Below are 56,804 nucleotides of genomic sequence, written 5' to 3' on the forward strand. Positions count from 1 at the left end.
TCATCGGTGAACTTCTGCACCGCTTCGAGGCCCTCGCCGCATTCGGTGCACTGGTACTGATAGGTCGGCACTTGCTCCTCCTGGCACTCTCACTCAATGAGTGCTAACGACGCTCCATAGTGACCTATTCCGAGCGATCAGTCCACCGTGACCGGCTCGCGGTGACCGATCCCACGTGCGACCGTCCGTCCGGCGGCCCTCGGCGTCAGCCGGGAACGCAGGGTCAGCAGGGTCGCCAGCGCCAGTGCCGTACCGGCCAGTGGGACCAGGAAACCGGTGCTCGCGCCATGGGCGTCCGCGAGCTGTCCGGCCACCGTCACGGCAGCCGCCTGGCCGAGCGCCACGGCACCCGTCAGCCAGGTGAAGGCCTCGGTCCTGGCGGACGCGGGCACCAGCGCCTCGACCAGGGTGTAGCCGCTGATCAGGGCGGGAGCGATGCACAGCCCCACCAGCAGGCCGAGCCCCGCCAGCAGCGGTGCGGAGTGCACGGCCCAGAGCCCGGACGCCGTGAGCGTCAGGGCCACGTAGCCGACGATCAGCCGGCGGCGCGGGCTGCTCTTCCAGGCGATGGCCCCGCAGGCGATCCCGGCCAGCATGTTGCCGGCCGCGAACGTCCCGTACAGCAGTCCGTTCAGGCCGGGCCGGCCGATCTCCTCGGAGAACGCCGTCAGCGAGACCTGCATGCCGCCGAAGACGGCGCCGATGCCCAGGAAGGTGATCGCGAGGACCCGCACCCCCGGTACCGAGAGCGCCGAGCGGTGCGGCTCCGCCTCCGTGGCGGCGCCCCGGGGTGCGGGCTGGGTGGCGCGCTGTGCGGCGAACAGGACGCCGCCCAGCAGCGTCAGCGCCCCCTCGGCGATCAGCCCGGCCGCCGGGTGCACGCCGGTGCACAGCGCCGTCGTGAGCACGGGGCCGACGACGAAGGTGAACTCGTCCGTCACCGACTCGAAGGCGGCGGCCGTGCTCATCAGCGGGGAGGCCGGGCGCCCCGGGGCCGCCCCGAGCCGGGCCGCCCAGCGGGCCCGCACCATCGGCCCGACCTGCGGGATGGAGGCACCGGTGGGAACCGCCGCCAGGAACAGCGCCCACAGGGGCGCGTCCGCCAGGGCGAGTGCCGTGAGGGAGCCGACGGAGGCGGCGTGGACCAGGACGCCGGGCAGCAGCACGGCACGCTGGCCGAACCGGTCGGCGAGCCGGCCGCTCTGCGGCGCGAACAGGGCCATGGAGACGCCGGACACGGCGGCCACCGCGCCCGCGCTGCCGTACGAGCCGGTGGTGTGCTGCACCAGGAGCACGATGCCGATGGTCAGCATCGCGAAGGGCTGCCGGGCTGCGAAGCCCGGGAGAAGGAAGGTCCACGCACCCGGGGTGCGCAGCAACTGCCCGTAACCGGGGCGGTCGGAGACCGTGGACGCCACGGTCCTTGCCTTTCTGCCGCCTGGTGGCCGTGCTCCCCGGGGCCGTTCCGCACCGGGGTGCGGGAAACGTGCGGGAGCTGCCGAGAGCTGTCCTCTTCGCGCGGGACTGCGGTAGATGCCGGGCGCTCGCTCCAGAGGCGAGGGACGCCACGACCGCCATACGGTCGCGCCAGCTCTGCATCAGACAGAGTTGGTCGATCAGGTTGGGTCGATCACGTTCACATCGTGTGGATCCGAAGATCCGGTCCTTCATCTTACAGGTCCTTGCCCCGGCACACCTGCGAATGTGTGCGGAGCGCTCCTCGTCGCCCCGGTCCGGTGAGAGGGCCGTCCCCGCTCAGTGCGGGGTCCGGCTCCCGTCCTTGTCGCGCGTACGGCTCTCGGGGCCCTTGCCCAGCTTCCTGGCCAGCTTCACGAGGTGCGGCATGTCCACCGTGCCGGCGTCCGGCTCGCTCTGTCCGCCGGTCCCCAGCCAGCCGGCCAGCTTGCCGCCCTGGCCGACCGCCCGCAGCCGGGCCTCCGCCGCGTCACGCACGGGATCGGTCGCGACGACCAGCAGTTCGTCCCCCCGGCGCAGCACGGTCGAGGGCGCCGGGACGAAGCTCGTGCCGTCCCGTACGACGAGGGTGACCGCGGCGCCGGCCGGCAGCCGGAGCTCCGCGACCTCGACGCCGTGCATCTTGGACTTGCCGGGGACCGCGACGGACAGCAGATGGCCGCGCAGCCGCTCCAGGGGTGCCGATTCGATGCCGAGGTCGGCGGTCTCCGAGGGGTCGTCGGAGATCTTCAGGGTCTTCGCCAGCCAGGGCAGCGTCGGTCCCTGGATCAGGGTGTAGACGATGACCAGCACGAAGACGATGTTGAAGACCCGGGTGCTGCCCTCGATCCCGGACACCATCGGGATGGTCGCCAGGATGATGGGTACGGCGCCGCGCAGCCCCGCCCAGGACATCAGGGCCTTCTCGCGCCGTGGCAGCCGGAAGGGCGCCAGGCTGATGAAGACCGACAACGGCCGGGCGACGGCGGTCAGGACGAGCCCCACGACCACGGCGGGCCAGAAGTCCACGATCAGGTCGTGCGGGGTGACCAGCAGGCCGAGCAGGACGAACATGCCGATCTGGGCGAGCCAGCCGAGTCCGTCGGCGAAGCCCCGGGTGGCGGGCCAGTGCGGCAGCTTGGAGTTGCCGAGGACCATCGCGGCCAGGTAGACGGCCAGGAACCCGCTTCCGTGCGCCATGGCGCCGGCGGCGTACGCGGACACCGCGATGGCCATCACGGCGATCGGGTAGAGCCCGGAGGCGGGCAGTGCCACATGGCGGATCCCGAAGGCGCCGAGCCAGCCCACCGCGAGGCCGATCGCCGCGCCGATGGCCAGCTCCAGGGCTATCTCGCCGACCAGGACGTACCAGTGCTCCACGGGCCCCACGGCGGAGAACGCCACCACGAGGATGACCACGGGGGCGTCGTTGAAGCCGGACTCGGCCTCCAGGACACCGGTGATCCGGGACGGGAGGGGGACCTTGCGCAGCACGGAGAAGACCGCTGCCGCGTCGGTCGAGGAGACGACGGCGCCGATGATCAGGGCCTGCCGCCAGTCGAGGCCGACGAGGAAGTGCGCCGCGCTCGCGGTGACGCCCACACTGATGCCCACGCCGACCGTCGAGAGCACGGCGGCCGCCGGCAGCGCGGGTTTCACTTCTTTCCACTTCGTGCCCAGACCGCCCTCGGCCAGGATGACGACCAGGGCGGCGTAGCCGATCACCTGGGTCAGCTCGGCGTTGTCGAACTTGACGTCGAAGATGCCGTCCTGCCCCATGGCGATGCCGATGCCGAGGTACAGGAGCAGGCTGGGGAGCCCGCTGCGGGACGAGATGCGTACGGCCGCGACGGCGACCAGCAGGACGAGTGAGCAGACGAGCAGAAGTTCGTTGAGCGCGTGGACAGTCAGGGTCCGTTCCTTCCCTGCGTAGGAGCATCCGGAACGTCCTCCGGCAGCCAGTACTTCGTTACCTTACCTAATCTTTAACGCTTTCTTGACGGCTTCGCGTGTTCGTGCGAACCGGTGCGCAAATGGATGCATCGCCATACCGCGTCCGAGTGGCTTCTGCGGGGCGCCTATGGTTGCTCCTGCACTCCCAGGACCACCCTGCCCCTCGAAGGACAGCGATGCCCGCCAACACAACCGCCCCTTCCGGGTCTTCCGATGCGAAGAAGACCGGCAGGAAGAAGGGGCGACGCGCCCGCCTGTTCGTGATCGTCCTGGTGCTGGCGCTTGTCGCGGGTGTCGGATACGGCGCGTACTGGTCCGTTTCCACGGTCCGGGCCTCGTACCCGCAGACCACCGGTTCGATAGAGCTCAAGGGTCTTTCCGGCGACGTCGACGTCAAACGTGACGACTACGGGATCCCGCAGATCTACGCCGACACCGACAGCGACCTCTTCCGCGCCCAGGGCTTCGTCCAGGCCCAGGACCGCTTCTGGGAGATGGACGTACGCCGTCACATGACGTCGGGCCGGCTCTCCGAGATGTTCGGCTCGGGCCAGGTCGAGACCGACTCCTTCCTGCGCACGCTGGGCTGGCGCCAGGTCGCGCAGAAGGAGTACGACACGGTCCTGGACGAGGACACCAAGAAGAACCTCCGGGCCTACACGGAGGGGGTGAACGCGTATCTGGACGGCAAGGACGGCAAGGACATCTCCGTCGAGTACGCGGCGCTCGGGCTGACCAACGACTACAAGCCCACCGAGTGGGACCCGGTCGACTCGGTGGCCTGGCTGAAGGCGATGGCCTGGGACCTGCGCGGGAACATGCAGGACGAGATCGACCGCTCGCTGATGACGAGCAGGCTCGACGAGAAGCAGATCAAGGATCTCTACCCGGACTACCCGTACGAGAAGAACAAGCCGATCGTCGACCAGGGGGCGGTCTCCCCGGCCACCGGCAAGTTCGACCCGGAGGCCGAGCCGTCGGAGAACACCGGGTCGGGGACCGTCGAGGGCGCGACCGAGGGCCTGAACACCCAGCTCGCCGCGCTCTCCGACACCCTGGACGAGATCCCGGCGCTGCTCGGCCCGAACGGCACCGGCATCGGATCGAACTCCTGGGTCGTCTCCGGGAAGTACACGACGACCGGCAATCCGCTGCTGGCCAACGACCCGCACCTGGCGCCGCAGCTGCCCTCGCTCTGGTACCAGATGGGGCTGCACTGCCGTCAGGTCTCGGAGTCCTGCCAGTACGACGTGGCGGGCTACACGTTCTCGGGGATGCCCGGGGTGATCATCGGCCACAACCAGGACATCGCCTGGGGCTTCACGAACCTCGGCGCCGACGTCACCGACCTCTTCCTGGAGAAGGTCTCGGCCGACGGCTACCAGTACGACGGCAGGACCGAGCCCTTCACCACCCGCAAGGAGACCATCAAGGTCGCGGGCGGCAGGAGCAGGACGATCACCGTCCGCGAGACCAACAACGGCCCGCTGGTCTCCGACCGCAGCGCCGAGCTGGAGAAGGTCGGCAAGAAGGCGCCCGTCACCACCTCCGCGCCCGACCGCGGCGACGGGTACGGGGTCGCCCTGAAGTGGACGGCGCTGAGCCCCGGGAAGTCCATGGACGCGGTCTTCGAGCTCAACCGGGCCAAGGGCTTCACGGCCTTCCGCAAGGCGGCCGCCAACTTCGAGGTGCCGTCGCAGAACATGATCTACGCGGACACCGAGGGCCACATCGGCTACCAGGCGCCCGGCAAGATCCCGGTCCGCAAGCAGGGCGACGGCACGACGCCGAGCCCCGGCTGGAGCGCGAAGTACGGCTGGGAGGACGAGTACGTCCCGTTCGACGAGCTGCCGTACGAGTACGACCCGGACCGCGGCTACATCGTCACCGCCAACCAGGCCGTCATCGACGACAGTTACGAGCACCTGCTCACCAAGGACTGGGGTTACGGCGCCCGCAGCCAGCGGATCAACGACCTGATCCAGGGCAAGATCGACCGGGGCGAGAAGATCTCGACCGACGACATGCAGACGATGCAGATGGACAACCAGAGCCGCATCGCCGTGAAGCTGCTGTCGGAACTGAAGAAGATCAACATCTCCGACAAGGACGTCCGCGAGGCGCAGAAGCTGCTGGAGGGCTGGGACGGCAGCCAGGAGTCCGACTCGGCCGCCGCCGCGTACTTCAACGGGGTCTGGCGCAACATCCTGAAGCTGGCCTTCGGCAACAAGCTGCCCAAGGAGATGCGGGCCGAGGGCGACTGCATCTACGTGAAGCCGGTCGCCGGCAGCGGACCGGTGGACGAGCAGGACAAGTCCGTACGCGAATGCGGTCAGCGCGACCCGGACGCGGCGCAGCCCGACGGCGGCGACCGCTGGTACGAGGTCGTCGAGAACATCCTGGACGACCAGGACAACGAGTGGTGGAAGGCCCCGGCCCAGGGGCGCGAAGAGGCCATCGACAGCCGTGACGAGCTCTTCGCCCGTGCCATGGAGGACGCGCGCTGGGAGCTGACGGCCAAGCTCGGCAAGGACATGTCCACCTGGAGCTGGGGCCGGCTGCACCGGCTGACCCTGCGCAACCAGACGCTCGGCACCGAGGGCCCCGACCTCCTCCAGCGGGCCCTGAACCGGGGTCCCTGGGACCTCGGCGGCGGCGAGGCGGCGGTCAACGCGACCGGCTGGAACGCGGCGGGCGGCTACGAGGTCATCTGGGTCCCGTCGATGCGGATGGTCGTCAACGTGGGCGAGTGGGACAAGTCCCGCTGGATCAACCTCACCGGCGCCTCGGGGCACGCGTTCAGCGCGCACTACACCGACCAGACCGACAAGTGGGCCGAGGGCGAGCTGCTCGACTGGTCCTTCGGTGAGGCCGCCGTGAAGCAGTCCACCGTGGACTCCCTGACGCTCAAGAAGCCCTAGGCAGGCGCCGGACTCCGGCGGGCGTGACCACGGCATCCACGGGGTGGTCGTGCGGTTCCTCAGGGACCAGCGCGACCACCTCGTCGTCGTACAGCAGGACGATCAGAGCGGGGTCCGCCCCGGCCGCCGCGAGCCGGGCCAGCACCCGGTCGTAGCTGCCTCCGCCGCGCCCCAGCCGCGTCCCGCGCCGGTCCACGGCCAGTCCGGGCAGCAGGACCGCGTCCGCCTCCAGGACCGCCTGCGGTCCCAGGGGGGCGCCGTCCGGCTCCAGGAGGCCCCGGCCGGCGGGCACGAGGTGCTCGGCGCCCTCGAACGCCGCCCAGTCCAGGTCGTTGTCCGCCATGAGCACCGGCAGCAGCACGCGTACGCCCCGGGCCCGCAGCGCGTCCAGGAGGACATGGGTCCCCGGTTCGCGCCCCACGGACACATAGGCGGCCACCGTCCCGGCTTCGGCCAGCTCGGGAAGATCCTGGGCGGCCTCGGCGAGAACCGCGGCGGCGTTTCTTACGTCTTCCGAGGTGAGAAGCGCTCGTGCGGCGAGAAGTTCGCGCCGCAGGGTGGCCTTTCGGGACATGTCATGGTTCAACGGGTGCTCGCATGGTTCGCTTATGTGGATGTATGAGGACGAAGTTAACCGGACGCTCATCTTCCGCCCATACGTACCGGTTACAGTTCTGGGCATGACTCAGTCGCACCCCAGGATCAGCAAAGCTGTCATCCCAGCTGCAGGTCTCGGCACCCGGTTCCTGCCGGCCACCAAGGCCACTCCCAAAGAGATGCTGCCTGTCGTCGACAAGCCCGCCATCCAGTATGTGGTCGAGGAAGCGGTCGCCGCCGGCCTCGCCGACGTACTGATGATCACCGGTCGCAACAAGCGTCCCCTGGAGGACCACTTCGACCGGAACTACGAGCTGGAGTCCGCGCTGACCCGCAAGGGGGACGCCGAACGGCTCTCCAAGGTCCAGGAGTCCAGCGATCTGGCCACCATGCACTACGTGCGCCAGGGCGACCCGCGCGGCCTCGGCCACGCCGTCCTGTGCGCCGCGCCGCACGTCGGCGACCAGCCGTTCGCCGTGCTCCTCGGCGACGACCTCATCGACCCGCGCGACCCGCTGCTCGCCAGGATGGTCGAGATCCAGGAGCGCGAGGGCGGCAGCGTCGTGGCGCTGATGGAGGTCGACCCCGCCCAGATCCACATGTACGGCTGCGCGGCCACCGAGGCCACCACCGACGGCGACGTCGTCCGGGTCACCGGGCTCGTGGAGAAGCCCGACCCGGCCGAGGCGCCCAGCAATCTCGCCGTCATCGGCCGTTACGTCCTGGACCCCGCCGTCTTCGGCATACTGCGCCGGACCGAGCCCGGCCGCGGCGGCGAGATCCAGCTCACCGACGCCCTCCAGCTGCTCGCCGAGGACGAGAAGATCGGCGGCCCGGTGCACGGCGTCGTCTTCAAGGGCCGCCGCTACGACACCGGTGACCGGGGTGACTATCTGCGTGCCATTGTCAGACTCGCGTGCGAACGTGAGGACCTGGGCCCGGACTTCCGGACCTGGCTGCGCAGTTACGTCGACGAGGAGTTGTAGCAGCTTGAGCACGATCTGGTCGGTGGACGAGCACCTGGACGACATCCTCGCCGCGGTGAAGCCGCTCGAACCCATCGAGCTGCAACTGCCCGACGCCCAGGGCTGTGTCCTGGTCGAGGACGTCGTCGTGGAGGTGTCCCTGCCGCCCTTCGACAACAGCTCGATGGACGGGTACGCCGTCCGGATCTCCGATGTCGAGGGCGCCAGCGAGGAGTTCCCCGCCGTCCTCACCGTCATCGGCGACGTCGCGGCGGGTGACGGGGGCCTGGCCGACGGCCGCTCCGTCGGCCCCGGCGAGGCCGCCCGCATCATGACGGGCGCCCCGCTGCCCGCCGGCGCCGAGGCGGTCGTGCCCGTCGAGTGGACCGACGGCGGCACCGGCGGCGGTCCTGCGGCGGCCATGCGGGCCCACAGCCACGCCCCGGAGGGCGCGAGCGGCGAGGTCCGGATCCACCGCCCGGTCAAGCCGCGCGCCCATGTCCGGGCCAAGGGCAGCGACGTACAACCCGGTGACCTGGCGCTGCGCGCGGGTTCGGTCGTCGGGCCGCCGCAGATCGGGCTGCTCGCGGCGATCGGCCGCTCGACGGTGCGGGTGCGGCCCCGTCCGCGCGTCGTCGTGCTGTCCACGGGCAGCGAGCTGGCGCAGCCGGGCGAGGAGCTCACCGGCGGCCGGATCTACGACTCCAACAGCTTCGCGCTGACCGCGGCGGCCAGGGACGCGGGCGCCATCGCCTACCGTGTGCCGGCGGTCGCCGACGACGCCGAGACGCTGCGGGCCACGATCGAGGACCAGTTGATCCGCGCCGACATCGTCGTCACCACGGGCGGGGTGAGCGTCGGCGCGTACGACGTCGTCAAGGAGGCCCTGTCCTCCGTGGCCGACGAGGACGAGCCGGGCGGCGGGGTGGACTTCCGCAAGCTCGCCATGCAGCCGGGCAAGCCGCAGGGCTTCGGCTCGATCGGCCCCGACCACACCCCGCTGCTGGCGCTCCCCGGCAACCCGGTCTCCTCGTACGTCTCCTTCGAGCTGTTCGTCCGGCCGGCGATCCTGACGCTGATGGGGCTGCGGGACGTGCACCGCCCGACGGTGCGGGCCACGCTGAGCACCGGTGAGGCGCTCGTCTCGCCGTCCGGCAGGCGCCAGTTCCTGCGCGGGACCTACGACCCCGAGGCGGGCACCGTGACGCCCGTCGGCGGGGCCGGTTCGCATCTGATCGCCGCCCTCGCGCAGGCCGACGCGCTGATCGTGCTGCCCGAGGACGTCACCTCCGCCGAGCCCGGCACGGAGACCGACGTGATCCTCCTCCGCTGACCCGGGCGCGGTGGCGGTACGGTATCTGGCGCTGTGCCTTACCGGGGGAAGCCCCCCCGGACCCCCCGCCCGCGCCCCGGCGCGGGCCGGGCGGGCAACCGGCGCCCTACCGCTAGGCGGAGTGAGTTGAGTACGCAGAACAGGCTGACGCACATCGACGAGGCGGGCGCCGCCCGCATGGTCGACGTGTCGGAGAAGGACGTCACGGCACGTGTCGCCCGCGCGAGCGGCCGGGTCCTCGTATCACCACGGGTCGTCGAACTCCTCAGGGGCGGGGGCGTCCCCAAGGGTGACGCGCTCGCCACCGCGCGCATCGCCGGGATCATGGGGGCCAAGCGCACCCCGGACCTGATCCCGCTCTGCCATCCGCTCGCCGTCTCCGGGGTGAAGGTCGACCTGAGCGTCGCCGACGACGCGGTGGAGATCCTGGCCACCGTGAAGACCACGGACCGCACGGGTGTCGAGATGGAGGCGCTGACCGCCGTGTCGGTGGCCGCGCTCACGGTGATCGACATGGTCAAGGCGGTCGACAAGAGCGCGGTGATCACGGACGTACGGGTCGAGGCGAAGTCGGGCGGCAAGTCCGGCGACTACCGGCGAGCCGTGGCCGAGGGGGCGGACGCGTGACAGCCCCCGGCAGCGCCCCCGCCACCGGCGGATACCGCGCCCTCGTCGTGACCGCCTCCAACCGGGCCTCCGCCGGTGTGTACGCCGACAAGGGCGGGCCCCTCATCTCCGAGGCCCTCGCCGGTCTCGGGTTCGCCGTCGACGGCCCCCAGGTCGTGCCCGACGGAGACCCGGTGGAAGCCGCCCTGCGGGCCGGGACGGCCGCGGGCTACGACGTGATCGTCACGACCGGTGGTACGGGCATCTCGCCCACCGACCTCACCCCCGAGGCCACCCGGCGGGTCCTGGACCGCGAGATCCCGGGCATCGCCGAGTCGATCCGCGCCGAGGGCCGGGACAAGGTCCCCACCGCCGCGCTCTCCCGCGGCCTCGCGGGCATCGCGGACCGCACCCTCATCGTGAACCTGCCCGGCTCGACCGGCGGCGTACGCGACGGGCTCGCGGTCCTCGGCAGGCTTCTGGTGCACGCCGTCGACCAGCTGCGCGGCGGCGATCACCCCCGACCGGGGAGCCCGAGCTGAACGTCCGGACCTGGCCGGTGGTTCTGACCGACGGCGCCGTCACCCTCCGCCCGATAAAGCTGCGCGACCAGAGCATGTGGCGCGAGGTCAACCGGCGTAACCGCGACTGGCTGCGCCCCTGGGAGGCGACCGTCCCGCCGCCCGCCCCCGGCGGCCCGGTGGCCCAGCGCCCCACCTACCGCCAGATGATCCGTCATCTGCGCGCCGAGGCGAACGCGGGCCGGATGCTGCCCTTCGCCATCGAGTACGAGGGCCGTCTCGTCGGGCAGCTGACGGTGGCGGGCATCACCTGGGGCTCGATGTGCTCGGGCCATGTCGGCTACTGGGTCGACCAGGAGGTGGCGGGCCGCGGTGTCATGCCGACCGCGGTGGCGCTCGCCGTCGACCACTGTTTCCGCACGGTCGGACTGCACAGGATCGAGGTGTGCATTCGGCCGGAGAACGCGCCCAGTCGCAGGGTCGTGGAGAAACTCGGATTCCGTGCGGAAGGACTGCGTCCACGCTATCTCCACATCGACGGCGCGTGGCGGGACCACCTGATCTTCGCGCTCACGGCGGAAGAAGTCCCCGACGGGCTGCTGCGGCGTTGGCGCAGGATGCGGCCGGGTGCGTCCGGAACACCGCGCACTCCCGGGGAAATGAAATAAGTGTTCGAATTTGATCGCTCTCTGACGGTAATGAAGCTCACTTTCGGCGACTGTTGACCCGAACAATCGCAAAAAAAGTCCGTCATATCAGCCGGATCGTGCGACACACCGGGCCAATTGGCGGATGCCGCCGTGCAAACCCCTCTACGGTGTGAGCGTGAGCAGCAGCGGCCTCATCTACGCAGTCATCGTCGGTGCATGGGCCGCCTACTTGGTGCCGATGTGGCTCCGCAGGCAGGACGAGCTCAATGAAGCCCGTCCGACGGAACGCTTCAGCACCGCCATCCGGCTGCTGTCCGGACGGGCGGCCATGGAGCGCCGTTACGCCAAGGAGCTGCGGGAGCGGGATGCCGAGGAGGCGCCTGGCGACGTGGACCCGGATGCCGTCACGGACCGAATGGAGTCCGTCGACGTCCGGGCCTTTTCCGCGCCCCCGGACCGGACGGAAGCGCGGTTGCGCGTGCCCGCGCCCGGCCGGCCGGAGCAGGAGCGCCCGCAGGAGCGGGCACCCCGCCCGGCCGCGCGGCGCTCGCGTCCGTCGGGTGCGGAGACCGAGCGTGAGCGCCGTCGGCGCTCGCAGGTCCTGGCGCGCCGCCGGCGTACCACCACGGTCCTCTTCATGGCGTTCACGCTGGGCGCGGTCGTCGCGGCGGTGGGTGGACTCCGCTTCCTCTGGGCGCCGGCCGTTCCGGCCGTGCTGCTGAGCACGTACATCGTGCATCTGCGCGCCCAGGAGCGCCGCCGGTTCGTCTTCACCATGGACCGGCGCCGGGCCGAGGTGGCCGCGCAGCGGCTGCGCGAGAACCGGCCCCGCAGGCACCAGCCCGCGTCCTCGGCTCCCGCCGAGCCCGACGAGGAGCCCGAAGCGGCGGCTCCCGTGCCCACGGTCTCGCCCCAGGAGGCGGGCCGCCGCGCCCTCGTCGAGCAGACGGACCACGCGGAGTGGGTCGACCAGCAGCGCGAGCGCGGGCCGGCCCAGGGCGACAGCTGGGAGCCGGTCCCGGTTCCGCTGCCGACCTACGTCACCGCGCCGGTCGCCCCGCGCGCCACGGGCGGGGTGGAGGTCGGCGACCCGGAGACCTGGAGCGCGGCCCGCTCCAGCCCGGCGGAGCCCACCCGGACGGGCAGCCGCGACGTCCAGGACGCGGCCGAACCCGACGCCGAACCGGCCCCGCGCCGCCGTGGCAACGCACCCAAGCGCACCCGCGACCGCGGCCGGACCCCCCTCTTCGACCAGTACGACGACGAGGACAGGCCGCGCGCGGCCAACGAGTGAGACCGAAGGGGAACCCGACTCGGTGACCTGCCGGGATACGGATTTCCGAGCACCCCGCTGAGGGTGCTAGAGTTTCACTCGTTGCAAGGGCCTGTGGCGCAGTCTGGTAGCGCACCTCGTTCGCATCGAGGGGGTCTGGGGTTCAAATCCCCACAGGTCCACCGCACACACGAAGGTCCCGTCCGATCGGAAGATCGGGCGGGACCTTCGTCGTTGTCACGCCTGACGTCCACCGGCCGACCACCCGGTAACCTGGGCCTTCCTCGCTCACCCGCCCTGTCGGTGACCGCTGTTGAGGGTTGCGCAGGTCAGGTGCGGGAGTGCCTGTTCGTGGTTCCGTGTGGAGGGCGTCCTGTGACAGCCGGAATACCCAGCTCCCGTATCGACACCAGCAAGCCGCACCCTGCACGGGTCTACGACTGGCTGCTCGGCGGGAAGGACAACTACCCGGTCGACCAGGAGGTCGCGGAGAAGCTGCCCGCCGAGGCGCGGGCGAACGCGGCGCGGAACCGGGCGTTCATGCACCGGGCGTCCGCGTGGCTGGCCGGGCAGGGTGTCGATCAGTTCCTGGACATCGGGACCGGCATTCCCACCGCGCCGAACCTCCACCAGATCGTCCAGGCCGTGACCCCGGGTGCCAGGATCGTCTACGCGGACAACGACCCCATCGTGCTGCGTCACGCGGAAGCCCTGCTGGTGAGCCACCCCGACGGGGCGACGGACTACCTCCACGCGGATGTGCGGGAGCCGGAGGCGATTCTCGAACAGGCGGCGGAGCTGCTGGACTTCACGAGGCCCGTCGCGCTGTCCCTCATCGCGCTGATGCACTTCCTGCCCGACGAGCAGGATCCGTACGGCATCACCCGCAGGCTGGTCGGGGCGCTGCCCTCGGGGAGCTACCTGGTGCTGTCGCACGGGACCGCCGACCAGCACCCGGAGCTCAGGCGGGAGACCGAGACGGCGTACAGGAAGGGCGCGATCTCGCTGCGGATGCGTACGCGCGCGGAGGTCGAGCCGTTCTTCGAGGGGCTGGACCTCGTCGGGCCGGGGCTGGTCACCGCGCCCGAGTGGTACCAGGAGGAGCCCGCGCCGGTGTACGAGCGGAGCGGGTTCTACGTCGGTGTGGCCCGGGTGCCCTAGGAGGGCAGGTCCAGCGGCTTGGCCATGCAGATGCTGCTGTCGTACGCGCGGTAGTGGCCGAACTTCTCGCAGACCGTGTAGCCGCTCGACGTGTACAGCGCGATCGCCTCGGGCTGCTGGTCGCCGGTCTCCAGGACCATGCGGGTGCGGCCCGCCGCGCGGGCGTCGGCCTCCAGGGCGGCGAGGAGGCGGCGTGCGAGGCCCCGGCCCCGGCCCTCGGGGACGACGTACATCCGCTTGATCTCGGCGTCGCCGTCGGAGTAGCCCTCGGCGTTCCGCTCCTGGCTCCGCCAGCCGCCGGTGGCCAGCGGGCGGTGCTGCTCGTCGTAGGCGAGCAGATACAGCCCGCGAGGCGGATCGAACATCGTGGCGTCGAGCGGTGTGATGTCGCCCTCGTCGCCGTAGCGCTCGGCGTATTCGAGCTGCACCTGGTCGTTGAGTTTCACGGCGTCGGGGTGGTCGAAGGGCCGAGGCTGGATAAGCATGCAAATGATGGTACAGGTATGCGCAGGGAGTCTGTAGGTACTGTACCTGGATGCTGACTGTTACCACCGTGAACGTGAACGGGCTCCGTGCCGCCGCGAAGAAGGGCTTCGTCGAGTGGCTGGGGCAGACCGAGGCCGATGTGATCTGCCTCCAGGAAGTCCGCGCCGAGGCGCAGCAGCTCCCCGAAGAGGTGCGTGAGCCCGAGGGCTGGCACGTCGTGTACGCCCCGGCCGCCGCCAAGGGGCGCGCGGGCGTCGCCCTGTACACGCGGCACGCGCCGGAGCGCGTCCAGATCGGGTTCGGCGGGTTCGAGGTCCCGGGGAGTGGCGAATTCGACACCTCGGGCCGGTACGTCGAGGTGGACCTCCCGGGTGTGACGGTCGCCAGCCTCTACCTGCCGTCCGGCGAGGTCGGCACGGAGCGGCAGGAGGAGAAGGAGCGCTTCATGGCCGCCTTCCTCCCCTACCTCCAGGGGCTGAAGGTCCGGGCCGCCGCCGAGGGGCGGGAGGTCGTCGTGTGCGGTGACTGGAACATCGCCCACCGGGAGGCCGACCTCAAGAACTGGAAGGCCAACCGGAAGAGCTCCGGCTTCCTCCCCGAGGAGCGGGAGTGGCTGACCCGGGTGTTCGACGAGGCGGCGTACGTCGATGTGGTCCGTGCGCTGCACCCGGACGAGGAGGGCCCGTACTCCTGGTGGTCCTACCGGGGCCGGGCCTTCGACAACGACACGGGCTGGCGCATCGACTACCAGGTGGCGACCCCCGGGCTCGCCGGCCGCGCGGTCAAGGCCTGGGTGGAGCGCGCCGCCACGCACGGTGAGCGGTGGAGCGACCACGCGCCGGTGACGGTCACCTACGAGCGCTGATCGTCCTTGCGCAGCCGGCGGTCCAGGGCCATCGACAGCTCGGCGTCCACCACCGCCTGGGCCAGCGTGCGTAGTTGGTCCGGTTCGGTGTCCTCGCTGTGGGTGCGCAGGACGCGTACGAAGAGGTCGGCCAGGGCGTCGGCGTGCTCACGGACCTGGCGGCCGGCGCCGAGCACGGCGTCGAGCGGCACCCCGGCGCGCACCAGCTCGGACGAGGCGTCCAGCAGGCGGCGGCTGATGTGGACGATCTCGTCGCCGTCGATGCCGAGGTAGCCCAGCTCCATCGCGGCGGCGAGGTTCTCCGCCGTCGCCTGGTCCTGGAAGTAGTCGGCGAGTTGCTCGGGTGAGAGCCGGACCGGGGTCTCCTCGGTCGGTTCGCCCAGGCCCAGCACCTCGGCGACGTCCCGGCCGCTGTCGAAGGTGGTGGCGAGGTCGGCGATGCCGTTGAGGGTGTGGCCCCGCTCCAGCAGGCCCGTGATGGTGCGCAGCCGGGCCAGGTGGTGGTCGTCGTACCAGGCGATGCGGCCCTCGCGGCGGGGTGGCTGGATCAGGCCGCGCTCCCGGTAGAAGCGCAGGGTGCGCACGGTGATGCCGGCCTCCTCGGCCAGCTCCTCCATGCGGTACTCGCGGTGCTCGCGTCCTTCAGCCACACCCGCACCCTATGTTGTACCGCCGGTAACTTTCCTCGGTCCGCCCCCTACCCATCAGTACGGAGCTGCTCTACCCTCCCAACAATGCCAGTGATTGCTGGCAGAGTCGTGTGACGTACCGCGGGGAGGCGGCAGGATGGCCCAGCACGAGCACGTACGAGTGGCGGTGATCGGATCCGGATTCGGGGGCCTCGGAGCCGCGGTCCGGCTCCGCCGCGAAGGCATCACCGACTTCCTGGTCCTCGAACGCGCCGCCGCCGTCGGCGGCACCTGGCGGGACAACAGCTACCCGGGCTGCGCCTGCGACGTCCCGTCCCACCTGTACTCGTTCTCGTTCGCGCCCAACCCCGACTGGCCGCGCACCTTCTCGGGGCAGCAGCACATCCGGGCCTACCTGGAGCACGTCGCCGACACCTTCGGACTGCGCCCGCACATCAGGCTGAACCACGAAGTCACGGTCATGCGCTGGGACAACGCCGAACTCCACTGGGTGATCGAGTCGGCGAACGGCTCCACGGTCACCGCCGACGCCGTCGTCTCCGCCACCGGCCCGCTCTCCGACCCGAAGCTGCCCGACATCCCGGGGCTCGCCGAATTCCCCGGCAAGGTCTTCCACTCCGCGCAGTGGGACCACGACTACGACCTGAGCGGCAAGCGCGTCGCCGTCGTCGGGACCGGGGCCTCCGCGATCCAGATCGTCCCGGAGATCCAGCCGAAGGCCGGCCGGCTGACGCTCTTCCAGCGGACCCCGCCGTGGGTGATGCCGCGCATGGACCGGGCGATCAGCGGCGCCGAGAAGTGGCTGCACCGCACGCTCCCCTTCACGGCCACCGCGCGCCGTGGACTGCTCTGGGGCATCCGGGAGTTGCAGGTGGGCGCCTTCACCAAGCACCCCGACCAGCTCGGCCTCGTCGAGTCCATAGCCAAGCGGAACATGGCGCGGGCGATCAAGGACCCCGCGCTGCGGGCCAAGCTGACCCCCTCGTACCGCATCGGCTGCAAGCGGATCCTGCTCTCCAACGCCTACTACCCGGCGCTCGCGCAGCCGAATGTGGACGTGATCGACTCCGGTCTCTCCGAGGTGCGGGGCTCCACCCTCGTCGGGTCGGACGGTACGGAGACCGAGGCCGACGTGATCATCCTCGGCACCGGCTTCCATGTGACGGACATGCCGATCGCGAGCCGGGTCGTCGGAGCCGACGGCATCACCCTCGCCGAGTCCTGGAAGGGCGGGATGCAGGCGCTGCGCGGCGCGACCGCGGCCGGCTTCCCCAACTGGATGACGATCATCGGCCCCAACACGGGGCTGGGGAACTCCTCCATGATCCTCATGATCGAGTCCCAGCTGAACTACATGGCCGACTACATGCGCCAGCTGGACGTCCTGGGCGGACGCGTCGCGCTCGACGCGCGGCCCTCCGCCGTCGGCGCCTGGAACCGGCGGGTCCAGGAGCGGATGAAGCGGACCGTCTGGAACACCGGCGGCTGCACCAGCTGGTACCTCGACGCCGACGGGCGCAACACCACGGTCTGGCCGGGCACGACCGCCGAGTTCCGGCGGGCCACGCGCTCGGTCGACCTCGGGGACTACGAGGTCGTCCGCCCACCCGTCACCCGTCCCACGGCGCAGGCCGTTCCCGAGGAGGCCGCACGATGAGCAGGCTGACACAGCGGGCGGCCACTCCGCCCCCGCCCGTACCCGTACGTGAACTGGGCGTCGTCTCCGCCGACGGCTCACGCGTCCACGTCGAGCTGCACGGACCCGAGGACGCCCCCGCGGTCGTCCTGTCCCACGGCTGGACCTGCAACACCCGCTTCTGGGACGCGCAGATACGTGACCTGGCGGTCGACCACCGGGTCGTCGTCTACGACCAGCGCGGCCACGGGCGTTCGCCCGCGGCCGGCCCCGGCGGATACAGCACGCGGGCGCTGGCCGACGACCTCGAAGCCGTCCTGAAGGCCACCCTGGAGCCGGGCCGGAAGGCGGTGCTCGCCGGCCACTCCATGGGCGGGATGACGATCATGGCGGCGGGCGGCCGCTCCGCCGTACGGGAGCACGGGGCGGCCGCGCTGCTGTGCAGCACCGGCAGTTCGCGCCTGACGGCCGAGTCGCTGGTGCTCCCGCTGCGGGCCGGCGCGCTGCGCACCCGGATGACCACGGCGGTGCTCGGAGCGCGGGCGCCGCTCGGACCGGTCAACGCGGTGTCCAGGGCGATACTCAAGTACGCCACGATGGGGCGCGGTTCTGCCCCGGAACGGGTGGATACGTGTGCCAGGATCGTCCACGCGTGTCCTCGCGGGGCACGCGTCGCCTGGGGGCACGTGCTCGCCGAGCTCGACCTCGAGGCGCGCATACGGGAGCTGCGGCTGCCGACGGCGGTGATCGCGGGCACGGACGACCGGCTGACGCCGCCCGTGCACGCGAGGGCCATCGAAGCGGCGCTGCCGCAGAGCCTCGGGCTCACCGAACTGGCGGGCATGGGCCACATGACGCCGGTCGAGGCACCCGAGACGGTCACGGCGAAGCTGCGCGAGCTGGTGGCCCTGTACGTCACTGTGGACAGCGCGGGCGGTACGGCGGAAGCCGTGAGCGAGGAGGAGGTCGCATGAGCGGCAGGCGGAGTCTCGAAGGTCAGGTCGTCGTCGTCACCGGTGCGGCGCGGGGTGTGGGGGAGCTGCTGGCCCGCAAGCTGTCGGCGCGGGGCGCCACGCTGGCGCTGGTCGGCCTGGAGCCGGACGAGCTGAAGAAGGTCTCGGAACGGCTGCACTCCCCGAGCGACCACTGGCACGCGGATGTCACCGACCACGAGGCGATGGGCCGGGTCGCGCAGGAGGTCAAGGCGCGCTTCGGGAAGATCGACATCGTCGTGGCCAACGCGGGTGTGGCCACCGGGGGTCCGCTCGTGGACTCCGACCCCGAGGCGTGGCGGCGGGTCATCGAGGTGAACCTGATAGGCGGCGCGGTGACGGCGCGGGCGTTCCTGCCGGTGCTCATGGAGAGCCGCGGCTACTTCCTCCAGATAGCGTCGCTGGCCGCGATCACCCCGGCGCCGATGATGAGCGCGTACTGCGCGTCCAAGTCGGGCGTGGAGGCGTTCGCGCACTGTCTGCGCGGCGAGGTCGGCCATCGGGGCGTGAAGGTCGGGGTCGGCTATCTGTCCTGGACCGACACGGACATGGTGCGCGGCGCCGACGAGGACGACGTCATGCGGGAGTTGAGGCAGCGGTTGCCGTGGCCGACGAACCGCACGTACCCGCTCGGCCCGGCGGTCGACCGGATCGTCGCCGGGATCGAGCGGCGCTCCGCGCATGTGTACGCCCAGTGGTGGCTGCGCGGGATGCAGTCGGTCCGGGGGTACCTGCCGATGGTCATAGGGACCGTCGGGCAGCGCGAGATGAAGCGGTTCGGGTCCCGGCTGGACGGTGTCAGCAAGGGGCTCGTGGGGGCCGGCGGGGAGGCCGACCAGAAGGCGCGAGTCTCCCGCGGATGATCGAAATGCGGTGAATGTCCGGGTGTGTAACTCTGATCGAGGCCCCACCGGGGCCGACCCCACGCACCCACATAGGAGTGAACAGCATGGGCATCGCAGACCAGTTCAAGGACAAGGCGCAGGAGCTCGCCGACCAGGCCAAGCAGCAGAAGGCCGGCGGCAAGCGTGACGAGGCGCGCGAGCGTACCTCCGACCGCTCGGACCGTGCCCAGGACCAGGCGCAGGGCCGTCGCCCCGGCGCCCGTGACCGGGCGCAGGACACCGCGGACCAGGCGCGTGAGCGTTCCGGTCGCTGACGCACTGCGCGTCTGAGGTCTGTTGGGGCGTACCCGGGTTCCGGGTACGCCCCTTCCGCGTCGCTACCTCGGGGGCAGCGGCGGCCGGCGCAGGTTTGGGGCCGTGTCGTAGCTGGGGGGTGTGGCGGCCGGGTGGGCGGCCAGGAGGTCCAGGGCGACCCTGACGGCGTCGTCCAGCACCGCGTGGCGGCCCTCGGCCCAGTCCAGGGGGGTGCGCAGGGCCTCCAGGTCGGGCTCGACGCCGTAGTTCTCGACGGACCAGCCGTACGTGTCGAACCAGGCCGCGTTCATCGGCACCGTGATCACCGTGCCGTCGCCGAGCTTGTGCCGGCCGGTCATCCCGACCACGCCTCCCCAGGTGCGCTGGCCCACCACCGGTCCCAGCTTCAGCAGCCGGAACGCGGCCGTGATCATGTCGCCGTCGGAGGAGGTGGCCTCGTCGGCGAGGGCGACGACCGGGCCCCGGGGGGCGTTGGACGCGTAACTGACCGCCTGGGCGTTGCGGGTGAGGTCCCAGCCGAGGATGGTGCGGGTGAGCTTCTCGACGACCAGCTCGCTGATGTGGCCGCCCGCGTTGCCCCGTACGTCCACGATCAGCGCCGGACGCGAGACCTCCAGCCGCAGATCCCGGTTGAACTGGGCCCAGCCGGAGCCGCCCATGTCGGGGATGTGCAGATATCCGCACTTGCCGTGGCTCAACTCCCGTACGACCTCACGGCGTTTGGCCACCCAGTCCTGGTAGCGCAGCGGGCGTTCGTCGACCAGGGGGACGATCGCGATGCGCCGGGAGCGGCCGCCGCACTCGCCTCCCGCCGGGCGGAACGTCAGCTCCACCGTCGTGCCGCCGGCCGCCGTCAGCAGGGGATAGGGGCCCGCCACCGGGTCGACCGGGCGGCCGTCCACATGGGTGAGGACCGCGCCCTCCCTGATGCCCGTACCGGCCAGCGGTGAACGGGCCTTGGAGTCGGAGGAGTCGCCGGGCAGCACGCGCTGCACCGTCCAGTCGCCGTCCCGGCACACGAGGTTGGCGCCCAGCAGGCCGATCGCCCGCTGGTAGTGCGGGGGCCCCTCGTTGCGGCGGGCCGGCGAGACGTAGGCGTGGGAGGTGCCGAGCTCGCCCAGGACCTCGCGCAGCAGATCGGCGAACTCGTCCGGGGTGGCGACCCGTTCGACCAGCGGCCGGTACTGCTCCAGGACGCCGTCCCAGTCGATGCCGCACATGTCCGGTTCCCAGAAGTAGGCCCGGGTGATGCGCCCCGCCTCCCCGTAGGCCTGGCGCCACTCCGCCGCGGGGTCGACGTCGTGCAGGATGCGGCGCAGGTCGAGGAAGACCGTCGAGTCGTTGTCGCCTGGCTCGTTGGACGGGACGGCGCGCAGCTCGCCGTCGTCCATGACGACCAGCCGGGTCGCGTCCCCGCTGACCGCGAACCAGTCGAGGTGGCCGACCAGTTCGGTCCTGCGGGCCTTGGCGATGTTGAAGTGCTCCAGGGTGGGCCGGCCCGACATGTCCGCCGGGTTCGCGAAGGTCTCGCCCAGGGCCCCGGAGATCGGCCAGCGCAGCCAGACGAGGCCGCCGCCGCTGACCGGCTGGAGGCCCGAGTACTTCGACGCGGAGACGGGGAACGGGGTGACCCTGTTCTCCAGACCCTCGAACTCCACCATGACCGTCGGCCCCTCCACCGGGCCCTCGGGGATGTCCACCGGGTCCAGGCCGCCCGCCGCCGGCCTGCCGTCCGGGAGCAGGGCGAAGGGGGAGGGGGTGGCGGAGGAGAGGGGGACCAGGTACGGGCGGCAGCCCAGCGGGAAGGAGAGGTCGCCGGTGTGGACGTCGTACACCGGGTCGAAGCCGCGCCAGGACAGGAAGGCGAGGTAGCGGCCGTCGCCGGTGAAGACGGGGTTCTCGTCCTCGAAGCGGCCGTTGGTGACATCGACTATCACCGGGGCGTCGGGGCCGGTGATCCGGGCCAGTTTGATCTGCCGCAGGGACCGGCCCACACCGGGGTGCGACCAGGTCAGCCAGTGGCCGTCCGGGGAGAACGCCAGATCGCGGACCGGGCCGTTCACGGAGCGGATGAGCTCGGTGACCTCGGCGGTGTCCGCCGCCTCCGCCCCGGCCTGCACGAGGCTGCCCTCGACGCGCCCGCTGTCCAGGTCCTCGATGACCTCGACGACGTCGACGAGACCCTCCGTCTCCGTGGTGTCCAGCAGGAGGAGCCGGCCGTCGTTCGACGCGATGGCCAGCCGCTCGCCCTCCGGGTCGGAGATCAGCTCGTGGACCCGGCCCAGCTGACCGGCCGCCAGCCGGCGCGGCGGGCGGTCGCCGCTGGCCCGGGGGAGATGGGCGATCTCGATCGCGTCGTCGCCCTCCGCGTCCGTGACGTACGCGACCTGGCCGCTGCTGCCGAGCATCTCCGGCAGCCGGACCCGCACCCCGGGGGTGTCGGCGATCGTACGGGCGGGGCCGTCGCGGTGGGTGAGCCAGTACAGGCTGCCGCGCACGGAGACGGCGCTCGCCCGGCCCGTCTCGTCGACGGCCAGCGAGTCGACGTTGCTGGACGCCGGCACCTGGTACGTGCGCCGGCCGGTCCGGGGCCCTCCGAGCCGTACGTCCAGCTTCCGGGGCTTCGCGTCCGGGGACTCCAGGTCCTCGACCAGCCACAGATCGCCGCCGCACTGGTAGACGACCCGGCTGCCGTCGCTGGAGGCGTGCCGGGCGTAGAACGCGTCGTGGTCCGTGTGCCGGCGCAGATCGCTGCCGTCCATCAGACAGGAGTACAGATTGCCGACCCCCTGGTGGTCGGAGAGGAACGCGATGCGGCGCCCGACGAACATCGGGGCGTCCAGATGCCCGCCGATGTCCGGCAGCAGCCGCTCGCCGTGCAGCCAGAGCCGGCCCATCGCGCCGCCCCGGTACCGCTTCCAGGCGGCCGGCTCGTGCGGCGGCTTACCGGTGAGCAGCAGGGTGCGCCGCTCGCCGTCGATGTCGGCGACCGCGATGTCGGAGACCGGCCCCCAGGGGAGCTTGCCGCCGGGGCTCCCGTCGGTGGGGACGCTGTACGCCCAGGAGAAGTAGGAGAACGGCTGGTTGTGCGAGGACACGGCGAGGATCTGGGACGAGTCCCCCGGGTCGGGGCTCCAGCCGCAGACCCGGGCGTCGGTCGAGCCCCAGTAGGTGAGTCTGCGGGCGGGCCCTCCCTCGACGGGGGCGAGGTGGATCTCCGGATCGAGCGTGCGCCAGGTCGTGTAGGCGATGCGGCTGCCGTCGGGCGAGAAGCGGGGATGACTGACCCTGGTCCGGTCGATGGTCAGCCGCCACGCCCGGCCGGGCCGCTGTCCTTCCGGGGCCAGAGGGGCGACCCAGAGGTCGTCCTCCGCCGCGAAGCAGAGCAAGTCCTCGTGGAGGTGCGGGAAACGGAGATACGCGACGTCGTCACTCACCCTCCAATGCTTTCCGCGTGAGGGGCCCGCGGCAACTTGTGGTGCAGGACACAAGCGAAACTGTTTCGTTTCGCTGAGGGCGGGGAGTATCTTCGAAGTGTACGAAACAGTTTCGTTCCGTTAGTTGATCTTCGACTGGCGTACGATCCAGCAGGCGCGAGGAAGAGGAGGTCGACCCATGGCGCGCAGCCGGCTCACGCCCGAACGTGAGAACGAGCTGTACGCGGCCGTGCTCGACCTGCTCGGCGAGGTCGGCTACGAAGCCCTGACCATGGACGCCGTCGCCGCCCGCACCCGTTCCAGCAAGGCCACCCTCTACCGCCAGTGGGGGAGCAAGGCCGAGCTGGTCGTCAAGGCGCTCCGGAACGACAAGCCGGTGCACCTCGGCGATGTCGACACCGGTTCGCTCCGCGGTGACTTCCTTGCCGTGCTGCAGCGCACCGACGACTGCCAGATGGAGCGGAACTCCGCGCTGATGCGGGGTCTCACCCATGCCGTCCACGACAACCCCGACCTCCTCCAGGCCCTGCGGGAGCTGATGATCGAGCCGGAGATGACCGGCCTCGGCGCTCTGCTCCAGCGAGCCGTGGACAGGGGGGAAGTGCGTGCGGACAATCCTGCGCTCCCCTTTGTGCCGCACATGATGATCGGCGCCTTCGCCGCTCGTGAGCTGGTCGAGGAGAAGCCTGTCGACCAGGCGTTCCTCTCCGACTACGCGGAAGCCGTGGTGTTCCCCGCCCTCGGCGTCTGACGTCCCCTTTTTTCCTTCCCGTACGACCTGTCTCCCCGACGCTCCACCTGACACGCCGCTCTCGTCGTCGGGCTGGTTCCTCACGCCCTCTTCCACTCAACGACCTGACCGGGAGTACCCCCTCCGTGGCTACATTCCTGTACAAACTGGGACGGCTCGCCTTCCGGCGACGCCGTTACGTCGCCCTGATCTGGGTGGCCCTGCTGGCGCTGGCCGGCTTCGGGGCCTCCTCGGCCGCGACCGCCACCTCCAGCTCCTTCTCGATCCCCGGCACGGAGGCCCAGAAGGCCTTCGACCTGCTGGAGGAACGATTCCCCGGTGGCAGCGCCGACGGCGCCACCGCCCGGGTCGTCTTCAAGGCCCCCGAGGGCGAGAAGGTGTCCCAGGCGGCGAACAAGGCCGAGATCCAGGGGATCGTCGGCGAGCTGAAGTCCGGTTCGGACCAGATCGCCTCCGTCGCCGACCCGTACACGGCGAACGCCGTCAGCAAGGACGGCTCGACCGCGTACATCTCCGTGTCCTACAAGGTCAGCTCGATGGAGCTGACCGACGCGACGCGGGAGGCCCTGGAGGATGTGGGCCACGACGCGCAGGACAGCGGCATGAAGGTGGAGATCGGCGGTGACGCGCTCCAGGTGATGCCGGAGACGGGGGCCACCGAGGTCATCGGTGTCGCCATTGCCGCCGTCGTCCTGGTGATCACCTTCGGCTCGCTGATCGCCGCGGGGCTGCCGCTGCTGACCGCCCTCATCGGGGTCGGCATCGGGGTCTCCACGATCACCGCGCTGGCCAACGTGCTGGACCTGGGCTCCACCACCTCGACCCTCGCGATGATGATCGGCCTCGCGGTCGGCATCGACTACGCGCTGTTCATCGTCTCCCGCTACCGCGCCGAACTGGCCGAGGGCCGGGAGCGCGAGGAAGCCGCCGGGCGGGCCGTCGGAACGGCCGGGTCCGCCGTGGTCTTCGCGGGACTCACCGTGGTCATCGCCCTGGTCGGCCTGGCCGTCGTCAACATCCCGATGCTGTCGAAGATGGGCTTCGCCGCCGCCGGTACGGTCGCGATCGCCGTCCTCATCGCCCTCACCCTCGTCCCGGCGCTGCTGGGCTTCGCGGGCAAGCGGGTCATGGGGCGCAAGGCGCGCAGGGCCGCCGAGGCGGAGAACAAGCCCGAGGCGAAGCCGAACATGGGCACCCGCTGGGCCCGGTTCGTGCTGCGTCGCCCGCTGTGGGTGCTGCTGGTGGGCGTCCTCGGGCTCGGCGCCATCGCCGTACCGGCCGCGTCGCTGGAGATGGGGCTGCCGGACGACGGCGCCCAGCCGAAGTCGACCACGCAGCGCCAGGCCTACGACATGCTCTCGGACGGCTTCGGCCCCGGCTTCAACGGCCCGCTGATGGTCGTCGTCGACACGAGGAACAGCTCCGACGGCAAGGCCGCGGTGAACAGGGTCTCCGACGAGATCGAGGGCTCCGGCGGCGTCGCCGCCGTCACCCCGGCCGCCTTCAACAAGGCCGGCGACACCGCGACCATCACGGTCATCCCCAAGGACCGGCCGAGCTCCGTCGAGACGGAGAACGTGGTCCACGCCATCCGTGACGCGGGTGACGGCATCAAGAGCGAGACCGGCGCGGAGGTGCTGGTCACCGGCGCCACGGCGATGAACATCGACTTCTCGGAGAAGATGAACGACGCGCTGCTGCCCTATCTGGCGCTCGTCGTCGGCCTGGCGTTCCTGCTGCTGATGGTGGTCTTCCGCTCGGTCCTCGTCCCGCTGAAGGCGGCCCTCGGCTTCCTGCTCTCGGTGGTCGCGGCCCTGGGCGCGGTCGTCGCGGTCTTCCAGTGGGGCTGGCTCGGATCGCTCTTCGGGGTCGAGCAGACCGGCCCGATCATGAGCATGATGCCGATCTTCATGGTCGGCGTGGTCTTCGGCCTCGCGATGGACTACGAGGTCTTCCTGGTCACGCGGATGCGCGAGGCGTACGTCCATGGGGAGAGCCCCGGCCAGGCGATCGTCACCGGCTTCAAGCACGGTGCCCGGGTGGTCACGGCGGCTGCGGTGATCATGATGGCCGTCTTCGCCGGCTTCATCGGCTCCTCGGAGCAGATGATCAAGATGATCGGGTTCTCGCTCGCCATCGCCGTCTTCTTCGACGCCTTCGTCGTACGGATGGCGATCGTGCCGGCGGTGCTCGCCCTGCTCGGCAGGCGTGCCTGGTGGCTGCCGCGCTGGCTGGACCGGGTGCTGCCCAATGTGGACGTCGAGGGCGAGGGCCTGCGCAAGGACCTCGCCGAGGACGGGCCGTCCGAGGGTGGCGGCGAACGGGAACTGGTCCGCGCCTGACGCGACGAGACCCCGGGGCGCGCGTCTGAGCGGAACGCGCCCCCGGAGCGCCGGTTACCTGTGGGGACGGGGGACCGGGGCGACAGAGAGCCCCCGTGCACGCGGCACGGGGGCTCTCGTCCTGCTCAGGCGCGGGTGACGGTGGCGGAGGTGGGGGCGGTGGTGGTGGCCGCCGGGCGCTTCGCCGTCCTCGTGTGGATCCGCGCCAGGAAGCGGATGAGGGGCGCGATGTCGAACTGGAAGACGGCGACGCCGTCCGGTGAGTGCAGTTCCAGGACCAGCTGGGCCCGGCCGCACGGCCATATGCGGATGTCGCCGCGGGTGGCGGGGGAGCGCAGTCCGCGTTCCAGGAGGTCGAGGCCGAAGGGCTGGTCGACGCCGCCGGGGAGCCGGACGTGGACCGTCTGCGGCTCGTCCGGGTCGTAGCGCAGCTCGACGGGGACCAGCCGGGGGTCGGGGCCGTCCGTGATGAGCCGGGCTCGGGCGTGTTCTTGGATCACGAGGGACATGGCCGGCTCCTCCTGTGTGAAAATCTCTCCCCCTAATGTCCCATATATTCCCATTTGGGCATGTTGAGGGTTCGTGTAGTTGTCACATGTGCGCTCTTGCGAACTGTTCGCAACAGGGCCCTATCATGGAGCGTTTTCCGACCCCGCCAGCAGCAACGCCCGAAAGCGGAGCCACTCCATGCATGTACCCGACGGTTTCATCAACGCACCCGTCTCCGCTGTCGCAGGTGTCGTCGCCGCGGGAGCGGTCGCCGTCGGACTCCGCGGCGCCCGGCGGGAACTGGACGAACGCACGGCGCCGCTGGCCGGGCTCGTCGCCGCGTTCATCTTCGCCGTGCAGATGCTGAACTTCCCCGTCGCGGCCGGCACCAGCGGCCACCTCCTGGGCGGGGCGCTGGCGGCTATCCTCGTCGGGCCGTACACAGGACTCCTCTGCATAGCGGTCGTCCTGCTGATGCAGGGCATCCTCTTCGCGGACGGCGGACTCACCGCGCTCGGCGTGAACATCACGGTGATGGGGGTCGTCACCACCGTCGTCGCCTACGCCCTCTTCCGGGGGCTCATCCGGGTGCTGCCCCGCACCCGCCGCTCGACGACCGCCGCCGCCTTCGTGGCCGCGCTGGTCTCCGTACCGGCCGCAGCGGTCGCGTTCACCCTGATCTACGCGATCGGCGGGACCACCGACGTACCCGTCGGCAAGGTGCTCACCGCGATGGTCGGCGTCCACGTCCTCATCGGCATCGGGGAGGCGGTGATCACCGCGCTGACCGTCGGCGCCGTGATCGCGGTGCGCCCCGACCTGGTGCACGGGGCCCGTGGGCTCACGGCCCCGCTCAAGCTCCGGGTCGACGGTGAGCTCGTCGACGCCCCGGCCGCCACCACCGCCCTCGCCCCGGCCGCCACCACCGCCCCCGCCCCGGCCGCCCCCCGCTCCACCCGCAAGGTCTGGGGTACCGGACTGGCCGCCGCGCTCGTCCTCGCCGGCTTCGTCTCCTTCTACGCCTCCGCCAGCCCCGACGGCCTGGAGAAGGTCGCCGCCGACAAGGGCATCGACGAGAAGGTCCAGGAACACGGCGCCGCCGACTCCCCGCTCGCCGACTACGGCGTCAAGGACATCAGCGACGCCCGCGTCTCCGGGGGCCTCGCCGGAGTGATCGGCGTCGGCGTCACCGTCGCCGTCGGCAGCGGCGTCTTCTGGGCGGTGCGCCGCCGTCGTACGCCCGAAACCCCCGAGGCCCGCACCCCCGAGTCCGTCTGATGGGCGCCGGCCACGCGCACAAGCTCTACCGGCACGGGCACTCACCGGTCCACGCCCTGCCGCCGCACTGCAAGCTCGCCGCCGTCCTCTGCTTCGTCGTGGTCGTCGTCTCCACCCCCCGCGAGGCCGTCTGGGCCTTCGCGCTGTACGCCGTGCTGCTCGCCGGCGTCGCAGCGGTCGCCCGGATCCGCCCCGGGTTCCTGCTGAAGCGGCTGGTCATCGAGGTGCCGTTCGTGGCCTTCGCCCTGCTCATGCCGTTCGTCGTACCCGGCGAGCAGACCGAGCTGTTCGGCGTCTCCCTCAGCGTCCCCGGCCTCTGGGGCGCCTGGAACGTCCTGGCCAAGGGGACCCTCGGAGTGGCCGCCTCGGTGATCCTGGCCTCCACCACCGAGCTGCGCTCCCTGCTCCTCGGCCTCCAGCGGCTGCGCCTGCCACCGCTGCTCGTCCAGATCGCGTCCTTCATGATCCGGTACGGCGACGTCATCACCGACGAGCTGCGCCGGATGTCGATCGCCCGCCGCTCCCGCGGCTTCGAGGCGCGCGGGGTGCGCCACTGGGGCGTCCTCGCCAAGACGGCGGGCGCCCTCTTCATCCGCTCCTACGAGCGCGGCGAGCGCGTCCACCTCGCGATGGTCAGCCGCGGCTACACCGGCACCATGCCGGTGATCGACGAGGTGACCGCCTCCCGCACCCAGTGGGCGCACGCCGCGGCACTCCCCGTGCTCGCCCTCGTCGTCCGTCTGCTGGGATGGACCGTATGAGCCTGCCCACCGCCCCCGCGCCGTCCCTCGAGGTCAGCGGCCTCGCCTACGCCTACCCCGACGGCCACCAGGCCCTCTTCGGCGTCGATCTGACCGTGGACCGCGGTGAACGCGTGGCGCTCCTCGGCCCCAACGGCGCGGGCAAGACCACACTCGTCCTCCACCTCAACGGCATCCTCGACGCGGGCGCCGGCACCGTCCGGGTCGCCGGGCTGCCCGTGGAGAAGCGGCACCTCGCCGAGATCCGCCGCCGCGTCGGCATCGTCTTCCAGGACCCCGACGACCAGCTCTTCATGCCCACCGTCCGCGAGGACGTCGCCTTCGGGCCCGCCGCCGCCGGACTGCGCGGCCCCGAGCTGGAGGACCGCGTCATGACGGCGCTCGAGCGGGTCGGCATGGAGGAGTACGCGGCACGGCCCCCGCACCACCTCTCCTTCGGCCAGCGCCGCCGCGTCGCCGTCGCCACCGTCCTCGCCATGGAGCCGGAGATCCTCGTCCTCGACGAGCCCTCCTCGAACCTGGACCCGGCCTCCCGCCGTGAACTCGCCGACATCCTGCGCTCCTTGGACGTCACCGTCCTGATGGTCACCCACGACCTGCCGTACGCCCTCGAACTCTGCCCGCGCGCCGTCATCCTCAGCGACGGGGTGATCACCGCCGACGACCGCACCCAGGACCTGCTCTGCGACGACGACCTGATGCGCGGGCACCGGCTGGAGCTGCCCTTCGGCTTCGACCCGCGTTCCGTGTCCGTTCCGCGTCCGTGAACAGTCGGTGACCCGGCCCCCGCCCCGCCCGCCGGGCAATGCACCATGGGGGGATGAGCGGGAGCGCGGGAGCAGGCGTGGACGTACGGGGCACGGTGGCGCCGGGATTCGAGGCGGTACGGGACGCTTTCGTCCGTAACTTCGAACAGCGCGGGGAGCGGGGAGCGGCCGTCGCCCTCTACCGCCACGGACGCAAGGTCGTGGACCTGTGGGCCGGGACGAGGGATGTCGACGGCACCGAACCCTGGGCCGTGGACACCGTCCAGATCGTCCGCTCCGCCGGGAAGGGCGTCGCCGCCGCCGTGCCGCTGCTGCTGCACCAGCGCGGGCAGGTGGACCTGGACGCGCCGGTCGGCACGTACTGGCCGGAGTTCAAGGCCAACGGCAAGGAACGCGTGCTCGTACGCCACCTCCTCGCCCACCGGGCCGGGCTGGCCGCCCTGGACACGGCGCTGACGCCCGAGGAGGCGGCCGACGGGGTCAGCGGGCCCGAGGCCGTCGCCGCGCAGCAGCCCCAGTGGGAGCCCGGCACCGACCACGGCTACCACGCCCAGACCTACAGCTGGCTCGTCGGCGAACTGGTGCGCAGGGTCACCGGCCGGACCATCGGCCGCTGGATCGCCGAGGAGATCGCCCGTCCGCTCGGGCTGGACTTCTGGTTCGGGCTCCCCGCCGACGAGGCGCACCGCATCGGGCGGATCGGCCCCGTCGAGCCCCCGCCGGCCGAGGGCAGCGGCGCCCTCCGGGTGCGGCCCAAGCGCTCCGTCGTCGAGGCGTACGGCGACCCGGAGTCGCTGACCCGCCGCGCCTTCGGGGCCATCGACCCGTTCCCCGACGAGAACGCCCCGGCCTACCGCGCGGCCGAACTCCCCGCGTCCAACGGCGCCGCCACCGCGCGCGGCCTCGCCCGCTGCTACGCCGCGATGATCGGTGAGGTCGACGGGCAGCGGCTGTTCGCCCCCGCCACCCTCACCCTGGCCCGCACCGAGGAGTCGGCGGGCCCGGACCGCGTCCTGGTCGTGAACACCCGTTTCGGCCTGGGCTACATGCTGCACGGCCCGTCCGCGCCGCTGCTCGGCCCCGGGTCGTTCGGGCACCCCGGCCGCGGCGGCTCGCTGGGCTTCGCCGACCCCGAATCGGGCATCGCGCTCGGCTATGTGACGAACGGTCTGCAGAAGGGAGTCACCGCCGACCCCCGTGCCCAGGCCCTGGTCCGGGCAGTACGGTCGGCGCTATGACTCCTCGCCTCGCACGTCTCGACGGATACGCCGCCCTGCTCACCGGTGCTGGACAGGGCATCGGGGCGGCCGCCGCCCGCCGGCTCGCCTCCGAGGGCGCGGCCGTCCTCGTCACCGACCTGGACGCCGGCCGCGCCGAGCGCACGGCGGCCGGGATACGCGAGACGGGCGGCACCGCCGAGGCCCTGGCCTGCGACGTCGGCGACCGGGCGGCGGTCGAGGCGGCGGTGGCCCACGCGGTCGCCGCGTTCGGACGCCTCGACGTCCTCGTGAACAACGCCTACGCCGACCACGAGGACGCCCCGCTCTTCGAGGACGAGACCGACGAGATGTGGACCCGCAGCCTCGACATCACCCTGACCGGCGCCCACCGTTGCTCCCGCGCCGCACTCCCGCACCTGGTGGCCTCCGGCCGGGGCGCCATCGTCAACATCGGCTCGGTCAACGGCGAGCAGGACTTCGGCGGCCACGCCTACAGCGCCGCCAAGGCGGGCCTGGCCAGCCTGACCCGGACCCTCGCCGGCCACGCGGGCCCCCGTGGCGTCCGGGTCAACCTCATCGCGCCCGGCACGGTCCGCACGGACGCCTGGGCGGGCCGCGAGGAGTCGCTGGCGCGGGCCGCGACCCTCTATCCGCTCGGCAGGGTCGGCGAGCCGGACGACATCGCGGCCGCCGTCGCCTTCCTGGCCTCCCCGGACGCGGCCTGGATCACCGGCACGACCCTGCGGGTCGACGGCGGGCTGCTCGGCGTCAACACGGGCTTCCGCGCGGTGATGACGGCGGACCCCGAGACCCGGTAGCCGGGCCGGCGGCCCGCCGCCCCCCGGGTCAGCTCGTGTGCAGCATCAGGCCGATGCCGACCACCATCAGCCCGGCCGCCGCGATCCGGGGAGCCCCGAACCGCTCCTTGAAGAACAGCGTCCCTATCGCGGCACCCACGATGATCGAGGACTCGCGGAGCGCGGCGATCGGGGCGAGCGCCGCCCTGGTCTGCGCCCACAGGACGAGCCCGTAGGCGGTGACCGACAGCGCCGCGCCCAGCAGGCCCCGCGCGGCGAACGGGGTGAGCTGGGGGACCAGTTCGCCCCGGCGGCGCCAGAACGCGTAGGCGGGGATGGCGATCCCCTCCAGGATCATCAGCCAGGCGATGTAGCCGAGCGGGGTGCCCGAGGCGCGCACCCCCACCCCGTCGACCGTGGTGTAGCCGGCGATGGCGAGCCCCGTCGCGAGGGCCGCCAGGATCGCGGGCCAGTGGGGGCGCCTGCCGGAGCCCCGGATGCCCCACAGCGCCAGCCCGACGAGCCCCGCCGAGGCCACCGCGACACCGGCCGTGGCCCAGCCGTCCGGGCGCTCCCCGACGAACACGGCGGCCAGGACCGTCACGACGAGCGGGGCCGTGCCCCGGGCGATCGGGTACATCTGGCCGAAGTCGCCCAGGGTGAACGAGCGCATCAGCAGCAGCATGTACGCCACGTGCAGGGCCGCGGAGACCAGCAGGTAGGGCCACGCGCCGGACGCCGGGAGCGGGGCGAAGCAGGCCAGCACGAGCCCGATCAGCGCCCCGCCGCCCGAGATCAGGGTGAAGGAGAGCAGCTGGTCCCGTATGGCGTGGGCGATCGCGTTCCAGCTGGCGTGCGTGATCGCGGCGGTCAGGACGGCCGCCGCCACCAGCGGGGTCACGCGGTCTGCTCGCGTACGTCCACGAGAGTGCCGCCCGCGAGTTCGACCAGCCGCGCGGGGGCGAGCGGGAAGACCGTGTGCGGGGTGCCGGCGGCGGCCCAGACCGTCGAGTGGGCCAGCAGCCCCCGGTCGGCCAGCACCCGCGTCCTCGTACGGTGCCCGAAGGGCGGTACCCCGCCGATCGCGTAGCCGGTGGTCTCGCGGACCAGGTCGGCTCCCGCCCGCTCGACCTTCCGGGCGCCGAGCTCGGCCCGTACGCGCTCCACGTCCACCCGGGACGAACCGTCCATCAGCACCAGGACCGGCGCGCCGTCGGCCGCGAAGATCAGGGACTTGACGATCTGGCTGAGCTCGCAGCCGATCGCCGCCGCGGCCTCGACGGCGGTGCGGGTGGCGTCAGGGAAGCGGCGTACCTCCACGTCGAGGCCCAGCTCGCGCAGGGCTTCGGCGAAGCGGGGGTGGGCGTCGGACGAGGTCGTGACGGGAGTGGTCTCGGAAGTGCTCATACCCCGCACGCTACTGAACGGGCGGGCCCGCACACCAGGCAGTTCCCGGGGTGCGGGCCCGCCGGCCGGACGGTGCCGCTCAGGACCCGGCGCGCAGCACCGCCGCCACCACCGGGCCGGCCGCGTCGCCGCCGTGGCCGCCGGACTGGACGACCGCCGCCGCCGCGAGGTCGTCGCTGAAACCGGTGAACCAGCTGTTGGACGTGCCTTGTCCGTCGACCTCGGCCGAGCCCGTCTTGGCGCCCTTGTCACCGCCGACCGAGGCCATGGCCGCCTGGCCGGTGCCCCAGGAGGCGGTGGCCCGCATCATGTCGTTCAGCTGCTGGGTGACGTTCCCGGAGAGCGAGCGCGACGCGGTGGCGAGCTGCCGGCCGTCGAGGGACTGCGGGACGATCACGGGCTGGTGGAACGTGCCGGTGCGGGCGGTCGCCGTGATGGACGCGATGTTGAGGGCGTTCATCTGGACGGTGCCCTGGCCTATGTACTGGGCCGCCGCCTCACCACCGGTCTCCTCGGGCACCTTGCCGTCGAAGGAGGTGATGCCGGTCTTCCAGTCGAGGCCGATCCCGAAGACGTCACGGGCCTCCTTGGGCAGCGCCGCGTCGTCCTCGGTGTCATCGATCAGCTTGATGAAGGCGGTGTTGCACGAGCGGGCGAAGCTGGTGGTGAAGCTGCTGGACGGGGGCAGATCGAAGTGGGCCAGGTTGTGGAACGTACGGCCTTCGTAGAGCACGTCCTTGGGGCACTCCGTGGCGCCGCCCGCCGTGACGAGGCCCTTCTCCAGGAGCATCGCCGCGGTCACGATCTTCAGCGTCGAGCCGGGCGCCTGGGTGCCCTGCATCGCCGCGTTGAAGCCGGTGGCCGGGTTGTTGGCCACCGCGCGGATCGCACCGGTGGACGGCTTCACGGCGACCACCGACGCCCCGCTGAACTGCTTGACCGCCTTCTCCGCCGCCGCCTGGGCGCCCGCGTCCAGCGTGGTCCGCAGCTTGCCGGGCTTGCCCTTGGCGAGCGTCAGCAGCGTGGTGTTCGGCAGCTGCTCGTCGGCGGGCTCGATCCAGGTCTCGATGCCCGGGGAACCGCCGGTGCTGTCGCCGTACTTCTCGCGCAGGGTGTCCAGGATCGGCCCCAGCGACGGGTACGTCTCCTTGTCCAGCACCTTGCCGTCGTGGTCCACGGCCTCGATCGCCGCCGTGGACGACTCCCCGGTTCTGAGCGACGCGCCCTCGGTGAGCTCGGGATGGATCACCGTGGGCTGCCAGTCGACGAGGGCCTTGCCGGTGGTCAGACCGCGCACCACGGTCAGCTCGGAGGAGTACGACCAGGGCTTGGTCCTCCCCTCGTAGGAGACCGTGGCCTTCACGGTGTACGGCACCTTCGCGCCGACGGCGGGGCCCGGTGTGATCACCGCCTTCGTGACGTGGGCCTCCTCGGCGAAGCCCGTCAGCAACGGCTCCGCGCCGGACTCGTTGTTCGTCAGCAGCGCCGCGCCCGGACCGTCGCCGGACGCCCACGCCGTGAGGAAGCCCTTGGCGGTCTCCTCGATCTCCTTCTCGTCCGGCGGCCCGGTCCTCACCTCGGAGGACGCGGACGCGGTCTCGGTCCCCCCGGACCCGCCGCCTCCCAGCACCACCTCGTAGGCGCCGTAGCCGAGTCCCCCGGCCACCAGCACGAACACTCCGCCGATGACGGCGACCTTCGCTCCACTGCGCATCTGTGCAGTCCCCCTCCCCAGGAGCCCCGGTTGAACACGTTCAAGTGGGGCCTTCCCTCGGCACCTTACGGGATGGGAGGGGTTCCCGAGCGGGTTGTTACCGGACTGCTATGCGCTCCGGGAGAGCGCTTTCCGCCAGGTGTCCGCTTTCCGCCCGCGCACGGGCCCCGTCCGCACCGTTGCCCGCAGTGGTGCGCCTCGCTATGTTAATGAGGAATCACATCTTTCAGCATGATCGGAAACGCGGTGGTAATGCAACTCGCAAGCCAGGTACGGCCCGTAGGGTCACCTGGTCCGTCATGGAAGTGGGTAAGTAAATGCAGAATCCCAACAGGCGAAGCATTCTGTCGCTCGGTGTGGCACTCGGCCTCGTAGGCGCCGGGAACCCCGCCCGGGCCTGGGCGGCCACGGGCCCGGTGACGGAAGCCGCCGCGGGGACCGGCCCGGAGTGGATCTGGGACGAGGCGGCGGACCCCCTGATGGTCTCGATGCTGACCGAGGGCCACGTACCCGCGATCAACACCGCGTGGGCGTCCTGGGTGAACAACGACGACCCGCTGCCCGGCGGGCTCCCGGCCGGGTTCGCCGCCTACCTGGGGCAGGTCAACAAGCTGCCCTCCTGGGCCGACCCCGCCAAGCTGGCCCGCGCCGCCGACTTCAACCGGCGCCGGGACACGTACCTCTTCATGCTGTACGGCCTCGGCAGCGGGATCATGAGCACCGTGATCCCGCGCGAGGCCAAGAGCGTCTACTGGTCAGCGGGCGGCGCCCAGATGCAGGACCGCGCGGCCAAGACGTTCACCTTCGGCTACGACCTGGCCCAGCTGAAGGCCTTCGAGCCGTCGGGGCAGTTCGTCGTCACCGCCAACAAGACGCGCGTGGTGCACGCGGCGGTCCGTCACCTGCTGCCGCAGTCGCCGCACTGGCGGGCCGTGGCCGACGAGACCATCCCGATCAGCGCCGCCGACATCCTGGTCACCTTCCACAGCCTGGGCACCTACGTCCACAGGAAGCTGCTCGACTGGAGGATCCCGTACCCGGCGGCGGACCAGGAGGCCTTCCTGCACTCCTGGCAGGTCGCCGTCCACCTGCTCGGTGTTCCGTACGAGCACATCCCCAAGACCTGGGCGGCCGCCGAGAAGCAGTCGGCGCAGGTCCTCACCCCGATCCTCACCCCGTCGACCGAGGGCATCGAGCTGGCCGAGGAACTGCTCGGCCTGACCGCGCAGATCGACCTCGGTGTCACCCGCGGGTTCCTGAACGAGTTCGTGCGCTACGTGCTCAGCGACGAGGTCGGCGACTGGCTGGGACTGAAACGCGACTACGTGTCGGCGGGCCTGGTCCGCACCGCCTGGCCGGCGTTCATCCTGTTCCGTGAGGGCCTGTCGCCCGTCATGCCCGGAACCTTCTACATGTTCGACCAGTTCATACGCGCCCTGGCCATGCTGTTCCTCAACAAGGGCTCCTCCGGGCAGACCACCCCGATCACGATCCCGACCGGGAACAGGGCCGGCTGAGGCCCAGCGCACCCACGACCAGGGCGGTCACGGCGTCACGGTGGCCGTGGCCGTCCTGCCACCGCAGCCCGCGGCCGGCCTCGACCGCCACCCCGAACGCCGCGTGCACCAGCACCCGGGCCTGACGCGGGTCCAGCTCCGGACGGGCCAGCCGCAACTGCTGCTCCCAGACGGCGATGTGCTCGCGCTGGGCGAGGACCAGGGGCCGCCGCAGGCCGGCCGGGAGACCGGCGAGCTCGGCCTCGGCGACGCTGTTGAGCGCGGTGTGCTCGAAGCTGTAGGCCACGTACGTCGCCGCCAGCGCCTCGACGGCCTCGTGCGGGCCGGCCACCTCCTGGAGGCTCCGGTCGACGCCCTGCGCCAGGAGCCCGGCCGCCTGGAGACACGCCGCCGCCAGGATGTCGACCTTGCCGGAGTAGTGGCGGTAGAGCGCGGACGGGGCCAGCCCCACCGCCCGCGCGATCTGCCCGTTGGTGACGCTGGCGAAGCCGTCCCGTGCGAACAGCGGGACCGCGGCGGCCAGGATCTCCGCGCGCCGGGTGCGCGGCACCGGCTGGGCGGGCAGCTCGACGGGGCGCGGCCCGCCCCTCCGGGCCGCCGCGGGACCGGTCGCGGCGACACGCAGCGCGGCCGCCGACAGCAGTTCCTCGGCCCGTCGTTGGGCGATCGAGGTGTGATGCATCGTGATGGAACCGATCGCGCCGAGGGCCGCCACGGCCCGCAGGCGCCTGTCGGGGCGCGGGTACGCCCGCTGCACCGCCTCGTCGACCCGCCCCACGATGTGCCCGAACCTCACCATGAGGCGCCGGCGGTCCTCACGTTCGAGGTACCGGGCCTCCCACCGGTACACACCGCCGGACGCGCGGTGCGCGACGGTGACCCGGGTGAGGGCCGCGAACACGTCCGGCAGCTCCGCGCCGGACGGCACCTCGTCGAGCGCGGCGACGAGCCGGCCCGCCGTGACGTCGGCGCACTCCGCGAACAGCGCGTACTTGTTCGGGAAGTGCCGGTAGAGCGCCGCCGCGGTGATCCCCACCCCGGCGGCGATCTTCTCCATGGACGCCGCGTGGTACCCGTGCTCGCTGAAGACCCGTCCGGCGGCCTCGACGATGAGCTGCCTGCGGTTGCGGGGCCGGGTGGCCGCGGTCGGCTCGGTCACACCCAGGTGTCCAGCCACATCCGGTCGCGCCAGGAGTCCTCCGGGATCGACGTGCCCGTGTACAGCGGCCAGAAGTAGACGAAGTTCCAGACGATCAGCAGCACCAGCACGCCCGCCGCGATCGCGCCCAGCGTCCGTCTGCGCTCACCCGTGGGATCGGCGCCGTCCAAGCCGAGGCGGTGCCGGGCGCCCGTGCCGGCCGCCGGGCCCAGGAGCGCTCCGATCATCATCGTGACCGCCAGGCAGAGGAACGGCACGAACACGACCGCGTAGAAGAGGAAGATCGTGCGCTCCTGGTAGAAGAACCAGGGCACCCAGCCGGCCGCCACCCCGCACGCGATCGCGCCCGCCCGCCAGTCGCGGCGGAAGAACCAGCGCCACAGCACGTACAGCAGCGCCACGCACGCCGCCCACCAGAGCAGCGGGGTGCCCAGCGCCAGGACCTCGCGGGCGCACTTGTTGGTCGAGGACTCCAGGCAGCCCGACTTCTCCTCGTAGAAGTACGAGACGGGGCGGCCCAGCACGATCCAGCTCCACGGATTGGACTGGTAGGTGTGGCCGGAGGTCAGACCGACGTGGAACTCGTAGACCTGGTTCTCGTAGTGCCACAGACTGCGCAGCCAGTCCGGCAGCCAGGTCCAGCTGCCGCCCTTGCCCTCGGTGGCCGCCCAGTTCCGGTAGTAGCCCTTGTCCGTGACGATCCAGCCGGTCCACGAGACGAGGTACGTGCCGATCGCGACCGGCACCGTGGAGACGAACGCGGGCAGCAGGTCCCTGAGGACCACGGCCCGGTACGGCTGCACGGCGCCCGCCGTACGCCGCGCGCCGACGTCCCAGAGCACCGCCATCACCCCGAACGCGGCCAGGATGTAGAGCCCGTTCCACTTCGTCGCGAACGCCAGCCCGAGCATCAGACCGGCCGTGATCCGCCACGGGCGCCATCCCAGGCGGAGCGTTTCGGCGACATGGACGTCCGGGCGCAGCAGCCCCTCCTCGTCGACCGGGAGCGCGGCCGCCAGTCTGCGGCGGGACCAGTCGCGGTCGATGAGGAGGCAGCCGAAGGCCGCGAGCACGAAGAACATCAGCACCAGGTCGAGCAGCGCGGTGCGGCTCATCACGAAGTGCAGGCCGTCCACGGCCAGCAGGGTGCCCGCGAGACAGCCCAGGAACGTCGAGCGGAACAGGCGCCGGCCGATGCGGCACAGCATCAGGACCGAGAGGGTGCCGAGCAGCGCCACCATGAAGCGCCAGCCGAACGGGGTGAACCCGAAGAGCTGCTCCCCGAACCCGATGATCCACTTGCCGACCGGGGGATGGACGACGTAACCCGGGTCCACCGGGATGTCCACGGAGGACGGGTCCTTCAGGATCAGCTTGTCGACGTCCTTGGGCCAGGAACCCTCGTACCCCTGGTTGACCAGGGCCCAGGCGTCCTTGGCGTAGTACGTCTCGTCGAATATCACCGCCTTCGGGCTGCCCAGGTTCCAGAACCGCAGCACACCGGCGACCAGGGCCACCAGCAGCGGCCCGCCCCAGGCGGACCAGCGCACCAGGCGGTCGGCCAGGCCGGGAGGCACCGCGAGCACGCTCCAGAACTGGCGGCCCGGGGCCGCGTAGGGCGGGTCCAGGCGCTCGCGCAGCCCCGTCTCCGGCCGTGGGGAATGGCCGAAGCGGCGCAGCCGCTGCTGCCAGGAAGGCGGCTGGTCGCCGGTGTGATCCCCGGCGTCGTTGCCCTGCTGGGCTTCGGGCGCAGTACTCGTCACCGCGCCATCGTAGGGAACGCATCTGTGCGAGTGGTGCCGCCCGGGCTGGGAGGATGGCCGATGTGACTGGAACGACTGGAACGCTCGTACTCGCAGGGACCCCCATCGGCGACGTGGCGGACGCCCCGCCACGGCTCGCCGCCGAGCTGGAGACGGCCGATGTGGTGGCCGCCGAGGACACCCGGCGGCTGCGCCGGCTCACCCAGGCGCTGGGCATCCACACGACGGGGCGTGTCGTGTCCTACTTCGAGGGCAACGAGTCGGCGCGTACGCCCGAACTCGTCGAGGCCCTGGCCGCCGGCGCCCGCGTCCTGCTCGTCACCGACGCCGGGATGCCGTCCGTCTCCGACCCCGGCTACCGGCTGGTCGCCGCAGCCGTGGAGCAGGACATCAAGGTCACCGCCGTACCGGGGCCGTCGGCGGTGCTGACCGCGCTGGCCCTGTCCGCCCTGCCGGTGGACCGCTTCTGCTTCGAGGGCTTCCTGCCGCGCAAGGCGGGCGAGCGGCTCGGGAAGCTCCGTGAGGTCGCCGGCGAGCGCCGCACGATGGTCTTCTTCGAGGCCCCGCACCGGCTGGACGACACCCTGGCCGCGATGGCCGAGGTGTTCGGCGCGGACCGCAGGGCCGCCGTCTGCCGTGAGCTGACCAAGACGTACGAGGAGGTGAAGCGCGGCCCGCTCGGCGAACTGGCCGCCTGGGCGGCCGAGGGCGTGCGGGGCGAGATCACCGTCGTGGTCGAGGGCGCCACCGACTCCGGAGGCGACGCACCGGACGCCGCCGAGCTGGTGCGCAGGGTGCAGGTGCGCGAGGAGGCGGGGGAGCGGCGCAAGGAGGCCATCGCGGCGGTCGCCGCCGACGCGGGGCTGCCCAAGCGCGAGGTGTTCGATGCGGTGGTGGCGGCAAAGAACGCGGCTCGGACCGGCCAGGACCAGGGCAAAGGACTAACCTGAAATGTAAAGCCCGAGCCGCGTACCGGGCCCCTGGGCCACGGATCGGCCAAAAGCGTTCCAACACTCGGCAGACCTCGTGCGCCGGTGTCGGCGAAGGCGTCCACTTGAGGGTGGAACGCACCATCCGGAGTGCTTGTCCGGAGTGCTTGTCCGACGGACAAGAGGAGCAGGCATGAGTGAGATCGCAGCAACCACCGTGCACGAGGCGTACGCCTTCGCCTGCATGAGGTGTGGGTACGGCTGGGAGCAGGCCTACGAGATACAGCACCACGTCGACAGCTCGGGCAACGCGTTCGTGGTCTACACGGCCGACGGGGAGCGCGTGCCCTCGCCGCTGTCCACCCCGGCCTGCGCGAACTGCGGTGGGGACGTGGTGCGGATCATGCGCGCCGGCCGGGTCTCCACCGTCCAGCAGCTGCTCAGGCCGCGACGGACCGAGGCCGACGGCCACGAGTCCCCCGAGGAGATGTCCGTGGCCACCGCGGTCCCCGCGGCCGGCCCGGCGGAACGCCACTGGCAGCTGTCCGATCTGCTGCGCCCCTTCCACCGGCGGTGAGAGAGGGGGCTCATGCCCTCGTAGAGTCGGGGGCATGAGCCGTACCGACGCCCCGCCGCTCCCCGAACCCCTCAGGGTTCCGGTCGCCGATTCCCACACCCATCTGGACATGCAGGACGGAACCGTCGAGGAGGGCCTGGCCCGGGCCGCGGCCGTCAACGTGACCGCCGTCGTCCAGGTGGGCTGCGACGTGAAGGGCTCGCACTGGGCCGCCGAGACCGCCGCCGCGCACCCGTCCGTCCACGCCTCCGTCGCCCTGCACCCCAACGAGGCGCCCCGCATCGTGCACGGCGACCCGGAGGGCACCTCCCGCCAGGGGGCCCGGGAGCCGGGCGGGAGGGCGGCACTCGACGAGGCGCTCGCCGAGATCGACGCGCTGGCCGCCCTCGCGCACGTACGCGCCGTCGGCGAGACCGGCCTCGACCACTTCCGTACGGGCCCCGAGGGCGCGGCCGCCCAGGAGGAGTCCTTCCGGGCCCACATCGAGATCGCCAAGCGGCACGGCAAGGCCCTGGTCATCCACGACCGGGACGCCCACGCGGACGTCCTGCGCATCCTCGCCGACGCCGGCGCGCCGGAGCGGACCGTCTTCCACTGCTACTCCGGCGACGCCGACATGGCCCGGATCTGCGCGGCCGCCGGGTACTTCATGTCCTTCGCGGGCAACGTCACCTTCAAGAACGCGCAGCCGCTGCGCGACGCGCTGGCCGTCGCCCCCGCCGAGCTGGTGCTCGTCGAGACGGACGCCCCCTTCCTCACCCCCGCCCCGTACCGGGGACGGCCCAACGCGCCCTATCTGATCCCGGTCACGCTGCGTGCCATGGCCGAGGTGCGGGGCACCGACGAGGACACCCTGGCCGCGGCCGTCTACGACAACACCGCGCGGGCGTTCGACTTCTGAGGGACGGGAGGACGCTCCCGCCGACACATGGGGTAATCGTACAACTTTGTACGGTTATGGGGGCTCGGCTATCGTGCCCGCGCAACGGGGTCGGCAGGCCGGAGCGTCGGGAGCGTCGTGGGCCATTCGCAGGGCAGTCACCGCGCGGCGCGCGGCGGTCGGCGTACGAGGCGGGCACCGGTACGGCCCCCCGCCCCGCCGCCCCTGCCGCTCCGCTCCCTCCACGAGGAGCGGACGATCGTCGCCGGGCCGTGGCCCGGCCCCCTGCCCGTCCACGACCCCACGGTGCTGGACACCCCGCTGGTGCCCCGGCCCCGGCAGGCGTCCCACCGCAAGGAACCCGCCGGGCACCGGGCGGCCCGGCGGCACCGGGTCGCCCCGGAGAGCCTGCGGCGGCTCGTCCCGCGCGCCCTGGTCGTCGCCGTGCTGGCCGGCGGCACCGTCGCGTTCCTCGCCCAGGACAAGGCCGTCCGCGTCAGCGTCGACGGGACGTCCCGCACCCTGCACACCTTCGCCGACGACGTCGGGGAGCTCCTGGAGGCCGAGGGCGTCACGGTCGGCGCCCGTGACACCGTCGCCCCCGCCCCGGCCACCGGGCTCGACGACGGCGACGAGGTCGTCGTCCTCCGCGAGAGGCGCGGCTTCGGCCCCGTGCCGGGCGGAGCGCCCTGGCTCCGGCCGTAGGCTTTACGGGTGAGCACCACAGAGCCCGACGCCCTCCTGGGCCCCGCAGACATCCGCGAGCTGGCCGCAGCGCTGGGCGTACGCCCCACCAAGCAGCGCGGTCAGAACTTCGTCATCGACGCCAACACGGTCCGCAGGATCGTACGGACCGCCGAGGTGCGGCCCGACGACGTGGTGGTGGAGGTCGGGCCCGGCCTGGGCTCGCTGACCCTGGCCCTGCTGGAGGCGGCCGACCGGGTCGTCGCCGTGGAGATCGACGACGTGCTCGCGGGCGCCCTGCCCGCCACCGTCGCCGCCCGGCTGCCGGAGCGCGCCGACCGCTTCGCCCTGGTCCACTCCGACGCGATGCTGGTCACGGAGCTGCCCGGCCCGGCGCCCACCGCGCTCGTCGCCAACCTGCCGTACAACGTGGCCGTGCCGGTGCTGCTCACCATGCTGGAGCGCTTCCCCACCATCGAGCGGACGCTCGTCATGGTGCAGGCCGAGGTCGCCGACCGGCTCGCCGCCCGCCCCGGCAACAAGGTGTACGGAGTGCCGTCGGTCAAGGCCAACTGGTACGCCGAGGTCAAGCGCGCCGGATCCATCGGCCGCACGGTGTTCTGGCCCGCGCCCAACGTCGACTCGGGTCTGGTGTCCCTGGCCCGGCGCACGGAGCCGATCCGTACGACCGCGAGCAGGACCGAGGTCTTCGCCGTCGTGGACGCCGCCTTCGCCCAGCGCCGCAAGACGCTCCGCGCGGCCCTGGCCGGCTGGGCGGGTTCCGCCCCGGCCGCCGAGGCCGCCCTGACCGCCGCGGGGATCTCGCCGCAGGCGCGCGGCGAGGCCCTGACCGTCGAGGAGTTCGCCGCCATCGCCGAGAACAAGCCGGAGCCCTCCGCATGACCCAGAGCGTCACCGTCCGCGTCCCCGCCAAGGTCAACGTGCAGCTCGCGGTGGGCGCCGCCCGCCCCGACGGCTTCCACGACCTGGCCAACGTGTTCCTCGCCGTCGGCCTGTACGACGAGGTCACCGTCACCCCCGCCGGGACCCTGCGCGTCACCTGCTCGGGGCCGGACGCCGGCCAGGTCCCGCTGGACACCACGAACCTCGCGGCCCGCGCCGCGATCGCGCTGGCCGCCCGGCACGGCATCGCCCCCGACGTCCACCTCCACATCGCCAAGGACATCCCCGTCGCCGGCGGCATGGCAGGCGGCAGCGCCGACGGCGCCGCCGCCCTGCTGGCCTGCGACGCCCTGTGGGGCACCGGCGCCACCCGGGAGGAACTCCTGGAGATCTGCGCCGAGCTGGGCAGCGACGTGCCGTTCAGCCTGGTCGGCGGGGCCGCCCTCGGGACCGGCCGCGGTGAGCAGCTGACCCCCGTCGAGGTCGGCGGCACCTTCCACTGGGTCTTCGCCGTCGCCGACGGCGGGCTCTCCACCCCCGCGGTGTACGGAGAGTTCGACCGGCTCACCGCCGGCACGCACGTACCGGAGCCGGCCGCCTCGCCGGCCCTCCTGACCGCCCTGCGCAAGGGGGACGCCACCGCGCTCGCGGACGCCCTCGGCAACGACCTCCAGACCGCCGCGCTCTCCCTGCGCCCCGCCCTGGCCGACACCCTCGCCGCGGGCACCGCCGCCGGGGCGCTGGCCGCGCTGGTCTCCGGCTCCGGACCGACCACGGCGTTCCTGACCGCCGACGAGGAGTCCGCCCGCAAGGTGGCCGACGCCCTGCTGGCCTCGGGCACCTGCCGCGAAGCACGCGTGGCGGCGTCCCCCGCGGCGGGCGCCACGGTCGTCTGACCGCGCGGGACGGCTCCCCCGCGGGCTGCCGCGGGGGACGGCCCCCTACGGGCTGCCCGGCTTCAGCGTCTTCCTCGCCAGCTCGTACGCCGGCAGCATCTCCCGGTGCTCCTGGGAGTCCAGCCCGCCCAGGTGCACCACGACCGGGCCGTCGGGGGTCGCGACCGCGAAGGCGCGCTCGGTCTTCGGCTCGTCCAGCAGCTCTCCGCTCACGGTGTAGCCGACCTCGGCGGCGGGCAGCGGACCCGCCTCGGCCTCGGTGTACGTGGCCTCGCCCGCGTTCGGGTCGGCCTTCACGAAGGCCTCGAGCACCGCGCGGGGGGTGTCGTCGGACGGCTTGCCCTGCCACACCCGGAGGTAGCCGATGTTCCCCGCCGGCTTCGCGTCGACCTCGCAGACCATCGTGACCGGGCCCTGCTCGCCCAGCGCGGCCAGATCGGAACCCGGCTCCACCGTCACCGCCTGCGGCTTCCAGTCCGCCGCCAGGTCGAACGTCACCGGCAGCTCGCAGGCCGAGCCCGCGCCACCGAGCGTGACGCCCTTCGCCGCCGCGGCGCTCCCGGCGGCCTCGGAGGGGGCGCTGTCCCCGTTCTTCCCCGGGTCCTGACCACCGGCGCCGCCGCCGGACGACGGCGAACAGCCGGCCAGCGCCACCGCCGCCACAGCCGCCGGAATCAGAGCCCGTACCGCACCACGCATCATGAAGTCCCCACCCCGAAGATGTTCCGAACCGCCCCGACCTGGGGTTTCTCCCCATGATCGATCGCCGCACGCTATCGCACCCCGCGTGGCGACTACCCTGGTACGCCGAGCGGTCCCCGACGCAGGGATCCCCGACGCAGGAGTGAAATGGCCGTCAATCTGGTCAATGTCGAGCAGGTCAGCAAGGTGTACGGCACCCGTGCCCTGCTCGACGGTGTATCCCTCGGGGTGTCCGAGGGCGACCGGATCGGCGTCGTCGGCCGCAACGGCGACGGCAAGACGACGCTCATCCGGATGCTCGCCAAGCTGGAGGAGGCGGACACCGGCCGCGTCACCCACAACGGCGGGCTGCGCCTCGGCGTCCTCACCCAGCACGACTCGCTGGACCCGCAGGCCACCATCCGGCACGAGGTCATCGGCGACCTCGAGGACCACGAGTGGGCGGGCAGCGCCAAGATCCGCGACGTGCTGACCGGGCTCTTCGGCGGCCTCGCCCTCCCCGGCTTCGAGCACGGCCTCGACACCGTCATCGCCCCGCTCTCCGGGGGTGAGCGCCGCCGCATCGCACTGGCGAAGCTGCTCATCGCCGAGCAGGACCTGATCGTCCTGGACGAGCCCACCAACCACCTCGACGTCGAGGGCATCTCCTGGCTGGCCGGCCATCTGCGGGCCCGGCGCTCCGCGCTCGTCTGCGTGACCCACGACCGGTGGTTCCTGGACCAGGTCTGCACCCGCATGTGGGACGTCCAGCGGGGCACCGTCCACGAGTACGAGGGCGGCTACAGCGACTACGTGTTCGCCCGGGCCGAGCGGGAGCGGATCGCCGCGACCGAGGAGTCCAAGCGGCAGAACCTGATGCGCAAGGAGCTGGCCTGGCTGCGCCGGGGCGCCCCCGCGCGCACCTCCAAGCCGCGCTACCGCATCGAGGCCGCCAACGAGCTGATCGCCGACGTGCCGCCCCCGCGCGACACCAGCGAGCTGATGAAGTTCGCCAACGCCCGGCTCGGCAAGACCGTCTTCGACCTGGAGGACGTGACCGTCCAGGCCGGTCCCAAGACACTGCTCACCCACCTCACCTGGCAGCTCGGCCCCGGTGACCGCATCGGCCTGGTCGGGGTCAACGGCGCGGGCAAGACCTCGCTGCTGCGCGCCCTCGCCGAGGCGTCCCGCAGCCAGGGCGACGTACAGCCGGCCGCCGGGAAGATCGTCGTCGGCAAGACGGTCAAGCTCGCCTACCTCTCCCAGGAGGTCGCGGAGCTCGACAAGAACCTGAGGGTGCTCGAAGCCGTCCAGCAGGTGCGCGACCGGGTCGACCTCGGCAAGGGCCGTGAGATGACGGCCGGGCAGCTCTGCGAGCAGTTCGGCTTCGCCAAGGAGAAGCAGTGGACCCCCGTCGGCGACCTCTCCGGTGGTGAGCGGCGGCGGCTGCAGATCCTGCGGCTGCTGATGGACGAGCCCAACGTCCTCTTCCTCGACGAGCCCACCAACGACCTGGACATCGAGACGCTGACCCAGCTGGAGGACCTCCTCGACGGCTGGCCCGGATCGATGATCGTGATCTCCCACGACCGGTTCTTCATCGAGCGGACCACCGACAAGGTGATGGCGCTCCTCGGCGACCACGCGCTGCGGATGCTGCCGCGCGGCATCGACGAGTACATCGAGCGCAGGCAGCGCATGGAGGAGACGGCGACGCCCGCCTCCGCCGCCGGGTCCTCCGCGCCGAAGGCCGCGCCGGCCGAGACCGTCTCGCCGCAGGCGGCACGCGCCGCGAAGAAGGAGCTCCAGAAGGTCGAGCGGCAGCTCGACAAGATGTCGACCAGGGAGACGGCCCTGCACGCGCAGATCGCCGACAACGCCACCGACTTCGAGAAGGTCGCCACGCTCGACGCCGAGCTGCGCGAACTGGTCGCGGAGCGGGACGTGTTGGAGATGCGCTGGCTCGAACTGGCCGAGGACGCCTGACGGATGGTCCCGGTCCGGCACGGGGACCGCACCCGGGCGGGTGGTAGAAAGTAGGCCCGCCCGGGTTGGCGTGACCCCGCGGGACCAGGACCGTACGAGGGGGACTCCGCCGATGACTCAGCCTGCCGGCCCGCAACCGCAGGAAGGCTTCGGCGCACCGTACGACCCGCCGCCCGGCGCCCCCGGACACGGCTACCGGCCGCCCCCGTACGCCTCGCACCCCGGCCCGTACGGGCCGCCGGCACAGGGGAGTTACGGCCCCCCGTCGCAGCCGCCCGGTGGCATCGGACCGGCCGGCCCCGGCGGCGGTGGCCGCTTCAGGGGCAGGACCGGCGTGATCGTCGGCGCCGTGCTCGCCCTGGTCCTGGTCGTCGGCGGCGGTGTCCGGCTCGCCCTGGGCGGTGACGACGACGGCGGGAAGCCCGCCGCGGGACCCGCGCCCACGGCCGGCCAGGGCGACGGGAAGAGCGACGGCGAGAGCGACGCGGAACTGGCGACGCGGCTCGACGGTCTCCGGGAGCAGGGCGAGGCGAAGGTCCGCTGGGTCCAGAGCCTGGGCGTCGACCTCCCGGCGCGGGCCATGGGCGTGTACGGGCCGTGGAGGGCCGGCGACATCGTCGCCAAGGCCTTCTACCGCACCGTGTCGGGCTACTCGATGTCCGACGGTGCGGTGCGGTGGAGCGTGCGGCTGCCACAGGACATCTGCGGAGCGCCGACCCTGCCCACGACGGACGGCAAGATCATCGTCGTGACCGAGGCGGAGGAGGCCGACACCGGTGCGGACTGCTCCGTCATGCAGATGATCGACCTGCGGACCGGGAAGACGGGCTGGACGAAGTCCATGCCGAACAACCCCGACATCCAGCGGCGGCCCGCCATGGCGGCGAACGGCGCCACGGTGACGTTCGCGCGCCCCGGACAGGTCCACACCTACCGGGCGGAGGACGGACAGGAGCTGTTCGCCGCAGAGCCGCGCGACTGCCAGTCCTACTCCTTCGTGAGCGGGCCCCGAATGGTGGCCCTCGCGAACTGCGCGGAGGGCCACGAGGTCCAGGAATTCGACCCCGCGTCCGGGAAACTGACCTGGCGGTACGCCGTCGAGCAGGGCTGGTCCGTCGAACAGGTCTACTCGGTCAGCCCCTTGGTGGTGGCGATGGGGAAGGACGACGCGTGGCGGCTCGTCGCCCTGCGGGACGACGGCACGTACCGTTCCGGGATCGACCTGGGTACCCGGGACGTCGACCTCGGGTTCGCCGACTACGAGGTGAGGTGCGGCGGCTACCTGGTCGTCTCCCGGAACAGGGACGACTGCGAGGGCGTCGCCGCGGACGACGACACCTTCTACATCTCGACCAAGAGGAAGCACGTCGAGTTCGACATCGACAACCGGGTCGTCGCGTTCGACCTCGATACCGGTCGGCAGAAGTGGGCTGCCGACGCCCCGCTCGGGCGGAGGATGGAACCGATGCGTGTGGACGGCGGGAAGCTGCTCGTCCACGTGGCCGCCACCACGTCGCGGGGCGGCGAGATCGCCGCGCTCGCACCCACCGGCGGCGAGCCGCGGACGCTGCTCACCCATCCGGCGTCGACGGCCGCCATCGAGGCGGGCATGACCGCCGCCGAGGTCGACTACGAGGACGGCCGTTCCCTCCTCACCCTGCCGCTGGTCGGCACCGCCGAGGACGACGAGGCCGAGATGAGCACGAAGACGATGCTCGCCTTCGGCGAGTGAGCGCTCGGTCCGTCCGTCGCGCGGCGCACGACGCACGACGCAAAGAAACTTCTCCCGGCCGTGTGAACGCCGGGCACCGGACCACACGAAGGGGGACGTGCTGATGACCCAGCCGCCCGGCCCGCAGCCGCCCGAGGGAAGCTTCGGGGCCGCGTACGACCCGCCGCCGGGGGCGCCCCAGCCGGCACCCGGGTACGGATACCCGCCGCACCAGCCGGGACCGTACGCCCGGCAGCCGGGCCCGTACGGGCAGCCGGGCGCCATGCAGCCCAACCCGTACGCCCAGCCCGGCCCGTACGCCCAGCCCGGCCCGTACGGACAGCCCGGCCCGTACGGACAGCAGCACGCGGGCCACGGGTTTCCGCCGCAGCCGCCCACCGTCACGGCGCAGGGCGGCCCGCCGCCGGGGCCACGCGGCGGTGGGCGACTCAAGGGCCGGACCGGCGTGGTCGTCGGCGCCGTGCTCGCCGTGCTGCTGCTGGCCGGCGGCGGTGTGTGGCTGGCCACGGGCGACGACGGGGGCGGTACGGGGAAGCCCGTCGCCGGGGAGAGCGACGGCGCCGCGGAACCCAGCTCCCCGCCCCGGAAGGACAAGACCGTCACCGGGCCGACCGCGGCCGAGCTGAACGCCGGGCGGAAGCCGGGCGAGGCGAAGGTCGCGTGGCTCGCGGAGAACGGCGTCGACCTGCCCGCGTACGGCGCGGACGCCCACGGCTCCTGGCTCGCCGGGGACATCGTCGCCAAGGGCATGTACCGCAAGGTCACCGGTTACGCGGCGGCCGACGGCACCGAGCGGTGGTCCCTGCCCCTCCCCACCGACCTCTGCGCGGCACCCACCCTGCCGACCGAGGACGGGAAGATCGTCGTCGCCCTCGATGACGACGTCTCGGAGGACACGGCGGAGTGCTCCGTCCTCCAGATGATCGACCTGCGCACCGGCAAGGCGGGCTGGAAGAAGACGGTCCCGCTCGGGGATACGGACGCCCTGATGTCCCACGTCGCCATGTCCGTCAACGGCGGCACGGTGACCTTCGGCCGCAGCGGCTACACCTCGGCCTTCCGGATCGCCGACGGCAAGGAGCTCTTCGGCAAGCGCGAGGGCGACTGCAGGCCGTACGCCTACACCAGCGGCGCCCGGATGATCGGAGCCGTCAGCTGCCGGACGCAGTCCGAGGATTCCGTCCAGGAAGAGGTGCAGGAGGCCGACCCCACCACCGGTGCGCCGAAGTGGACGTACCGGCTGAAGCCCGGCTGGCGGGTCGATCACGTCTACTCGGTGAGCCCGCCCGTCATCTCGATCAAGCAGGAGGGCAAGTGGGCCATCGCCGTCCTGAACGAGAACGGCACCTACCGCTCCCAGCTGACCGGAGGGGACGAGGACTACGCCGTACGGTGCGACGAGAACTCCGTGGCGGAGGGCGGCAACCTCGACGGCTGCGCCGGTGTCACGGCCGACAGCGGCCGGGTCTACCTGTCGACCGAGCCGAAGGCCGACAGCGAGGGGGAGCGGGACACCAACAAGATCGTCGCCTTCGACCTCTCCACCGGCAGGACCGTCTGGAAGGCCGCCGCCCCCGCCCACCAACTGATCTGGCCGCTGCGGATGGAAGGCACGGACGTCCTCGTCCACGTCCAGGCGACCTACCGCAAGCCGGGCGCGATCGCCACGCTCGCGCCGACCGGCGGAGCGCTCAGGACCGTGCTGAAGCACCCGGCGTCGGCGAGCAGGACCGAGAGCTCCCTCTACGAACCGGACGTCGCCTACGCGGAAGGCCGTTCCGTACTGCTGGCGACCCGGCTCGGCTCGGACGACGACGCGGAGGAGATGGCGGCGACCGCGCTGCTGGTCTTCGGTGAATGAGGGCGGGTCCGAGGGCGCATCCGCGAGGATCCTGTGAAGGCCGCCCCTCCTGAGCACAGTTGACGGAGCATCGGATACGGCGGCCGGGGGCGCCCGGGACAGGCGCGTAACGGCGGCATCACGGCCCGGTTCTCCCTTGGGAACAGGGGGTGGACCGTCCGGTGCCGGGTGTGGTGCGGGTGGTACAAAGAAGCCCCGCTCGACTGTCGTAACGCCGCGGAAGCCATGCCCGATTCGCTCCTTTCCGGGGGGAATTCAGAGATTTCTTGCACCTGATCCTCTGAACCCAGCGGAATCGCGGGGGAGACCGGACCGGGCACCGGACCGCACGAAGGGGGACGTGCTGATGACCCAGCCGCCCAGCCAGCAACCGCCGCAGGGGGGCTTCGGGGCTCCGCAGGATCCGCAGAGCACGCCTCAGCCGCCCCAGCCGCAGTCACCGCCGCCGGCCGCACCGCCGTCACCCCCGGCGACCCCGCCGCAGATGCCGCCCGCGCCCCCGCAGACGCCGCCCCCGGGCGCGCCGCAGACGCAGCCGCCGACCCAGCCCGGCTACGGCTATCCGCAGGCCCCCGGGGCGCAGCCCGGCTACGGCTACCCGCAGGCACCCGGACAGCAGGCGCCCGGCCCGTACGCCCAGCAGCCCGGCCCCTACGGCGCACCCTCCGGGCCGTACGCCCAGCAGCCCGGCCCCTACGGTCAGCAGCCCGGTTACGGCTACCCGCAGCAGCAGTACCCCGGCGCCCCCGCACCCGGCGGCCCGGGCGGCGGGCCCTTCAAGGGCAAGCCCGCCGTCATCATCGGCGCGGCACTCGCCGTGCTCCTGGTCGTCGGCGGTGGCGTCTTCTTCGCCCTGAGCGGCGACGACGAGGAGAAGAAGCCCGTCGCCGAGTCCAGCAGCGGCGCCCCCGGCCCGAGCGCCTCGCCCACCGTCGACCAGGGCGACGGCAAGGGGGACGGCCGTGAGGCGAACGACGACCTGAACGCCGGCCGCAAGGACGGCGAGGCGAAGGTCCTCTGGCTGACGAAGAACGACGTCGACCTGCCGCGCAACGGCGCCGACGTGTACGGCCCGTGGATCGTCGGGGACACGCTCGTCAAGGGCATGTACCGCTCCGTCGTGGGCTACTCGGTTACCGACGGCAAGGAGAAGTGGAAGCTTCCCCTGCCCGCCGACATGTGCGCGGCACCCGGGACGGCCACCGCCGACGGAAAGATCGTCATCGGCGTCAAGGACGGCACCACGGACAAGGCCAACTGCGCCAGCCTGCAGATGATCGACCTCAACACCGGCAAGGCCGGCTGGAAGAAGGCCGTCAAGAAGAACGGCACCTGGGACATGCTGTCCGACATCGGCCTGGCGATCAGCGGCGACACCGTGACCGTCGGCCGTACGAGCAACTCCAACGCCTACCGGGTCAGCGACGGCAAGGAACTGTTCGGCAAGCCGTCCGGCAACTGCCAGCCGTTCGCCTTCGCCGGCGGCCCCAAGCTGATCGCCGCGGTCAGCTGCCGCACCGACGACGTGGACAACCCCCAGCACCAGGTCCAGGAGATCGACCCGACCACCGGGAAGGCCAAGTGGACGTACCAGCCCAAGCGCGGCTGGGAGATCGACAAGGTCTACTCGGTGAGCCCTCTCGTCGTCTCGCTGACCCAGCGCGAGGAGAAGAAGTGGGGCATCCTCGCCCTCAAGGAGAACGGGACACTCCGGTCCCAGCTGGTCAGTGACAAGGGGGACAACCCCGCCGTCGACTGCGGGCACGACTTCTCCGTCTTCGGCCAGCAGCTCGAAGGCTGCAGCGGTGTCGCCGCCGACGCCAACACCTTCTACATGATGACCGAGGACGACACCAGCGGCAGCGGCCGCACCAACAAGGTCCTCGCGTTCGACCTGAACACCGGCAAGACCAAGTGGAAGTCCGCGGCTCCCGCCGAACGCACCATGAAGCCGCTGCGCATGGAGGGCGGCAACGTCCTGGTCTACCTGGAGCCCTCGTACGACAAGGGCGGGGCGATCGCCACGATCGCACCCACCGGAGGGGCACCCGAGGTCGTGCTCCAGCACCCGGACTCGACGACCCGCATCGAGAACTTCTTCTCCTCCAAGGCCGTCTACGCGGGCGGCCGTTCCTTCGTCGTCAGTGACCGCGTCAGCGCGAGCAACGACGAGGAGGAGAAGGAACAGACGACCATGATGGCCTTCGGCAAGTGACGGCCGACGACGGCCACCGCAGCCCCTTCTTCTCAGACTCCGCAGAGGTACGTACGCCATGACCCAGCCGCCCCAGCCGCCCAACGAATCGCCCCAGGGCGGTTTCGGTGCCCCGCAGGACCCGCCGCCCGGCGGTTTCGGCGCGCCCACCCCGCCGCCCGCCGACCCGCTGGCCAAGCAGCCCCCGGCCGCACCGCCCACCCCGCCGGCCGGTGGTTACGGCAGCCCGCCCCCGCCCCCGGCCGGTGGGTACGGCAGTCCGCCCACCCCGCCCGCCGGTGGGTACGGCAGCCCGCCCCCGCCCCCGCCCGGTGGCGGTTACGGCGCACCGCAGACGCCGCCGCCCGGCCAGCCGCCGCAGAACCCGGCGTACGGCTACCCGCAGGCGCCGCCCCCCGGGCAGCCGCCGACCCAGCCCGGCTACGGCTTCCCGCAGGCGCCCCCGCCCGGAGGGCCCGGCACGTACCCGCAGCAGGGGTACGGCTACCCGACCGCGCCGATGCAGCCGCAGTACGCCGCACCCCAGCCCGGCGGCGGCAAGAAGTTCACCACCCAGATGCAGATCATCGTCGCCGCGGTCGTCGCGGTGGTGCTGATCGTCGGCGGCGGCATCATCTACGCCTCCAGCGACGACGGCAAGCAGGAAGAGGCGTCCTCGGCCGGCCCCGACGGCGGCGGCAAGGGCGGCGAGGGCAAGGGCGGCACGGGCGACGGCCTGGCCGGCGGCACCGAGAAGGCCCCGGCCGACACCAAGTCCAAGGTCGGCTTCCAGCTTCCGCACCCGAAGGTCACCGACACCACCACCGTCTCCGGCTCCTGGGTGACCGACAAGGTCTACGTGAAGACCGGTGTGTACGAGGTCGTCGGCTACGACATCGCCAAGGGCACCAAGCTCTGGACGATCCCGCTGGCCGGCCAGGTCTGCGCCGCGTCCCGGCACATGAGCAAGGACTACAAGACGGCCATCGCCTTCGAGGAGGGCAAGGCGACCGCCAAGGACAAGTACCCCTCCTGCACCCAGATCGGCGCGCTCGACCTCGCCACCGGCAAGCTGTTGTGGAGCAAGTCCGTCACCTCCACGTCCAGCGGTGACGAGCCCGTCCGGTTCAACGAGGTCACGCTCAGCGGCACCACGGTCGCCGCGGGCGGCACCAGCGGCGGCGCCGCCTTCAACCTCACCGACGGCGCCGAGCTCTGGAAGCCGAAGACCGACACCAACAACTGCTACGACATGGGGTACGGCGGCGGCGAGGCCCTCGCGGTCGTCCGCAAGTGCGGTGGCTACGACGACCCGCAGCTCACCATCCAGGCGCTGAACCCGACCACCGGCGCACCGCTCTCCTCGTACAACATGCCGGCCGGCGTCGAGTACGCGAGCATCGTCTCCACCAAGCCGCTCGTGGTCGCGGCCGACGTCGGCGACACCGCGGGCGACGGCAGCAGCATCTCGGACTTCTTCTCCATCGACGCGGCCACCGGCAAGCTCATCGTCAAGATCTCCGCCGACGCCGACAAGTACGCCGCGGACTGCGGCTCCACCGAGGTCGAGGAGTGCACCTCCCTGGCCGTCGGCAACAACCGGATCTACGTGCCGACCGAGGAGCACGAGGGCGGCGGCGAGTACGGCGACACCAACGAGATCGTCGCCTTCGACCTCACCACCGGCAAGCTCGTCGGCGGCAGGGCGGACGCGGGCGACCGCTACACGCTGACCCCGCTGCGCATGGACGGCTCCAACGTCATCGCGTACAAGAGGCCCCCGTACGACAAGGGCGGCCAGATCGTCTCCATCAACGGCTCGACCTTCGAGGAGACCGTGCTGATGGTCAACCCGGACGACGAGTCGGTGCGCGAGGCGGAGACCAGCTTCTCCGTGGACTACGCCGAGTTCATCTACGAGAAGGGCCGGCTGTTCATCTCCGAGCAGATGGTCAGCGAGCCCAGCAAGTCCAGCACGCTGGACGACAAGCAGTACCTCGTCGTCTCCTTCAGCACCGTCTGACCCGCTCGGCCCGCCCCCGGGCCCGGACGTGACGGCCCTGCCGGTTGATCATCCGACCGGCAGGGCCGATCGTTTTCCGACGGGCAAGTAGCCCAGAATGACTCAGAATTCGGCATTCTGGGGGGCTTCTGCCCGGTAGAGGGCGCGCGGCGTCGAACAAGCGTGTAACTTGCCGGGTCAGAGGGGCCGGGGGGCCTGTTCAGGGTTACGCAGCGGTAGTGCGCTGCACACATGGGGGCTTTTCCGATGGGCGTGCGGCTCATGGTGGTCGATGACCACCGTCTGCTCGCCGAGGCACTCGCCTCGGCGCTGAAATTGCGCGGGCACCGGGTGCTCGCGGCAGCCGCGCCGACCTCGGGGTCCGCGGAACTGGTCGTCAGCAGGGCGCCCGAGGTCTGCCTGTTCGGCACCGCGACGCCCGCCGAGCCGGGGGCGTTCGACCCGATCGTCCGGATCGGGCGGGAGCGGCCGCAGGTGGCGGTGGTGGTGCTCGGCCCGGTGCCGAGCCCGCGCGGGATCGCCGCCGCCTTCGCCGCGGGAGCGGCCGGCTACGTCCGCCACGACGAACGCATGGAAGGCGTCGAGCGCGCCATGGTCAAGGCCCGCGCGGGAGAGGTCGCGGTCGCCCCGCAGCTGCTGCGCGGCGCGTTCGCCGAGCTGCTGCACCCGGTGGTCCAGCCCGACGACGAGGGCCAGCGGCTGCTGCGGATGCTGACCCCGCGCGAGGTCGAGGTACTGGTGCGGGTCGCCGAGGGCGAGGACACCCGGCTGATCGCGGCCGGCATGGGGATCGCGCCGAGCACCGCCCGCACCCATGTGCAGCGGGTCCTGATGAAGCTCGGCGTCGGCTCCCGGCTGGAGGCCGCCGCACTCGCGGCCCGTACGGGACTGCTCGACCGCGCCGCGCCGGTAACGCCGCAGGGGCCGGACGGTCTCGCGTGAACGCGTGACGGTCCGGCCCCTGCGGGCCGCTGTCAGCTCTCCGGCGTACCGGGTGCCCCCTCCGGCACCTGGGCCGGGCGCAGCTTCATCCAGATCAGGAAGAAGAGGCCGAGCACCAGCATGGCCAGGCCGGTCCAGAGGTTGATGTGGACGCCCTCGGCCTTCTTCAGGTCGGCGTCGGACGGGTTGATCCCGGCGATGGTGACGATCACTCCGTAGACCACGAAGAGACCGCCGATGATCCGCCGGATGTCGAACAACCGGGCCGCGGTCGCGGACTTCTGCTCCAGCTCGGAGACTTCCTTGTGCAGGTCGGACATGGTGAGTGCCTCCGATCAGAGCGAGTAGGGCAGGTAGCAGAGAGCGGCGAGGACCATGGCGCCCCAGCCGAGCAGGGCGGGCTTGCGGTACCAGGCGCTGTCGCCCTCCTCCGGGACCTCCTCGGCGTCCGGGGCCTCCGTCCCGTAGACCAGACCGGCCAGTTCGGCCTCCGGCTTGGGCGCGGTGAAGAGGGTGACGGCGACCATGACGACCGCGCCGGCGACGAATCCGACGATGGCGGAGACGAAGTTGGCGCCCTGGTCGGACGGGATGTCGATGATGCCCTGCTTGTAGATCACGAAGTAGTTGACCATCGCGGCCGTGGTGCCCGCGACGAGGCCCCAGACACCGGACTTCATCGACGCGCGCTTCCAGAACATGCCGATGATGAAGACGACGAACATCGGGACGTTGAAGAACGAGAACAGCGTCTGCAGGTACGTCATGATGTTGGAGAAGCTGGCGGCGATGAACGCCGTGCCGATCGAGGCCAGCACACCCACCGCGGTGATCAGCCGCCCGAACTTCAGGTAGTACGCGTCCGGCTGGTCCTTCTTGACGTACCGCTGCCAGATGTCCGTGGTGAACACCGTGTTGAACGACGACACGTTGGCGGCCATGCCGGCCATGAACGCGGCCAGCAGACCGGTCACCGCGATGCCGAGCACACCGTTGGGCAGGAGTTCCTGCATCAGTAGCGGGATGGCGTCGTTGTACGTGAGGTCCGAGCCGGGCGTGCCGATCTTCGGTACGACGACGGCGGCGACCAGACCCGGGATCATCACCGCGAAGACGATGAAGATCTTCGGGAAGGCGGCGATCAGCGGGGTGCGCTTGGCGGCCGACAGGTTCTTCGCGGACAGGGCGCGCTGCACCTCGGCGAAGTTGGTGGTCCAGTAGCCGAAGGAGAGCACGAAGCCGAGGCCGAGGATGATCGTCAGCCAGTTGGCGCCGAGCGGGTTGGCGTCACCGATGCCGGTGCCGCCCCAGGCGGACATGAAGTCGGCGCCGTGCTGCTTCTCCAGCGAGCCGCTCAGGCCGTCCCAGCCGCCGACGCGCTTGAGGCCCAGCAGGGTGATCGGGATCAGCGCGGCGAGGATGACGAAGAACTGCAGCACCTCGTTGTAGATCGCCGAGGAGAGCCCGCCGATGGTGATGTAGACGAGGACGAAGAGACCCGCGACGACGATCGCGACCCACTGCGGCCAGCCGAGGAGCGCCTCCACGACGATCGACAGAGCGTAGAGGTTCACGCCCGCGATCAGGATCGCCGCGAAGGCGAACAGTATGGAGCTCAGCAGGTGGGCCGATTTGTCGAAGCGCTGGAGCAGGAACTCCGGCACGGAGCGGACCTTCGACCGGTAGTAGAAGGGCATCATCACCAGGCCGAGGAAGACCATGGCGGGGATGGCGCCGATCCAGTACCAGTGGACGACCGCGACGCCGTACTGCGCGCCGGTCGCCGCCATGCCGAGGATCTCGGTGGCCCCGAGATTCGCCGCGACGAAGGCCAGACCGGTCACCCAGGCGGGCAGTGACCGTCCGGACAGGAAGAAGTCGAGACTCGTC

Annotated in this window: 49 protein-coding genes and 1 tRNA gene (2 of these 50 only partly in view); 34 read left to right on the plus strand and 16 right to left on the minus strand. The window is 71.7% G+C overall.

The genetic code is table 11. The annotated features are described in order from the left end of the window. From ACZ607_RS30575 to ACZ607_RS30585, 3 genes are all read right to left on the minus strand, one after another. Window positions 1-71, minus strand: the start of a protein-coding gene (locus tag ACZ607_RS30575; RefSeq protein WP_469740055.1) for an FmdB family zinc ribbon protein. It extends 280 nt beyond the left edge of the window; 71 of the gene's 351 nt are visible here — the first part of the coding sequence; it begins with the start codon at window positions 69-71; its stop codon lies off the left edge, out of view. A 66-nt stretch (window positions 72-137) separates the two neighbouring features. Next, complete coding sequence (locus ACZ607_RS30580) at window positions 138-1,418, minus strand: MFS transporter (protein WP_469740056.1); 1,281 nt, start codon at window positions 1,416-1,418, stop codon at window positions 138-140. Between the two features lie 337 nt (window positions 1,419-1,755). Continuing rightward, window positions 1,756-3,366 carry a potassium/proton antiporter gene (locus ACZ607_RS30585; protein ID WP_469740440.1) on the minus strand — a complete coding sequence of 537 codons (1,611 nt, stop codon included), beginning with the start codon at window positions 3,364-3,366 and terminating at the stop codon, window positions 1,756-1,758. Window positions 3,367-3,584: 218 nt separating this feature from the next. Between ACZ607_RS30585 and ACZ607_RS30590 the strand changes: the two genes are divergently transcribed. After that, window positions 3,585-6,329 (plus strand): penicillin acylase family protein, encoded by a 2,745-nt coding sequence (locus tag ACZ607_RS30590; protein ID WP_469740058.1) that lies wholly within the window; start codon window positions 3,585-3,587, stop codon window positions 6,327-6,329. Here ACZ607_RS30590 and ACZ607_RS30595 read toward each other — a convergent pair. Then, entirely contained in the window at window positions 6,316-6,903 is a 588-nt protein-coding gene (locus ACZ607_RS30595; RefSeq protein WP_469740060.1) for a 5-formyltetrahydrofolate cyclo-ligase, read from the minus strand. The two genes, ACZ607_RS30590 and ACZ607_RS30595, sit on opposite strands and share 14 nt — an antisense overlap. 106 nt (window positions 6,904-7,009) lie before the next feature. Here ACZ607_RS30595 and galU point away from each other — a divergent pair, with 106 nt between their 5' ends. From galU to ACZ607_RS30635, 8 genes are all read left to right on the plus strand, one after another. Continuing rightward, the gene (gene galU, locus ACZ607_RS30600; protein WP_469740062.1) at window positions 7,010-7,912 is read left to right on the plus strand and encodes a UTP--glucose-1-phosphate uridylyltransferase GalU; all 903 of its coding nucleotides are present in this window, start codon (window positions 7,010-7,012) and stop codon (window positions 7,910-7,912) included. 4 nt (window positions 7,913-7,916) lie between these two features. Beyond that, a complete protein-coding gene (glp, locus tag ACZ607_RS30605) occupies window positions 7,917-9,224 on the plus strand; it encodes a molybdotransferase-like divisome protein Glp (protein WP_469740063.1) in 1,308 nt (435 codons plus the stop codon). Window positions 9,225-9,350: 126 nt separating this feature from the next. After that, a complete protein-coding gene (gene moaC / locus ACZ607_RS30610; RefSeq protein WP_469740065.1) occupies window positions 9,351-9,851 on the plus strand; it encodes a cyclic pyranopterin monophosphate synthase MoaC in 501 nt (166 codons plus the stop codon). After that, window positions 9,848-10,372 (plus strand): MogA/MoaB family molybdenum cofactor biosynthesis protein, encoded by a 525-nt coding sequence (locus tag ACZ607_RS30615; protein ID WP_469740067.1) that lies wholly within the window; start codon window positions 9,848-9,850, stop codon window positions 10,370-10,372. The genes moaC and ACZ607_RS30615 overlap by 4 nt, the downstream gene beginning before the upstream one ends. 17 nt (window positions 10,373-10,389) lie before the next feature. Then, on the plus strand, window positions 10,390-11,019 hold the full coding sequence (locus ACZ607_RS30620; RefSeq protein WP_469740069.1) for a GNAT family N-acetyltransferase: 630 nt from the start codon (window positions 10,390-10,392) through the stop codon (window positions 11,017-11,019). A 157-nt stretch (window positions 11,020-11,176) separates the two neighbouring features. Beyond that, window positions 11,177-12,295, plus strand: coding sequence for a divisome protein SepX/GlpR (sepX, locus tag ACZ607_RS30625; RefSeq protein WP_469740071.1), 1,119 nt, complete (start codon window positions 11,177-11,179; stop codon window positions 12,293-12,295). Between the two features lie 87 nt (window positions 12,296-12,382). After that, window positions 12,383-12,456 (plus strand) — tRNA-Ala (locus ACZ607_RS30630). Window positions 12,457-12,649: 193 nt separating this feature from the next. After that, window positions 12,650-13,435 carry an SAM-dependent methyltransferase gene (locus ACZ607_RS30635; protein ID WP_469740073.1) on the plus strand — a complete coding sequence of 262 codons (786 nt, stop codon included), beginning with the start codon at window positions 12,650-12,652 and terminating at the stop codon, window positions 13,433-13,435. On the opposite strand, the gene ACZ607_RS30640 is transcribed toward ACZ607_RS30635, so the two are convergent. Next, on the minus strand, window positions 13,432-13,920 hold the full coding sequence (locus tag ACZ607_RS30640; protein ID WP_469740076.1) for a GNAT family N-acetyltransferase: 489 nt from the start codon (window positions 13,918-13,920) through the stop codon (window positions 13,432-13,434). The genes ACZ607_RS30635 and ACZ607_RS30640 overlap by 4 nt on opposite strands. A 50-nt stretch (window positions 13,921-13,970) precedes the next feature. Here ACZ607_RS30640 and ACZ607_RS30645 point away from each other — a divergent pair, with 50 nt between their 5' ends. After that, on the plus strand, window positions 13,971-14,786 hold the full coding sequence (locus ACZ607_RS30645) for an exodeoxyribonuclease III (RefSeq protein WP_469740080.1): 816 nt from the start codon (window positions 13,971-13,973) through the stop codon (window positions 14,784-14,786). Here ACZ607_RS30645 and ACZ607_RS30650 read toward each other — a convergent pair. Further along, the gene (locus tag ACZ607_RS30650) at window positions 14,774-15,403 is read right to left on the minus strand and encodes a MerR family transcriptional regulator (RefSeq protein ID WP_469740442.1); all 630 of its coding nucleotides are present in this window, start codon (window positions 15,401-15,403) and stop codon (window positions 14,774-14,776) included. The two genes, ACZ607_RS30645 and ACZ607_RS30650, sit on opposite strands and share 13 nt — an antisense overlap. A gap of 169 nt (window positions 15,404-15,572) precedes the next feature. Between ACZ607_RS30650 and ACZ607_RS30655 the strand changes: the two genes are divergently transcribed. The 4 genes from ACZ607_RS30655 to ACZ607_RS30670 all read left to right on the plus strand — a co-directional run bounded on the left by ACZ607_RS30655 (window position 15,573) and on the right by ACZ607_RS30670 (window position 19,223). Continuing rightward, entirely contained in the window at window positions 15,573-17,093 is a 1,521-nt protein-coding gene (locus ACZ607_RS30655; protein ID WP_469740084.1) for a flavin-containing monooxygenase, read from the plus strand. Beyond that, a complete protein-coding gene (locus ACZ607_RS30660; protein WP_469740088.1) occupies window positions 17,090-18,046 on the plus strand; it encodes an alpha/beta fold hydrolase in 957 nt (318 codons plus the stop codon). Before ACZ607_RS30655 ends, ACZ607_RS30660 begins: the two co-directional genes overlap by 4 nt. Beyond that, entirely contained in the window at window positions 18,043-18,927 is an 885-nt protein-coding gene (locus tag ACZ607_RS30665) for an SDR family oxidoreductase (RefSeq protein ID WP_469740092.1), read from the plus strand. Before ACZ607_RS30660 ends, ACZ607_RS30665 begins: the two co-directional genes overlap by 4 nt. A gap of 86 nt (window positions 18,928-19,013) precedes the next feature. Continuing rightward, window positions 19,014-19,223, plus strand: a complete 210-nt coding sequence (locus tag ACZ607_RS30670; RefSeq protein ID WP_469740094.1) for a hypothetical protein — start codon at window positions 19,014-19,016, stop codon at window positions 19,221-19,223. 63 nt (window positions 19,224-19,286) lie between these two features. Here the strand turns inward: ACZ607_RS30670 and ACZ607_RS30675 are convergent, their stop codons facing one another. Next, window positions 19,287-22,661, minus strand: coding sequence for a S41 family peptidase (locus ACZ607_RS30675; protein ID WP_469740096.1), 3,375 nt, complete (start codon window positions 22,659-22,661; stop codon window positions 19,287-19,289). A gap of 178 nt (window positions 22,662-22,839) precedes the next feature. Between ACZ607_RS30675 and ACZ607_RS30680 the strand changes: the two genes are divergently transcribed. Together ACZ607_RS30680 and ACZ607_RS30685 are read left to right on the plus strand one after the other, a co-directional pair. After that, complete coding sequence (locus ACZ607_RS30680; RefSeq protein WP_469740102.1) at window positions 22,840-23,412, plus strand: TetR/AcrR family transcriptional regulator; 573 nt, start codon at window positions 22,840-22,842, stop codon at window positions 23,410-23,412. Window positions 23,413-23,537: 125 nt separating this feature from the next. Beyond that, window positions 23,538-25,754 carry an MMPL family transporter gene (locus ACZ607_RS30685; protein WP_469740105.1) on the plus strand — a complete coding sequence of 739 codons (2,217 nt, stop codon included), beginning with the start codon at window positions 23,538-23,540 and terminating at the stop codon, window positions 25,752-25,754. 125 nt (window positions 25,755-25,879) lie between these two features. Here ACZ607_RS30685 and ACZ607_RS30690 read toward each other — a convergent pair whose 3' ends face one another. Further along, window positions 25,880-26,263 (minus strand): SsgA family sporulation/cell division regulator, encoded by a 384-nt coding sequence (locus tag ACZ607_RS30690; protein WP_469740107.1) that lies wholly within the window; start codon window positions 26,261-26,263, stop codon window positions 25,880-25,882. 178 nt (window positions 26,264-26,441) lie between these two features. Here ACZ607_RS30690 and ACZ607_RS30695 point away from each other — a divergent pair, with 178 nt between their 5' ends. The 5 genes from ACZ607_RS30695 to ACZ607_RS30715 all read left to right on the plus strand — a co-directional run bounded on the left by ACZ607_RS30695 (window position 26,442) and on the right by ACZ607_RS30715 (window position 31,087). Beyond that, window positions 26,442-27,521: an energy-coupling factor ABC transporter permease gene (locus ACZ607_RS30695; protein ID WP_469740109.1), complete on the plus strand. Its 1,080-nt coding sequence runs from the start codon at window positions 26,442-26,444 to the stop codon at window positions 27,519-27,521. Continuing rightward, window positions 27,521-28,282 (plus strand): cobalt ECF transporter T component CbiQ, encoded by a 762-nt coding sequence (gene cbiQ / locus ACZ607_RS30700; protein ID WP_469740112.1) that lies wholly within the window; start codon window positions 27,521-27,523, stop codon window positions 28,280-28,282. Before ACZ607_RS30695 ends, cbiQ begins: the two co-directional genes overlap by 1 nt. Beyond that, window positions 28,279-29,049, plus strand: a complete 771-nt coding sequence (locus ACZ607_RS30705; RefSeq protein WP_469740114.1) for an energy-coupling factor ABC transporter ATP-binding protein — start codon at window positions 28,279-28,281, stop codon at window positions 29,047-29,049. The genes cbiQ and ACZ607_RS30705 overlap by 4 nt, the downstream gene beginning before the upstream one ends. Before the next feature lie 77 nt (window positions 29,050-29,126). Then, window positions 29,127-30,287: a serine hydrolase domain-containing protein gene (locus ACZ607_RS30710; protein WP_469740444.1), complete on the plus strand. Its 1,161-nt coding sequence runs from the start codon at window positions 29,127-29,129 to the stop codon at window positions 30,285-30,287. Next, window positions 30,284-31,087: an SDR family NAD(P)-dependent oxidoreductase gene (locus ACZ607_RS30715; protein WP_469740115.1), complete on the plus strand. Its 804-nt coding sequence runs from the start codon at window positions 30,284-30,286 to the stop codon at window positions 31,085-31,087. The genes ACZ607_RS30710 and ACZ607_RS30715 overlap by 4 nt, the downstream gene beginning before the upstream one ends. 28 nt (window positions 31,088-31,115) lie before the next feature. Here ACZ607_RS30715 and ACZ607_RS30720 read toward each other — a convergent pair whose 3' ends face one another. The 3 genes from ACZ607_RS30720 to ACZ607_RS30730 all read right to left on the minus strand — a co-directional run bounded on the left by ACZ607_RS30720 (window position 31,116) and on the right by ACZ607_RS30730 (window position 34,187). Next, complete coding sequence (locus ACZ607_RS30720; protein WP_469740117.1) at window positions 31,116-31,967, minus strand: EamA family transporter; 852 nt, start codon at window positions 31,965-31,967, stop codon at window positions 31,116-31,118. Further along, window positions 31,964-32,473 carry a YbaK/EbsC family protein gene (locus ACZ607_RS30725; RefSeq protein WP_469740119.1) on the minus strand — a complete coding sequence of 170 codons (510 nt, stop codon included), beginning with the start codon at window positions 32,471-32,473 and terminating at the stop codon, window positions 31,964-31,966. Before ACZ607_RS30725 ends, ACZ607_RS30720 begins: the two co-directional genes overlap by 4 nt. Before the next feature lie 79 nt (window positions 32,474-32,552). Beyond that, a complete protein-coding gene (locus ACZ607_RS30730; RefSeq protein ID WP_469740122.1) occupies window positions 32,553-34,187 on the minus strand; it encodes a penicillin-binding transpeptidase domain-containing protein in 1,635 nt (544 codons plus the stop codon). A 317-nt stretch (window positions 34,188-34,504) separates the two neighbouring features. On the opposite strand from ACZ607_RS30730, the gene ACZ607_RS30735 reads away from it, so the two are divergent. Beyond that, complete coding sequence (locus tag ACZ607_RS30735) at window positions 34,505-35,704, plus strand: oxygenase MpaB family protein (protein ID WP_469740124.1); 1,200 nt, start codon at window positions 34,505-34,507, stop codon at window positions 35,702-35,704. Here the strand turns inward: ACZ607_RS30735 and ACZ607_RS30740 are convergent. Both ACZ607_RS30740 and ACZ607_RS30745 read right to left on the minus strand, forming a co-directional pair. Then, complete coding sequence (locus tag ACZ607_RS30740) at window positions 35,673-36,863, minus strand: TetR/AcrR family transcriptional regulator (RefSeq protein ID WP_469740126.1); 1,191 nt, start codon at window positions 36,861-36,863, stop codon at window positions 35,673-35,675. The genes ACZ607_RS30735 and ACZ607_RS30740 overlap by 32 nt on opposite strands. Continuing rightward, window positions 36,860-38,626 carry a dolichyl-phosphate-mannose--protein mannosyltransferase gene (locus ACZ607_RS30745; RefSeq protein ID WP_469740128.1) on the minus strand — a complete coding sequence of 589 codons (1,767 nt, stop codon included), beginning with the start codon at window positions 38,624-38,626 and terminating at the stop codon, window positions 36,860-36,862. Before ACZ607_RS30745 ends, ACZ607_RS30740 begins: the two co-directional genes overlap by 4 nt. Before the next feature lie 53 nt (window positions 38,627-38,679). Here ACZ607_RS30745 and rsmI point away from each other — a divergent pair, with 53 nt between their 5' ends. The 6 genes from rsmI to ACZ607_RS30775 all read left to right on the plus strand — a co-directional run bounded on the left by rsmI (window position 38,680) and on the right by ACZ607_RS30775 (window position 43,495). Then, window positions 38,680-39,576 (plus strand): 16S rRNA (cytidine(1402)-2'-O)-methyltransferase, encoded by an 897-nt coding sequence (gene rsmI, locus ACZ607_RS30750; RefSeq protein WP_469740130.1) that lies wholly within the window; start codon window positions 38,680-38,682, stop codon window positions 39,574-39,576. A gap of 172 nt (window positions 39,577-39,748) precedes the next feature. Beyond that, a complete protein-coding gene (locus ACZ607_RS30755) occupies window positions 39,749-40,132 on the plus strand; it encodes a hypothetical protein (RefSeq protein WP_469740132.1) in 384 nt (127 codons plus the stop codon). A gap of 34 nt (window positions 40,133-40,166) precedes the next feature. Further along, on the plus strand, window positions 40,167-41,033 hold the full coding sequence (locus tag ACZ607_RS30760) for a TatD family hydrolase (RefSeq protein WP_469740134.1): 867 nt from the start codon (window positions 40,167-40,169) through the stop codon (window positions 41,031-41,033). A 117-nt stretch (window positions 41,034-41,150) separates the two neighbouring features. Then, window positions 41,151-41,717, plus strand: coding sequence for a ubiquitin-like domain-containing protein (locus tag ACZ607_RS30765; protein ID WP_469740136.1), 567 nt, complete (start codon window positions 41,151-41,153; stop codon window positions 41,715-41,717). Window positions 41,718-41,726: 9 nt separating this feature from the next. Continuing rightward, on the plus strand, window positions 41,727-42,599 hold the full coding sequence (rsmA, locus tag ACZ607_RS30770) for a 16S rRNA (adenine(1518)-N(6)/adenine(1519)-N(6))-dimethyltransferase RsmA (protein WP_469740138.1): 873 nt from the start codon (window positions 41,727-41,729) through the stop codon (window positions 42,597-42,599). Continuing rightward, a complete protein-coding gene (locus tag ACZ607_RS30775; RefSeq protein ID WP_469740141.1) occupies window positions 42,596-43,495 on the plus strand; it encodes a 4-(cytidine 5'-diphospho)-2-C-methyl-D-erythritol kinase in 900 nt (299 codons plus the stop codon). The genes rsmA and ACZ607_RS30775 overlap by 4 nt, the downstream gene beginning before the upstream one ends. 45 nt (window positions 43,496-43,540) lie before the next feature. Here the strand turns inward: ACZ607_RS30775 and ACZ607_RS30780 are convergent, their stop codons facing one another. Beyond that, window positions 43,541-44,197: a lipoprotein gene (locus tag ACZ607_RS30780; RefSeq protein ID WP_469740143.1), complete on the minus strand. Its 657-nt coding sequence runs from the start codon at window positions 44,195-44,197 to the stop codon at window positions 43,541-43,543. Between the two features lie 147 nt (window positions 44,198-44,344). Between ACZ607_RS30780 and ACZ607_RS30785 the strand changes: the two genes are divergently transcribed. The 6 genes from ACZ607_RS30785 to ACZ607_RS30810 all read left to right on the plus strand — a co-directional run bounded on the left by ACZ607_RS30785 (window position 44,345) and on the right by ACZ607_RS30810 (window position 54,914). Further along, window positions 44,345-46,162 carry an ABC-F family ATP-binding cassette domain-containing protein gene (locus tag ACZ607_RS30785; protein WP_469740145.1) on the plus strand — a complete coding sequence of 606 codons (1,818 nt, stop codon included), beginning with the start codon at window positions 44,345-44,347 and terminating at the stop codon, window positions 46,160-46,162. Window positions 46,163-46,274: 112 nt separating this feature from the next. Beyond that, window positions 46,275-47,894 (plus strand): outer membrane protein assembly factor BamB family protein, encoded by a 1,620-nt coding sequence (locus ACZ607_RS30790; protein WP_469740148.1) that lies wholly within the window; start codon window positions 46,275-46,277, stop codon window positions 47,892-47,894. Window positions 47,895-47,997: 103 nt separating this feature from the next. Beyond that, window positions 47,998-49,755, plus strand: coding sequence for an outer membrane protein assembly factor BamB family protein (locus tag ACZ607_RS30795; protein WP_469740150.1), 1,758 nt, complete (start codon window positions 47,998-48,000; stop codon window positions 49,753-49,755). 346 nt (window positions 49,756-50,101) lie between these two features. After that, window positions 50,102-51,970 carry an outer membrane protein assembly factor BamB family protein gene (locus ACZ607_RS30800; RefSeq protein WP_469740153.1) on the plus strand — a complete coding sequence of 623 codons (1,869 nt, stop codon included), beginning with the start codon at window positions 50,102-50,104 and terminating at the stop codon, window positions 51,968-51,970. A gap of 58 nt (window positions 51,971-52,028) precedes the next feature. Beyond that, window positions 52,029-53,972, plus strand: a complete 1,944-nt coding sequence (locus ACZ607_RS30805; RefSeq protein WP_469740155.1) for an outer membrane protein assembly factor BamB family protein — start codon at window positions 52,029-52,031, stop codon at window positions 53,970-53,972. Between the two features lie 246 nt (window positions 53,973-54,218). Further along, window positions 54,219-54,914 carry a helix-turn-helix transcriptional regulator gene (locus ACZ607_RS30810; protein ID WP_469740447.1) on the plus strand — a complete coding sequence of 232 codons (696 nt, stop codon included), beginning with the start codon at window positions 54,219-54,221 and terminating at the stop codon, window positions 54,912-54,914. 32 nt (window positions 54,915-54,946) lie between these two features. Here ACZ607_RS30810 and ACZ607_RS30815 read toward each other — a convergent pair whose 3' ends face one another. Further along, window positions 54,947-55,234 carry a hypothetical protein gene (locus ACZ607_RS30815; RefSeq protein WP_099177330.1) on the minus strand — a complete coding sequence of 96 codons (288 nt, stop codon included), beginning with the start codon at window positions 55,232-55,234 and terminating at the stop codon, window positions 54,947-54,949. A 15-nt stretch (window positions 55,235-55,249) separates the two neighbouring features. Beyond that, window positions 55,250-56,804, minus strand: partial view of a sodium:solute symporter family protein gene (locus ACZ607_RS30820; protein WP_469740158.1) — the 3' portion only. Its footprint extends 116 nt past the window's final position; the window shows 1,555 of its 1,671 coding nt (coding positions 117-1,671); the start codon falls outside the window, past its right edge — the gene reads right to left on this strand; the stop codon is at window positions 55,250-55,252.

It is taken from the genome of Streptomyces sp. NPDC104381 (assembly GCF_055583745.1).

What these genes read in the sequence shown, in the direction of transcription:
- ACZ607_RS30590 (WP_469740058.1), top strand. Translation starts at nt 3,585, where the DNA reads ATGCCCGCCAACACAACCGCCCCTTCCGGGTCTTCCGATGCGAAGAAG.
- ACZ607_RS30595 (WP_469740060.1), bottom strand. Translation starts at nt 6,903, where the DNA reads ATGTCCCGAAAGGCCACCCTGCGGCGCGAACTTCTCGCCGCACGAGCG.
- galU (WP_469740062.1), top strand. Translation starts at nt 7,010, where the DNA reads ATGACTCAGTCGCACCCCAGGATCAGCAAAGCTGTCATCCCAGCTGCA.
- ACZ607_RS30640 (WP_469740076.1), bottom strand. Translation starts at nt 13,920, where the DNA reads ATGCTTATCCAGCCTCGGCCCTTCGACCACCCCGACGCCGTGAAACTC.
- ACZ607_RS30645 (WP_469740080.1), top strand. Translation starts at nt 13,971, where the DNA reads ATGCTGACTGTTACCACCGTGAACGTGAACGGGCTCCGTGCCGCCGCG.
- ACZ607_RS30650 (WP_469740442.1), bottom strand. Translation starts at nt 15,403, where the DNA reads ATGGAGGAGCTGGCCGAGGAGGCCGGCATCACCGTGCGCACCCTGCGC.
- ACZ607_RS30655 (WP_469740084.1), top strand. Translation starts at nt 15,573, where the DNA reads ATGGCCCAGCACGAGCACGTACGAGTGGCGGTGATCGGATCCGGATTC.
- ACZ607_RS30660 (WP_469740088.1), top strand. Translation starts at nt 17,090, where the DNA reads ATGAGCAGGCTGACACAGCGGGCGGCCACTCCGCCCCCGCCCGTACCC.
- ACZ607_RS30665 (WP_469740092.1), top strand. Translation starts at nt 18,043, where the DNA reads ATGAGCGGCAGGCGGAGTCTCGAAGGTCAGGTCGTCGTCGTCACCGGT.
- ACZ607_RS30670 (WP_469740094.1), top strand. Translation starts at nt 19,014, where the DNA reads ATGGGCATCGCAGACCAGTTCAAGGACAAGGCGCAGGAGCTCGCCGAC.
- ACZ607_RS30680 (WP_469740102.1), top strand. Translation starts at nt 22,840, where the DNA reads ATGGCGCGCAGCCGGCTCACGCCCGAACGTGAGAACGAGCTGTACGCG.
- ACZ607_RS30690 (WP_469740107.1), bottom strand. Translation starts at nt 26,263, where the DNA reads ATGTCCCTCGTGATCCAAGAACACGCCCGAGCCCGGCTCATCACGGAC.
- ACZ607_RS30695 (WP_469740109.1), top strand. Translation starts at nt 26,442, where the DNA reads ATGCATGTACCCGACGGTTTCATCAACGCACCCGTCTCCGCTGTCGCA.
- cbiQ (WP_469740112.1), top strand. Translation starts at nt 27,521, where the DNA reads ATGGGCGCCGGCCACGCGCACAAGCTCTACCGGCACGGGCACTCACCG.
- ACZ607_RS30705 (WP_469740114.1), top strand. Translation starts at nt 28,279, where the DNA reads ATGAGCCTGCCCACCGCCCCCGCGCCGTCCCTCGAGGTCAGCGGCCTC.
- ACZ607_RS30715 (WP_469740115.1), top strand. Translation starts at nt 30,284, where the DNA reads ATGACTCCTCGCCTCGCACGTCTCGACGGATACGCCGCCCTGCTCACC.
- ACZ607_RS30725 (WP_469740119.1), bottom strand. Translation starts at nt 32,473, where the DNA reads ATGAGCACTTCCGAGACCACTCCCGTCACGACCTCGTCCGACGCCCAC.
- ACZ607_RS30730 (WP_469740122.1), bottom strand. Translation starts at nt 34,187, where the DNA reads ATGCGCAGTGGAGCGAAGGTCGCCGTCATCGGCGGAGTGTTCGTGCTG.
- ACZ607_RS30735 (WP_469740124.1), top strand. Translation starts at nt 34,505, where the DNA reads ATGCAGAATCCCAACAGGCGAAGCATTCTGTCGCTCGGTGTGGCACTC.
- rsmI (WP_469740130.1), top strand. Translation starts at nt 38,680, where the DNA reads ATGGCCGATGTGACTGGAACGACTGGAACGCTCGTACTCGCAGGGACC.
- ACZ607_RS30755 (WP_469740132.1), top strand. Translation starts at nt 39,749, where the DNA reads ATGAGTGAGATCGCAGCAACCACCGTGCACGAGGCGTACGCCTTCGCC.
- ACZ607_RS30760 (WP_469740134.1), top strand. Translation starts at nt 40,167, where the DNA reads ATGAGCCGTACCGACGCCCCGCCGCTCCCCGAACCCCTCAGGGTTCCG.
- ACZ607_RS30775 (WP_469740141.1), top strand. Translation starts at nt 42,596, where the DNA reads ATGACCCAGAGCGTCACCGTCCGCGTCCCCGCCAAGGTCAACGTGCAG.
- ACZ607_RS30780 (WP_469740143.1), bottom strand. Translation starts at nt 44,197, where the DNA reads ATGATGCGTGGTGCGGTACGGGCTCTGATTCCGGCGGCTGTGGCGGCG.
- ACZ607_RS30785 (WP_469740145.1), top strand. Translation starts at nt 44,345, where the DNA reads ATGGCCGTCAATCTGGTCAATGTCGAGCAGGTCAGCAAGGTGTACGGC.
- ACZ607_RS30790 (WP_469740148.1), top strand. Translation starts at nt 46,275, where the DNA reads ATGACTCAGCCTGCCGGCCCGCAACCGCAGGAAGGCTTCGGCGCACCG.
- ACZ607_RS30795 (WP_469740150.1), top strand. Translation starts at nt 47,998, where the DNA reads ATGACCCAGCCGCCCGGCCCGCAGCCGCCCGAGGGAAGCTTCGGGGCC.
- ACZ607_RS30800 (WP_469740153.1), top strand. Translation starts at nt 50,102, where the DNA reads ATGACCCAGCCGCCCAGCCAGCAACCGCCGCAGGGGGGCTTCGGGGCT.
- ACZ607_RS30805 (WP_469740155.1), top strand. Translation starts at nt 52,029, where the DNA reads ATGACCCAGCCGCCCCAGCCGCCCAACGAATCGCCCCAGGGCGGTTTC.
- ACZ607_RS30810 (WP_469740447.1), top strand. Translation starts at nt 54,219, where the DNA reads ATGGGCGTGCGGCTCATGGTGGTCGATGACCACCGTCTGCTCGCCGAG.
- ACZ607_RS30815 (WP_099177330.1), bottom strand. Translation starts at nt 55,234, where the DNA reads ATGTCCGACCTGCACAAGGAAGTCTCCGAGCTGGAGCAGAAGTCCGCG.